This is a genomic window from Geobacillus sp. B4113_201601 (assembly GCF_001587475.1).
GTDB classification, from domain to species: domain Bacteria; phylum Bacillota; class Bacilli; order Bacillales; family Anoxybacillaceae; genus Geobacillus; species Geobacillus icigianus.
This window is the reverse complement of record NZ_LQYX01000007.1, coordinates 1-57,671: the sequence shown is the minus strand read 5'-3', so window position 1 is coordinate 57,671 and position 57,671 is coordinate 1. Positions and strand designations below refer to the sequence as shown.

The following is a 57,671-nucleotide window of genomic DNA, read 5'->3' as shown; positions in this document are numbered from 1 at the left end:
CAGCTCTCCAACGTTCCAAGCGCTCACTAGCAGCCGGCGCGAGTTCGGGTTTCGCTTGATCTCCTCAACGACCCAAGCGATCTGGTCGATCGTTTTCCCGTCCGCTCCTTTCCACGACCGCCATTGCGCGCCGTAAATCGGGCCGAGGTCGCCGTTCTCATCGGCCCACTCGTCCCAAATCGTCACGCCGTTTTCCTGCAAATAGCGGACGTTCGTGTCGCCTTTTAAAAACCAAAGCAGTTCATAAATGATCGAGCGGATATGCAACTTTTTCGTCGTCACGAGCGGGAATCCGTCCTGCAAGTTAAAGCGCAGCTGGCGGCCGAACACCGACAGCGTGCCGACGCCGGTCCGGTCCTCTTTTTCGATGCCGTTTTCCAAAATATCTTCCAACAGCTGCAAGTATTGCCGCAATGTCCTCACCTCACGCTTTATCATACCATAAGGACGGCAGCAAGCAACGATTTTTCGCGCAAAACACCGCGGCGAAAACACGGGCTTGCTCTATCGGCCGTATGACCGGTTGTGCCGATTCTTTTGCAAGCAGGCGACGTGTCAATCTAGCCCCGCTCCGCCAGCCGACGGATGAATGCATACGTGTTCGGGGCCACCGCCCGCAGCTTGTCCCGCGTTTCATCGCTCGCGTAGTAATAGGCGAACGATTCAGCGAAATACTCCTCGGGATACGTTAAAAAATAAGACTCGCCCGGAAACAGCCGCGGCGCCTCCTCCCGCCAAATCGCTTGAAAGGCGCTTGAACGGTGAATGCCGTCAAAAACGATGGAATCAAGCGAATGGGCAAACTCATGCAGCTCCAAATTGACCGAGCCGTGCCCTTTTCCTTTCTCGCTATGGCCGAGGCGGACGAGCACTAACTGCGATCCGCCGAGCCCCGGCACCTCATCCCATGTTTTGGATCCCGGCGCATAGCCGCGCGGCGTCTTCCCGCGCAAGTGACGAGCGGTCGGCTCATTCGTGATCGGGCCCGTCACCAGCTGGATGTAAATATGATGAGCAGCGGCCTGTTCCAAAATGGCGCGATCAATGCGGGCAAGCGTGCGAATCGTCTTGGTGGCTTGAGCGGCGGAAAAGTCCGCTTCCGGCACGATGACGATGCGGCCAAGCAGATCGTGCGACGGAATCGTTCGCACCTTCAAGCCGCTTTCGTTGAGCAGCACGCCATGTGCGGCCGGGTACGGTGAGAGCGACAGAAGCGGAACGGCAAACAGCGCCACCAGCAAGCTCATAAGCAGCCGTTTCATCATGGTTTCCCCCGCTTCTTTTTCTTTCAATCTATGAAAATCATAACATAGAACGAAGCGGGGAAAAACGCGCAAAATTAGGAAAGAACCGCGAACCGCTTAGGTGCGCCAGTTCGGCGGCGTATTTTTGGACCAGTAAATTTTCCCAAGCTCATAGTGGGCTTGAAAGCCGTCCTCACAAGTGTGATAGTGGAACTGAAACCAATAGCCGTCTTGCGGCGGATGCTCGCGGCGGACGTGAAAGCGGAGCAGATCTTCCCCCGTATCGGACCGATACAAATGAAAGATGCGTTCCCCTTGCCCGCCGGACGGATTTTCTGAAACCGCCAAATAGCGGAGTTCGTCTTCCGGATAACGCTCGGCAAGCTCAGCGATCACCGTTTCGATGCGCGGCAAAATGACGGTGCGAAACTCATCTTCAATAACCGGAGCGATTTTGCGACCGAATTTTTCATGCGACTGGGTAGCGGCCTTTTCGATCGTCTGCTCAATGAATTGGGCGCGCGTCAAGGAGCCGGCTTCATCGGCACGACCGACTGGATTGTGTTGCCAATCAGGAGACGAGGCATCGTCTGACGGCGGCTCTTTGGCAGCCAGCAATGAGGCGGGCGGCGTGACAAGTCCAAACGTGGAAACGGTAATGGCGGCAACAAGCGCTTTTCGCAGCCAAGTCGGCAGTTTCATCGCCTTCACCTCCCGTTACCGCCGCCTAGCGGCTGAAGACGCGAACAAGCCGGTCGCGCTTAATTTCGCCACCGCCCGGCGCAACACTTCTTCCGGCTGGACGAGAGCGATGCGCACGTACCCTTCACCGCTCGGCCCAAACGCATGCCCAGGCGTCACCACGACGCCGGCGCGGTCAATCAGTTCGTTCGTAAACGACAGCGATGTAAACCCGTCCGGAATTTTTGCCCACACGAACATGCCGGCTTGTGGACGGTCCACGTGCCAACCGATTTCGGCCAGCCCGGAAACGAGGGCGTCGCGGCGCGCTTGGTAGATGGCGCGAGTTTGGGCGCAAAAAGGAGCGCCGTCACGAAGCGCTTCGGCAGCCGCCTTTTGAATCGGCCAAAAAATGCCGTAATCCAAATTTGATTTGAATTCAGCGAAGGCGCGGATCACCTCGGCATTGCCGCATACGTAGCCGACACGGCAGCCGGCCATATGGTAGCTTTTTGACAACGAATTGATCTCCACACCAACGTCCTTTGCGCCTGGAACAGAAAGAAAACTCACCGGCTTGTTTCCGTCATAATACAGCTCGCCGTAGGCAAAATCGGAGACGACAAGCACGTTGTAGCGTTTCGCAAACTCAACTACTTCGCGGTAAAACGATTCCGTCGCCATCGCGGGCACCGGGTTGCCGGGAAAGTTCAAAAACATGATTACCGCCCGTTTGGCGATCTCTTCCGGAATGGCTCCCAAGTCGGGCAAAAATCCGTTTTCCTCCTTAAGCGGCAGAAAATACGGCTCCGCCTCCGCCATGGCCACTCCCGCGGCGTACGCTGGATACCCGGGATCCGGCAGCAAAATCACATCGCCCGGGTCGGCGAACACGATCGGCAAATGCACAAGTCCATCCTGCGACCCGATGACGTACGTCACTTCCGTTTCCGGATCGAGCGTGACGCCGTGCGAAGTCCGGTAATATTCCGCGACCGCTTCATGAAACTCGCGAATGCCTTTTAATGTATAGCCATACGCGTTTGGTTCATGAGCGTAGCGAGCGAGCGCCTCGCGCACAAACGGCGCCGGCGGCAAATCCGGGCTGCCGACGCTTAAATCGATCCATTCGTCGTGAAGATGATGCCGCTGTTTTCGATACGCCGCAAGCTCGGCAAACACAGACGCCGAAAACGCGGCCATTCGCTTCGCTTTTTTCATCGCCATTCCTCTCCCCTTGCCAAGACAAAAACCGCTTTTCCTTTTTGCTTTCGTTGGTATATACTATGGTTATATGAATAGTGTACCATATGTTCAAGGGGAAAATATAGACAGAAAGGCGGGAAAATGGGGTATGAATACGATCTTTTTTGCGGCCAGCCTCATTACGTTGTTGTATTTCATTTACAGCTGCATCGCCAATGCCTAACAGGGGCAAAGAAAAAGAGGGTGTCCCCCATGGACCGGGACGCCCTCTTTTTCGCTATATATACGTACTGACTGCTTCTGCCACACGATATGTTGTGCCTGTCTGGAAGGAAGGCGACCTTTTGGGTCAGCTCCTTTTTTAGTCCACTTTCGTTTTTTTGCGGGCGGAGTCAAGCTCATAAGCGCCTGTTTCCGCTTGTGTCGTCCCTTGTCCTCTGACGTCCGGGGCGCTGATGCCCGTTTTCGAACGATCTTTTTTCCGCTTCGGCACGCCGATCACCTCCGTCTTTATCGTTCCCGGCGGCGCGCCTCCGTATGCGAAAGCGAAGAAGGACGGCGCGCCTGTTCGGGAGCGGATGCCGGCGCACCCAACCGCCCGCGAGGCGGCCCCGGCGGCAAAGAGGCGGACGCATCGGCCATTAGCGGCAATGCGTTTGAAAAGCGGAGACAATATTGGCCATGACCTCTTCTAACGAATGAAATTCAATCTCTTCACGGGGAATGAAATGAACGACTTCTTTTCCTTTTAAGAGCGCCATCGACGGCGAGGACGGCGGATAGCCGACAAAGTACTCGCGCATTTTCGCCGTCGCCTCTTTATCTTGACCGGCGAACACCGTCACCAAATGATCCGGCTTTTTCTCGCTTTGCAGCACCGCTTGCGTCGCCGCGGGGCGCGCCAATCCAGCCGCACAGCCGCACACCGAGTTGACAAAAACAAACGTCGTTCCTTCCACTTGTTCCATAAACTGCTCGACTTCCTCGCTCGTGCGCAGTTCGCGGAAGCCGGCGCGGACGAGCTCGTCGCGCATCGGTTGCACGAGCTGGCGCATATAGTCTTCGTACGCCATCGACATGACCATCATCCCTCCATCTCATCGTGATCGCGTCATCAGCATACTACATTTCAAGCAAGAAAAGCAACGAAGACGGCGGCCGGCCCGGACAAAACCAGCGATGCCGGAAAGCGGCATGCTTCCCCACAGCACCGGCCTCTTCAGTCAACCTCTTTTTCCGCCTCTGTTTCTTTTTTCCGGCTTTCGGTCATTTGTTTCCAAACCGACCCTTTCGCCGCTTCACCGCCTTCGATCCGTTCAATGGCCATTTTCACTTGCAAGCTCACTTCAAACTCCGGATCGTTTTCCGCCGCTTTTAACGCCGCGAGCGCCGATTCGTCGCCGACCTCGTACAAAAACATGGCCGCGCGCCAACGGACGAGCTTGCTTTCGTCCTTTAGCGCTTCGATCATGGCCGGAATGGCCTCCGGATCGCCGATGTCGGACAAACAGTCGCCGGCGGTGCGGCGGACCGCAACGGCCGGATCGTTTAACGCTTCGTACAAATACGGAAGCACCTTTTTGCCGCCGATCATGCCAAGATACGCGGTCGCCAAACGGCGGATGGCCATTTTTTCATCCTTAAGCGCCTTCGCCAACACCGGGATATCGTCCTCGGTCGGCTCAGCCATCTGTTCGAGCGCGGCATACCGTTTGCGCCAGTCCGGGTCATCAAGCATCTCGCTCGTCACTTTGAGGCTTGGCCGCTTTTGCGCCGTTTTTTCCTGCTCGCCGCGGCGGAACATGTTGACGATCCGCTCGAGCCGCTCGGGCGGATAGGCGGCCGACAGCTCATCGACGATTTCGCGGCCGATTTCCTCAAACGTGCCGTAGCGCACTCCTTTTTCGACCCATTTTCGCTCAAGCACGACATTTCCCGCGTATTTTTGCGCCTCAATGACCGCGTCCATAAACGGTTTCGGCAGCCCGACGCGATGCTCGCGCTCCCCGTCGACAAGCTTGACTTGCATCGGCAAGCCGTACAACATTTGCACGAACACTTTCACTTCGCCGAAATGTTCGTTTCCTTTCGGCTTGGCCGCGGCGCCGTCATCCGCTTCCTCGCCGAACACTTTGCGCACGTTCGCCAAAATGTCGCGCCAGTCGTATTTCGGATGGCGTTCAATCGCCAAAAAGTCGGCGACATGGTAGATGCTTTTCACCCCGTCAATGCGCAGCAATGCTTGAATAAGCGGCGGCGCTTCGCTGATGTTGTCCGATTTATAGTTATGGCGCATGCCGGGTGGCAACTCTTCGTCAAGCAAAATTTTCATCGTGTTCGGGCTTGGCGTCGGTTCAATCGCTTGAATGCGCAAACGTCACCCCTCCTTGTTTGACAGCAGCTTTTCAATTTCCTTTCTCAACTCGTGCGGCTTCGTTTGCGGGGCGAAACGAGCGACAACCTGGCCGTTACGGTCGACCAAAAACTTCGTAAAGTTCCATTTGATCGCCTTTGTTCCTAATGCCCCCGGCGCTTGCTCTTTCAAATAGTGAAACAGCGGGTGGGCGTGATCGCCATTTACATCGACTTTCGCAAACAACGGGAACGTCACGCCGTAATTGAGCTGGCAAAATTGCTCAATTTCCTCTTCCGTCCCCGGCTCTTGGCCGCCGAACTGGTTGCACGGAAAGCCGAGCACCACAAACCCGCGATCGCGATAGTCGTCATATAGCTCTTGCAGTTCTTTATACTGCGGCGTAAAACCGCAACGGCTCGCCGTGTTGACAATCAACAGCACCTTGCCTTGATAGACGGAAAGCGGTTGTTCCTCACCACGAATCGTTTTGGCGCTAAATTGATATACACTCATGATTTTTCACCTCATCCTCATCATAACGGATTTTATCGTTTCATTCCACTTTTTGCATCGCTGCTAGTCAATGAACGATTGCAGCTGCTCGAGCGACGAAATCATATACGGCACCATCGCCGGCAAATCGGCCGCATTTTCTTCATAAATGAGGCGGGCAAACTCAACCGCGACTTCATTTTCATACGGACCGCGTTCATGCGGAAATGGGAAGCGGAGCGTTTGTCGGATGATTCGCTCCCGTCCCCAAATCGTCCGCAACGTTCCTTCAATGAACGGACAAACGGACAAACGGCGAACCGGCAGGGCAAACAAAAGAGCGAGTCGGCAGCCGGCTTGGCCGCGATAGAGCCGCTCGTTGGCCAGCTCAGCAAAATCGAGCGAAAGCCGCGCAGTGCAGACGACGAACGGATCCGGCGCATCATTGAGCCGAAATGAAATGGCGTACTCCCGCAACAAACGAGCCAAATCGACAAGATCGCGGCGGTCGACGACGGCGATACGCCCTTGCAAGTCCGCGTCGTACACGGCCCCTTCCAGCACTGTTTTTAAATTGTCAAACGCCGTCGGATCCAATTGCCATCCCTCCTTTTGATTCGCAAGCGGTTTCAGAGCAAAAAAGCCATTGAAGAATGTTGACAAAGTTTTTATAATTAAGATATTTAATAGCGAGACCGAAACGGAGGGGACACCATTGCCAATCAACATTCCAAAGGATTTGCCGGCCAAGGAAATACTCGAACAGGAAAACATTTTCGTCATGGATGAAGAACGGGCTTACTCACAAGACATCCGCCCGCTTAACATCGTCATTTTAAACTTGATGCCCGAAAAAGAAAAAGCGGAGACGCAGCTGCTGCGGCTGCTCGGCAACTCGCCGCTGCAAGTGAACATCACCTTCTTGCGCCCGGCGACCCATGAACCGAAAACGACAAGCAAACATCATTTGGATCAATTTTATACCATTTTTCCGCAAATCCGCCATCGGAAATTTGACGGGATGATCATCACCGGAGCGCCGGTCGAACAACTGCCGTTTGAAGAAGTGACGTATTGGGATGAATTGACGGACATTATGGAATGGACGAAAACGAACGTCACTTCAACGTTACATATTTGTTGGGGAGCGCAAGCCGGCTTGTATTACCATTACGGGATTCCGAAATATCCGCTGCCGGAAAAATGTTTCGGCGTGTTCAACCATACGGTGGAAGTGAAAAACGTTAAGCTGTTGCGCGGCTTCGACGATGTGTTTCGCATGCCGCATTCGCGCCATACGGATGTCAAGCGCGAAGACATCGAAAAGGTGCCAGAGCTGACGATTTTATCGATGGCTGAACGAGCAGGCGTTTGTCTCGTCGCCTCAAACGACGGCCGGCAAATTTTCTTGACCGGCCATCCGGAATATGACGCCACAACGCTGAAAGAAGAGTATGAACGGGACTTGGCGAAAGGGCTGCCCATCCAACCGCCGGAATCGTATTTTCCGAATGACGACCCGAGCCAGATGCCGCTCAATACATGGCGTTCGCACGCCAATTTGCTGTTGATCAACTGGCTGAACTATTACGTTTATCAAGAGACGCCTTACGAGTGGGAATAAGCGGCATGTCGGCGAAAAAGCGGCTCGTTTGGCCACCCGGACGATGCCGCGCTCGCCCGCGAAAAGAAAGAACATGTCGAAAAAACGCCTTCGCTGTTCTGGCAAGGCGTTTTTCTCATTTTCGTCACCTATCGACAATTCCCCCAGTCATTCACGCCGATGCGGCATATCATATGGTAGGCTTGATGGGGAGGTGAATCGGGATGGGCGCTTGGTATGGCAACGGATTTGCCTTGATCGTCGTCTTGTTTATTTTGTTGATTATTGTCGGTGCCGCTTTCGGCGGTTACGCTTACTAACCTGTTCGCCTTGGCCGCTTGTTTGCCAGCATCCGAACGAACGACGGGGAAACGCCGCTGATGGCGTTGCCCCGTTTTTTTGCGTTCGCGAATAAAATCGGTTGAGAGGCGGATGCTAATGATGCAACCCGGCGCAAAAGGAGGTGGCGGCGATGACGAAGCGGCCAAATAAAGGAAGCCGGAATCAAAACACGCCGACGCAAGATCCGATGGCGCTGCTCGACGGCCCGGTTTCCGGTGACAACAGCAAAGGGCGGCGGCAAAACAAAGCCCAACATGACAAAACCGATGAACATGCCTAACCTGCAAAAAAAGCGGCCTTGGTTGCGCCGCTTTTTTGTGCTACTAAAATTCAATTCCTTTCATCGCCGTTGTCCCTTGTTCATAGTCGTGCTTCACTAGCTTCATTTCCGTGGCGATATCGGCGGCCGCCATCAGCTCGGGGTGCGCCGCGCGGCCCGTGATGACAAGGTGGAGCGCCGGCGGACGGGTGCGGATCAGTTCCAGCACATCGTTGACGGATAAGATGTCGCTGATCGGAAACCGGTCAATCGCCACGGCGTTGTTCAATTCATCCAACACGATGACGTCATACCGGTTGGAATGGACATACTCGTTCGTCACTGCCCAAGCGCGCCGCAGCGCTTCGCGGTGCACTTCCGGCGTTTTCGTCCATGTGAAGCCGGCGCCGAGCTGGCGCACCTCGACACCGAGACGCCGCAACGCCAACTGCTCGCCGTACGTGCGCTCAGGCGACTTGATAAACTGCAGCACAGCGACTCGCATTCCTCGGCCGACGGCGCGCAACGCCAAACCCAAGGCGGCCGTCGTTTTCCCTTTTCCATCGCCGGTATAAACGATGACCCGCCCGCTACGACGAGGCGTCGGCATCGACCATGCCCCCTTGCCGCTCCGGAAACCATTGGAGCGTCTCACGCAGACGAACGACCTCACCGATGATGATGATGGCCGGATGGGAAATGCCCGCTTTTTTCGCCTCGTCTGGCAGTGTCGAAAGCGGCGCCGCTACCGTGCGCTGCCGCTCCGTCGTCCCCCATTCGATGATGGCCGCCGGCGTATTCGCTGGCTTTCCGGCCGCCAGCAGCCGGCCGCAAATATCCGGCAAGTTAGCCGCTCCCATGTACACGACGATCGTATCGCAGCCGCGGGCGAGCGCCTCCCAGTCGATCCGCTCGCTCCGATGGCCGCTGACCATCGCCACCGAGGCGGCGTAATCGCGATGAGTGACGGGAATGCCAGCGTACGCCGGCACCGCGATGCCGGATGTCACCCCTGGAACGATTTCAAACGGAATTCCGGCTTTCGCCAACACTTCCGCCTCTTCACCGACGCGGCCAAAGACGCACGGATCGCCGCCTTTTAAGCGGACGACCGTCTGGCCTTGACGCGCGCGGTCAACGAGCAAGTCATGGATCTGTTCCTGCACCGTATCATGTTTTCCCGGCTCCTTGCCGCAGTAAAGAAGCTCGGCGCCCGGCTTCGCATAGTGCAACAGCTTCCGGTTGATGAGCCGGTCGTAAATGACAACGTCCGCCCGTTCCAAGCATTCGCGGCCGTAAACCGTGATGAGCCTTTCATCCCCCGGCCCGGCGCCGACCAAATACACTTTGCCGACGGTCATGCTTGTTTCTCCCCTTTCTTTTCCCCTGTCGAAATGCCCGCGGACGCAAACGTCGCCATCTCATTCACCATGGCGGTTGCCGCCACGAAGAGCGGGAACGCCACAGCGGCTCCGCTTCCTTCGCCAAGCCGCATGCGCAAATCCAACAGCGGCTCTTTGCCAAGCAAGCGAAGAGCGATGTCGTGCCCCGGCTCTTGCGAACGATGACCAGCGATCATATACTCTGCGACGTTGGGGGCAAATTGGCGGGCCACAAGGGCAGCCACCGTGCAAATAAAGCCATCAAGCAAGATCGGAATGCGCCGCTCCGCTGCGGCCAACATCGCTCCAGCCATCGCCGCGATCTCCAGCCCGCCGATTTTCGCCAGCCATTCGACCGGCTTCGCCGGATCCGGCTGATGAAGCAAAAGCGCTCGACGGATGACGTCCCGTTTATGAGCCAATCTCTCTTCCCGAATCCCGCTTCCTTTGCCGACAATGCGTTCAAGCGGCTCATCGGTCAAGGTGGCCAACAAGGCGCTGGCGGCGGTGGTGTTGCCGATGCCCATCTCGCCGACAATGAGCGTGCGACCGCCTTGGCCAATGACGGACACCGCTTGCTCGTAGCCGACATGAAGCGCCTGTTCTGCCTCGGACATCGTCATCGCTTCCATGATGGCGAAATTGTTTGTCCCCGGGCGCACCTTTTTCTGAATCACGCGTTCATCAACGATCGGTGCGGCGACACCGACATCGATCACCTGAAGCAACGCGCCGATGTGCCGGCTGAAGACGTTGATGGCCGCTCCACCGTTGGCAAAATTGGACACCATTTGCGCTGTCACTTCAGCTGGATAGGCCGATACCCCTTCGGCAGCCACGCCATGATCGGCCGCAAACACAAGCACTCCGGGCGGAGTGACGCGCGGGAGAAGCTCCCCTGTCATGCCGGCGAGCTCAGCCGCTATGTCTTCAAGCCGGCCAAGGCTGCCGGGCGGTTTGGTCAATTGATCAATATAAGCACGGGCTTGTTCCGCCATTTCGCGGCGGATCGGCGGGATGGAAACGTTCATCATGGACGCGCCATCCTCCCTTTTCACGGGAATAGGCGCTTCCTCCTTTCTCATCTAGGATTGCGAGAGCGCAAAAGCCTTTATTTTCAGACGGTGCCGTGGGAAAAGAAACGAACGAACAACACTTGCTTTCCGCTTCCTGCCTCAAGCGTGCGACCGGGCTCGCTTCGCCGGCGCCGGACTCCGGAAAACCGCAAAGGTCGAAGCGCGGGTCAGTCATGCGAGCGCCTCGTTTTTCAGAGCTTACTCATGCTGAAATTGCCGCATTATCTGTTCGATCCGTTCGACCGCCACATGTCGGCAAACGTGGGCGGCTAACCGGTCAAACGCCGCTTCCTTGAGAGCGCGAAACGGGACGGGTTCCGATAACGACAGCCCTTTTTCCTTGCGAATGTCGTTGAAAAACGCGGCGCGAAACGCATCGTTATGAAACAAATCGTGCATATAGGTGCCGAGAACGCGGCCATCGTCGCGCTTCGCCCCCATCTGGCCCCCATCGTCCTCCATCAGCGGAACATAGCCGGCAAGCGGTGTCGAGCGCCCCATATGAATCTCGTATCCTTGCACGGCCAATCGGTTCCCGTTCCATGTCAGCACCGCTTTCGAACGAACGGTCACTTTCGTCCGCTCCAGCGTCGTCTCGATCGGCAACAGCCCGAGTCCTTTGACCTCGGGAAGCGATGTCTCGACCCCATGGGGATCGCGGATGACCGCTCCGAGCATTTGATAGCCGCCGCATATCCCGACAACCCTTGTTTTGCCTTCGGCGACAAGCGCGGCGATGCGGGAGGCGAGCCCGCGCTGTTTCATGTACACGAGGTCTTCGATCGTGTTTTTGCTGCCGGGAAGCACGATGACATCCGGCTCGCCAAGCTCGGCGGCGTGCGTCACTAGCCGGACGCGGCAATCCGGTTCAGCGAGCAGCGGGTCAATATCGGTGAAATTGGCGATTTTCGGACAGCGGATGACAGCGATGTCAATCGCCCGCTCGCCACCGGATGAGGCGGCGAAACGCTCTAGCGCCAGCGAATCTTCGGCATCGATCGCCAAATCGGGCAAGTACGGAACGACGCCGAGCACCGGCACCCCGGTGTAACGTTCAAACCAATCGAGGCCCGGCTGCAAAAGCGACCGATCGCCATGGAACTTGTTGATGATCACACCAATGACCCGCTTTCGATCCCTAGGTTCCAGCAGCGTCAACGTTCCAACGAGGCTCGCGAACACCCCACCCCGCTCAATGTCGCCAATCAGCACGACCGGGGCGTTGGCAAGTCGGGCGACGCGCATGTTGACGAGCTCACGGTCGTTTAAATTCACCTCGGCCGGGCTGCCCGCTCCTTCGATGACGATCCGCTCATACTCGCTCATTAACGTGTCAAGCGACTGGCGAATGATGGCCAATCCTTGCTCAAAAAATTCACTTCGGTAAGCCATCGCCGGCATGGTGGCGTACGGTCGGCCGAGCACAACCACTTGCGATTCATTCATTCGGCTTGGCTTCAGCAAAATCGGATTCATTTCCGCTCGCGCCGGCACACCGGCGGCTTCAGCCTGAATGCCTTGCGCCCGTCCGATTTCTTTCCCGTCCGGCGTAACGTAGGCGTTCAGCGACATGTTTTGCGCCTTGAACGGGGCCGTTTTCCAGCCGGCTTGGGCAAACAGCCGGCAAAAAGCGGTGGCGATGACGCTTTTACCGGCATCGGAATGGGTGCCTTGAAACATGATGGGCAGCGCTTTAGCCATAGATCGTCACCTTCTCGCATTCAGCGAGCCAGCGCTCAACCATCATCGGTGCGGACGCAAAATGGAAGTGGACATAGCCGGCAACGAGCCGGTGCGCCAAATACCCGTCCGGTTTCGTTCCTTTCCGGCCGCTCGTTGTATAAGCGAACGGCGTCTCGCCCCGCGGTTCGTACACGGAATAGTGAAACTCATGGCCGCGCGCCTGTTCTCCCTCCGGCAAAAGAAAGTTTCCTTTTCTTCCGTGCACTTCACGATATCCAAGAGCAGCCAGTTTCGTTTTCATCACGACCCGCCCCGGGATGACGCCGGCCATCTCATAAGCCGTGCCGTCCGTCGCGACAAGCTGTTCCGTGAGAAACATAAACCCACCGCATTCGGCGAGCGTCGGCAGCCCGCTCCGAATGGCGGCGCGGATCGACTGCTTGACCGCCGTCTGGCGCGCGAGCTGGTCGGCAAACTCCTCCGGAAACCCGCCGCCGATGTACAAACCGTTCACCCGATCAGGAAGCGGTTCGCCGGCGAGCGGGGAAAAGTAGACTAGCTCCGCGCCGCAGGCCGAAAGCATTTCTAGATTTTCAGGATAGTAAAAATGAAACGCGGCATCTTTCGCGACCGCTATGCGCGCCCGATACGGCCGCGAGGGGCGAATGAGCGGCGCGGACGGTCCGAAAGCCGGCGCTTCGGCGATGGAAAGCAGCAACTCCCAATCGATCGTGCGCATCACTTTTTTTCCCAGTTCGGCAAAAAACGAGTCGAGCTCCCCCCGCTCTACGGACGGCACCAACCCTAAATGGCGCTCCGGCAAGGTCAGCTCTTCCGCTTTTGGCAAATAGCCGACGACCGGTATTCCGCACGTCTGCTCAATCGCCGCTTTGACGAGCCGAAAATGCCCTTCGCTGCCGACACGGTTGGCCAGTACGCCAGCCATGCGCACGTCGGGGCGAAACGTCTGAAAGCCGCGGACGATGGCGGCCGCGCTGCGGGCCATCCCGGAACAATCGACGACAAGCAGCACCGGGCTTTGCGTCAGCACGGCAATTTCCGCCGTCGATCCTTCATCCGAGAGCGGCTGTTTCCCGTCAAACAGCCCCATCACACCCTCGATGATGGCGATATCCGCTCCTTGACAGCCGTTGGCGAGCACCGTTTTGACCGCTTCGCTTCCCATCATCCAGCTGTCCAAGTTGCGCGCCGGCCGGCCGGTGACCGCCGTATGGTAAGTCGGATCGATGTAGTCCGGGCCGCATTTAAACCCTTGCACCGTATAGCCTCGCTGCTTCAGCGCCGCCATCAAGCCGAGCGTCACCGTTGTTTTGCCGGCGCCGCTTCCCGGGGCGGCGATGACCAATCGTCGCATGACTCGCTCCCCTTTCCTCGTCTATGGCGAATCAACGCCACCGAAATCGTCACATTGCCCGCTTTCTTTTTCACGAGCGCCATCCGCTCGGCCCCGCTGTACAATTTCGCCGCCGGCTCGCTCACCCCATACGCGCCGGTGTAGCGGTAGACGGTCTCGGACGGCGCTTCGATCGGCACCGCGTTCAGCTCCTCCGGCGTGTACGTGACGAACTCCCAGCCGTATTTGCCGACAACTTCGCGAAGCCCTGGCTCGTCTTTTTTCAAATCGATCGTGCACACCGCTTTGACGCTTTTGGGCGAAAAACGCAGCTCATGGAGCGTCTCGAGGATGACCGCTTCGATTTCATCAGCCGCTGTGCCGCGGTTGCAGCCGATGCCAAGGGCGATCACCTTCGGGCGGTACAGCACACCGTTTTGCAAAATCGCCTCTTCATCCGGCTCAAGCAGACGATGAGTGACCACGAGCGCGGCCGCCGGACGGGCGGCAAGCGCCTCCGCGATTGAGCCGTACACGGTGATGTTTTTCGGCAGCGGCCGCCCCTCCGGCCACCAATCCGGTTCCCCGGACTCTTGCACGATCGCCACCGGCTCTTCGTTCACGACCGCAGCGCTCACCGGCGTCAGTTTGTCATCCGACTCCCATTCCCAGCCAAACTCGCGGCCGAACAAATCAACGGCGATCGTCTGCTGCACGTCAGAAGCGGTCGTAATCACCGGGCGGGCGCCAAGAATCGCAGCGACGCGCCGCGTCAAGTCGTTCGCCCCGCCTAAATGACCAGACAGCACGCTGATCACATGCTCCGCCTTATCATCGATGACAACGACCGCCGGATCGGTCTTTTTGTCTTTTAAGAGCGGGGCGATCATCCGCACGACGGCGCCAAGCGAAATGAGGCAAATAAGGCCGTCATAGCGGGCGAACAGTTCCGGCAACAGCGCCCGGACGTTGCCGGAAAACAGGCGAATCTGTTGTTCTTGTTCGTCGCCGCGAGCAAACTTATCCGTATAATAGACGTCTGCTCCAGCTAGGGTGCGGCCCAGCCGACGGGCAGTCTCCACCCCATGCTTCGTAATGGCGACAACCGCATATCGTCCGTGTTCCTCAATCTTGTTCACGCTGTCCTTCCCCCTTCCGGTATCCGTGCGTAAACGTGCGGTCGTACAGGCGCGAACGGTAGCCACGTTCATGAACGGACGGGTCAAGCGCCCAACCGATCAGCATAATCGCGTGCTTCGTCACTCGATGACGGCGCATCTCTTCCGCCATAGCGGCAACGGTCGTGCGAATGATCCGCTCATCCGGCCATGTCGCCTTGTAGACGATCACCGCTGGGGTATCGCCGCTCCAGCCGGCGTCAAGCAGCGCCGCGCTCACTTTTTTCGCCAATGTCGCGCTTAAAAACAAGACGAGGGTGCAATGATGTTTGGCCAGCTCTTCCAGCCGTTCGCGCGGCGGCACCGGCGTCCGCCCCTCAGCGCGCGTGAAAATGACCGTCTGCGTCAGTTCCGGAACGGTGAGTTCAGCCTGCACAGCGGCGGCAGCGGCAAACGCCGAACTGACGCCGGGGACGATTTCCACTTCCATTCCTGCTTCTTTCAACAAAGCGATTTGCTCAAGCGTTGCCCCGTAAATCGATGGATCACCGGTATGGACACGCACGACAAGCCGGCCTTGTTTCGCTTGTTCCACCATCGCCGCGACCATTTCTTCTAAATGCATGCCGGCGGTATGAAAAACGTCCGCTTCCGGCTTCCGGTAGCGTTCAATCAATTCCTCGCTCACCAACGAATCGGTGTAAAAAATGGCATCCGCCGCAGCCAAAAGCTCGGCGCCGCGGACGGTGATCAAGTCCGGCGCTCCCGGCCCCGCCCCTACGATATACAGCTTCACTTTCTCACCACCATCAATGTCAAATATTCGAGCGACGCGCCAGCCAATTCCTCAACGTTCCACACCACTTCCTCGCCGGACGTCACCTTCGTGATGACGGCGGCGCGCTGAAGCAAATCGAGCTCCCGCAGCAAGTCGAGCAGGAGATCGATCACTTTCGCCACCTTAAAAAAAACGACGCAATCGTGTCGAAGAAGCGCGGCTTTCATCGCCTCGTAATCGTCGCGCGCCGGCACGATCACCACCGTTTCATCCCCATCCGCCAACGGCCAACGCAGCCGAGCGGCGGCAGCGTTCGCTGAGCTGACCCCTGGGATGACTTCAATCGGCGCTTCTGGATAACGCTGTTCCATCACGCGCATCAAATGGATGAACGTGCTGTACAGCAGCGGATCGCCTTCGGTCACAAACGCCACATCGCGTCCGGCCGCCAGTTCCGCCCAGATGGCGTCCACCGCCTCGTTCCATTTCGGCTCAAGCACTGCTGGGTCTTTTGTCATTGGAAAATGCAAGCCGAGACGCCGTTTTTCCTCTGGGGCAAAATACGCATCAATGATTTGTTCCGCATAACTTTTGCTTTGCCGTCCCTTTTTCGGATACGCGATCACGTCCGCTTCTTTCAGGCGGCGATACGCCTTCACCGTCATGAGCTCCGGATCGCCGGGGCCGACGCCAACGCCGTACAATGTGCCGGTCATTCGTCTCCCTCCCGTTTTGCCGCGATGATATAAACCGGGTTTAACGCCTCAAAGCGCGTCAAGTCCAAAATCGGTTTGCTGCGCGATGCTTGCGCCAGCGTAATGTCCACTTGAAACCCGCGCTCGCGCAAAGCGGCGCACGCTTCGGCAAGCGTCTCCACCGTCGCCGCGTTGATCACGATGCGCCCGTTTTTCTTCAGCCGTTTCGCACAGACGTCCAACAGCGGCGCCATCGCCCCTGACGTGCCGCCGATAAAGATGGCATCCGGATCAGCAAACCCATCAAGCCGATCAGGGGCCTTGCCGTGCACAAGCGTGATGTCGACGCGGAATTTGCGCAAGTTTTGCCGGCAAATTTCCACATCATGTTCATTTTTTTCAATGGCGAACACCGCCCCGTCGCGGGCGATTTTCGCCGCTTCAATCGCGACCGAACCGGTGCACGTGCCAATATCCCAGACGACGCTGTCCGGGCGCAAACGCAAAGCGCTCAAGCTGAGCACGCGCACTTCTTTTTTCGTAATCAACCCTTTGTCTGGTTTGCGCTGGAAAAACTCATCATCTTCAATGCCGAGCGGCCAAGAAGGACTGGGCGCCGTCCTCCGCAGCACGACTATATTTAATGGAAGAAACTCGGCTTCCGCCATTTCTTCTAGCTTGAAAAACCGGCACCGCTCATTCGGCCCGCCGAGCTCCTCGCCGACAAACGCCTCATACTCGGTCATGCCGTATGCAAGCAAGTAGCGGGCGATGGCGGCTGGTGAATTTGTCTCATCCGTTAAAATCGCGACTTTGCGCCTCCCGTCGATCCGTTGGGCCAAGCCCGTTAACGGCCGGCCATGGACGCTGAGGAACACCGCGTCTTGCCAAGACTCGCCCATTTTGGCAAACGCCCATTGCACCGAGCTGACAGCCGGATACACTTCGATCGGCAGTTTGCCGGCTAAATAACTGCCGATTCCGTAAAAAAGCGGATCACCGGAAGCGAGCACGACCGTGTTGCGCGTTTCATGGCGGAGCCGCTCGACGAGCTCGCTCAGCCCGCTGCGAATCACGATCGTTTCTCCTTCATATGCCGGAAACATCGCCAGCTGCCGTTCGCCGCCGACAAGCAATTCGCTTTCGTCAATCCAGCGTCGATACAGCTCAGGAAGGCTCGCTGGCCCGTCAGCTCCCACTCCGATCAACTTCATCGTCGCCATCCAACAGCACCGCCTTTCCTAATCGTTGTCCGTTCATCGTGTAAATGGACACAGCCACGTTCAAGCCGCCCCCGACTTCGTTGAGCGCCGCCTGGCAGCACGCTTCGCACAACAGCTCGAAAAACTTCGTGCAGCCGGCTTCTTGCATCATGTCGCCGACTTGCGCCGCTGTATTCGCCCCTCGCACGGCGTCAACCAGCTCCTTGGAAGCCCCGGCTTGTCGAGCGAGCGCTGCTAAAAAACCGAAGTCAACCGGCGCGCTTTTCGAGTGCACCATCATGACGCCTTGGGCGACTTTGGAAAACTTCCCCATCATGCCGACCATCGACACCATTTCCATGCCGAGCCGTTTGCACTGCTTTAACGTAAATCCGACAAAATCGCCCATTTCGATAAACGCTTCTTCCGGCAAATGGGGATATTCTTGCATGGCGTATTTCTCGCTCCGTCCCCCGGTCGTAATGACGACATGGCGGCAGCCGTTCGCCTTCGCCACTTGCAGCGCCTGCACGATGCTCGCCCGATAAGCGGCGGTGGAAAACGGAACGACGATGCCGCGCGTTCCTAAAATCGATATGCCGCCGATGATCCCAAGACGAGCATTCAACGTTTTTTTCGCAATCTCTTCGCCGCCCGGCACGGAAATGACGACGTTCACCCCGCGGTCAACGCCGTGTTGCGCGAGCACTTCGTTGACGGCTTCGTGAATCATTTTGCGCGGTACTGGATTGATCGCCGCTTCGCCGACCGGTACCGGCAATCCCGGCTTCGTGACCCGCCCGACCCCTTCTCCGCCGTCAAGATGGACTCCGGGCTCCGGCGCCCAAGAAACGGTGGCAACGATGCGGGCGCCATGCGTCGCATCCGGGTCATCGCCGCCGTCTTTCACCACCGCCGCGGTCGCCGTCGCGCCGTGGATCACGCACGATTCAACAGCGAAAGTGACGACCCGACCGATCGGCAGCCGAATCGTCGCCTCCGTCTGCACCTGACCGGTAACGAGCGCGGTGAGAGCCGCTTTCGTTGCCGCCGTCGCACACGATCCGGTCGTGTACCCTTCCCGCAGCGTTTTGTTTGCCCCCATCGCCCGTCACACCCGTTCGGCCAACAGCGATAAAGCGTTTAAAGCGGCGACGGTCACCGTGCTTCCCCCTTTGCGCCCCCGGTTGGTAATAAACGGCACATCGAGTTTCGCGAGCTCCTCCTTTGACTCCGCCGCCGACACAAATCCGACCGGCAAGCCGATGACCAATCCGGGCCGCGCCTCTCCTTCTTTGATGAGGCGAATGAGCTCCAGCAGCGCGGTCGGGGCGTTGCCGATGGCGAAAATGCCGCCTTCCGCCTCCTTCACTGCTTTGCGCATGGCGACGATCGCCCGCGTCGTATTGAGCCGCTTCGCTTCAGCGATGACATCTTCATCGGAAATATACACGCGCACCGAACTGCCGAATTTCGCAAGGCGCGCTTGATTGACACCCGCTTGCACCATTTGCACATCAACAACGACAAGCTTGCCGCTGCGAATGGCGTCAATGCCGGCGCGAACGGCGTCGGGATGAAAGAGAAGGCTTTTTCCAAGCTCAAAATCAGCCGAGGCGTGAATGACGCGCTGGACGATCGGATATTGCTCAGCCGTAAAGGAGTGCTCGCCGATCTCCTCGTCAATGATTTGGAAACTGCGCGCTTCGATCTGTTCCGGTTGGACGGTCACCGGGCGAAATGTTGTATGAAATTCCATGCTCACTCGCTCCTTTCCTTTTTCCATATCCACACGTACGTTCCGTCTCTTTTCCCCGCCGCGGTGAAGAAGAGAATGAAGGACGAACTGCTTCCTGCCGCTACAAAAACGAAGAAAATGAAGACAAGCGCGCAGGCGGCAATCGTTTGCCACTGCGCGGGACGTTTGGGCGGGGCGCCTCAGCCCGCAGGGAGCGGAACGCGCTCTTTCAATGCCGCCAGCACGCCGGCAAACTCGTGATGCACAATGCCGTACGCCAAGCGCGGACGGCGGATGACGATGACTTCGATCCCGAGCTCCTCGGCGGCGGCGATTTTCTCATCGACAAACCCGACTTTGCCGCTTTCTTTCGTCACCACGACCGTGACGCCAAAATGGCGGTACAGCGCCCGGTCGAGCTCTTTTGTGAACGGCCCTTGCATCATGACGATCTGCTCTTGGGAAAAACCGAGCCGCTCGCATTTGTCAAGATTGTCTTTGCGCGGCAGCATTCGCGCGATCACCTTGACGTTCGGGCGGCCGATGAGCCTGGCGGCGAAAATGTCAAGCGTTTTGCTGCCGGTGGTAAGCATGACGACGCCGCCCTTTTCCGCCGCCAAGTCCGCCGCTTCTTCATAGCTGTCGACAAATGTCACCCGCTCCGAGGCAATCGCTGTCTCGCGCCGCTCATAGCGAATGTACGGCAAATCCATCTCCGCTGCCGCCTGCATGGCGTTTTTCGACGCCTCTTCGGCAAACGGATGGCTCGCGTCGACAATCACCTTCGCCCCTTCCGCTTTGGCGAGTTCGGCCAGCTGAAAGGCGTCCAGCCGCCCGACGTACGTTCGAATGCCCGCGGCTCGCAACTGTTCCGCGGCGTGATCGGTGACGACGGTCGCCGTCACGTCATATCCGGCGTGCTGAATCATCACCGCTAATTCGCGGGCATCGCTTGTTCCAGCCAACAACAAAATCATCACTGCTTCCCCCTTTCAATGATGATGATGATGGTGATGATGGTGGTGATGGTGATGGGCGGCGTGAATCCGGTATTGGCAGACATCACAGTTCATCGCCACCGTTTGCCCGAGCGCCTCCTCGAGCCGGTCAAGCACAATGTCAGCCAGCTTCGGATGAAAGCCGAAATAGCTGGCAAGCGCAAATGAGAGATGCGAGTGCTCAGCTTGGTATTGCGCCACTTGCCGCTCGAGCCGCTTGATGAGCACGCCGGTGAACAAAAAATACGGCAAGATGACGATCCGTTTCGCTCCAAGCGCCAAACAGCGGTGAACGGCATCATCGAGCGACGGGGTGGTCACGCCCATAAACGCTGGCTCAACGAGCGAATAATCGGTCTGTTCCCAAAACAAGCGGGCGATTTTGTATAAATCGCTGTTCGCGTCTGGATCGCTGCCGCCGCGGCCGAGCAAAATGACCGCCGTTCCGTCGCCCGGCTGTTCCGGACGCTCGCCGATTTCCCGCAACCGGTCGCGCAAAATGGCAAACGTCTGCTCATGAATGCCGATGGGGCGGCCGTAGCGAAACGTGATATGCGGATAGCGCCCTTTCGCTTCGTCGATTTCCGCTGGAATATGGAGCTTCGAATGCCCAGCCGGCAATAAAATGAGCGGAATGACCGCGACGTCCGTCGCCCCGGCTTCGGCACAACGTTCGATTCCTTCGCCGATCGACGGACGGCCAAATTCAAGGAAGCACGTTTCGACATGAAAGGAAGCGGCAAGGCGCGGCCGCAGCCGCTCAACAAACTGCACCACTTGTTCGTTTCCCTCCGGATCGCGGCTTCCATGGCCGACAAATAAAATGGCTTTCATCGTTTTCTCTCCTTCTTCATGTATTGGCTCGCCTCCTGCCTTCTAGAAGGACGATGATGTAAGGAAAATGTTGCTCCTAACCGCGTTTCTCAAGTTAAAAAACTAGAAGATTGATAATTTTGTTTAATATACCACTTATTCCATTTATTTATCAACAAGAAAAATATTGGCTCTTCACCAAAAGTTGTACTTGATTTTTCCATCACACATCTTACTGATGCATCCACGAAAGAACAGGAAACCAATCATGTTTTGCTTACACCTATTCAGAGAAGTGCAACGTCTGTCAAGTACACGTTGTGGTGATGAACCAAAATATTTAATAATATACTTTATTTTCTAAATAAAAACACCACCGATTGGTGTGTGACAGCGGTTTTTCATCGACCTTCTAACGCAAGTGGCAACGAAGCCGGCCGCTGTTTCCGCCGCCGTCGGAAACGGCTTGCGGTTGTCAGTCGCCGCAGGCGGCCGTTTCCACAGCAGCGGCCGTTGCTTCTTCGTGACGAAACGGACCGATTTGCTTGACGCGGGCGAAAAACTTATGAAACCGTTCGTTCGGATGACCGTGTTCTTTATAGTATTCAATAATATCAGCAATGACGGTAATGATTTCTTCTTTTGGAATGCCCTCGGCGACAAGCTGGCCAGGGTGAGCGTTGCGGCCGACCGTCTTTCCTCCTAAAAACAAATCAAATTTTCCTTTGCGATACACGATGCCGATGTCTTCGCGCACCGCGCCGTAGCACGCCATCCCGCAGCCGTTGACGCCGAGCTTCAACTCTTTCGGCAACGCCATGCCCCCGAATTTCCGCGCCAATTCCTCCGCGTACGGAATGGCGTCTTTTTTCTCCCCGTCACAAAAATCGCACGCTTTCACGGTCAGGACCTCGCCGACCGGCATCACTGTCAGTCCGGCGGCCACAAGACGGGCCGTCAGCCCAGCCGGATCCTCTGTTAACCGTTCAATTTTCATATAATGGTCCGGAGTGTAAGTCATCTTTCCATCCGGCCCTACCACTTCCGCGAGCACGATAAGCTGTTCGGGAGTGAACTGTTTATTGGCCACGCCCGGACTGACGGCCGCCTCGAACAGCACCGGGGCTGGGCGCATAGACCGGTGGGTCAAGGCAGCGAGCGCGTCTTCGGCAACTTCTTTCGCCGCCATGGGACGGTCGACAGGCGGTATGGCCGACCCCGACTCCTTCGCCTGTCGGGCCGCCGCCGGCAGAGGGACGCTCGAAGCAGAGAGAGGTAAAGACGCGGATGGCACCGAAACACGAGGTCGCTCAGTCTCTGGCTCGCTGGCGGGTTCAAGAACGGGGCCACCGTTCAACGGCTTCGTCTGTTCGAGCGCCCACGGCTCCGCTTCTTTGCGCAGCCGCTCATGCGGCTTGAGCGGCTGGACGGCCGCGGTCAAATGATATTTGCGCTGATAGCCGCGCGGTGTGATCATGAGCCCATCGTGAACAAATGTCGTTGAATTGCCGATAATGACCGTCGTCAACATGCCGATTTCATGATCAAGCATATGGGCTAAGTCGGTGAGGACGATCTGCTGGCGTTCGCGGTACGCGCTTTTCACTAGTCCGACTGGCGTCTCGGGCGCCCGGTGGCGAAGCAGAATGCGCTGCGCTTCCACAATTTGTCGCGTGCGCCGCCCGCTTTTCGGGTTGTAAAGCGCGATGACAAAATCGGCCGCCGCCGCGGCTTCGAGCCGCTTTTCAATCAGCTCCCACGGCGTCAAATGGTCGCTCAAGCTGATCGTGCACGCATCGTGCATAATCGGCGCCCCAAGCAAAGCGGCGCACGAGTGAATGGCGGAAATGCCCGGAATGACTTCCACTTCAATCGGATCGTCTTTCGTCCAGCCTTTTTCAATCAACACTTCGTAGACGAGCCCCGCCATGCCGTACAGCCCGGAGTCGCCGCTGGAAATGACGGCCACCGTCTTGCCGCGCTCGGCCCACTTCACTGCCGCTTGGGCGCGGCTTACTTCCTCGGTCATGCCGGTGCTGATGATTTCCTTTCCGGCGATCAAATCGCGCACCAGCTCAATGTATGTTTTGTAGCCAATGATGACGTCGCTTTCTTCAATGGCTTCGCGGGCCCGCTTCGTCATATGGTCAACACTGCCGGGTCCGAAGCCGACGATCAACAACTTACCTCCCATGCGTTTCCCCTCCTTGTTCTTCTGGCCATGGCCGCGGCATCGAAACTTCCTTCGGCCCCCACTCCTTCCAGAACCGAACAAACAGCGGCACGTCCAAACGGACCGCGAGCAGCTGGCGGCGATCGGCAAAAACGTCTTCCGGCGGTCCTTGCTTGACAATCAGGCCTTCGTGCATGACGGTGACCCAATCGGCCCATTGCCAGACGAAATCCATGTCGTGCGTGGCGATAAGGACGGTCGTTCCCCTTTGATGAATGACATCGATTTGCCGCAAAAACTGTTTCGTTTGATGCTGGTCCAAATACGCCGTCGGTTCATCCAACACAAGCAAGTCCGGCTTTGTCGCCATCGCCGAACAAAGCGTCAGCCACTTTTTCTGTCCGAGGCTGAGCTGGTGGGTCGGGCGATCGAGCCAATCACCGAGTCCGTATTCATCAACAAGCGCCGACAAAGCGGTTCTCATCTGTTCTTCATTGAACCCAGCGTGAGCGAGGCTAATCGCCAATTCATCGCGCACGAGCGGCGCAATCAGCTGATGTTCCGGATTTTGAAAAACGAGGCTGACTTCACGCCGCCAGCGCCGCCAATCGGCCCCGCGCTCATACATGTTGCTCCCTTTCCAATACAGCGCGCCCGACCGTGCCCGCAGCAATCCGTTCAAATGAAGAAACAGCGTCGTTTTGCCGCAGCCGTTTGCGCCGATGAGCGCGCATTTTTTTCCTGCTGGAATTTCCCAATCAACCCCGTTGAGCACATCGCGCGAGGAATCGTAAGCATAGCGCACTTGTTCCATCCGTAGCAGCACCTTTTTCACCCTTTCCACCAAACCATGCCGAGCAGCAGCCCGATTAACGCGGCGCCGGCCGCCATATCAATGGTATGTGGTTTTGTGTCCAACGGCTGATGCCGATAGACAAACGAGTCGATTCCTCCGCGAGCGGTAAGCGCACGCCCGAGCGCTTCGTACGATTGCCCGGCCTTCAGCCACAATTGGTACATGAGCATCCCCCCATGCCGCCAATGTGTTCCCCCGTTGCGGGCGCGCAACGCCAGCCACAGCTCAGCCGCCGCCTGCTCAAGCAAAAAGATGAAGCGGTACATCAAAAAACAAAGCTCAATAACCGCCGCCGGAAGACGACAACGCCGCAGGACGGCAAACCATTCCGGCGCCGGCGTAGTGATTAGAAGGAAAAACAAACAAGACCACGCCGCCAACGAGCGAACGGCCAATTCAGCGGCCGGCCGCAGCTGGCTATAGGAAATAGACAAATGAAAGGGAAGGGAAATAGAAATGACCATGGTCAATAAGCTGACTCCTAAAAAAACTGAAGCGGCGGCCATTGCTTTTCCATACAGCGAAAGCGGTACACCGGCGCGACCGATGATCCAATACGTCATCCCGGCCATAATGAGCAACTGTTCGCGCCAGCTGCTTATCATCCCAAGCACCAACAAGATCACCGCCATCGCCAGCTTCCATTCCGCTCGCCACGTTCGCAGCCGATTGTCGTAAGCGAACCGATCAAACTCGCGAATCATGCCCGTTCTTCCGTTCCGACCGCCCTTTATACAGGCCGATCACGTAGCCGATGACGCCGGCGCCAAGGGCGGCTTGCAGCGAAAATAGCAGCGTTTCCACTTCGCCGCCCGGCGGGGTGAAAATCGATTCAAACCACGGCCGGTAATGCGGAGCGAGCGTTTGAATCGCCCGTTCCGCTTGGTCATCGGTGCCGCCAAATTCGGAGCCGCGCGCCCACCAAAGCGGAAGAAGGATCAACACCAATACGAAAGCGAACAGCCACAGGTTTTTCTTCATCGAATCACGCCCCCTTTTCCCGTTCAAATAGCGGAGAAGCTTGGTATGAAGCGAGCCAGTTCCAGACCATCACCGTCAAAATGCCTTCCGTCACCGCCAGCGGCACTTGAGTGATGGCAAAAATGCCGGCAAATTTTAAAAACGAAGCGAGCACGCCGCCATCCGGTGCTGGAAACGCGACTGCCAATTGAACGGATGTAGTGACATAGGTCGCCAAATCCGACAAACAGGCAGCTAAAAACAGCGCCACTCGATGTGAAACAAGACCGCGCCGGTGCAGCTGATACACACTAAACGCAACCAGCGGCCCAACGACCGCCATCGACAAAGCGTTCGCCCCCAATGTCGTCAATCCACCATGAGCAAGCAGCAACGCTTGGAACAGAAGAACTAGCGTGCCGATGACAACCATCACCCACGGCCCAAACAACGCGGCCCCGAAGCCGATGCCGGTCGGGTGGGAACTGCTGCCCGTGACGGACGGAATTTTCAGCGCCGACAGGACGAACGTAAACGCCCCAGCCAAGGCCATGAGCAGCTTTTGCTCCGGATGCTCTTTCAGCGTGCGGACGAGACGACGTAAACCAACCAAGAAAAACGGGAGAAACAATCCCCACCAAAACAGCGCCCATTTCGCTGGCAAAAATCCTTCCATAATGTGCATGGCGTACGCGTCTTGTTCATTCGTCAAGAAAAAGTAACTTGTCAATAGCGCCGCGATGACAACCCAACGGCTTGTTCGCATCATTGTCGATTCGCCTCCTTCGGTTCATTGGCCGTTTTCCGCTTCCCAACCGGCGCCTCGCTTTCCCCTGCTGGCGCCCATTTGCATCCTGCCTCCTCATCAAACTCATACGTCGCCCATTCGCGAATCGGCGCCCCTTCACAAAGATGGATGCGCACCACCTCCCGCGCTTTTTCCGGCGTCATTTCTCGGTACCAGACGCCATCCGGATAGACGATCATCACGCATGCATCCTGGCAGCGGCCGTTGCAGCGCGTTCGTGTCGTATGAACAAGATCGTCTAAACCAAGACGGGCGATCTCTTCGCGCACCGCCAGCGTCACTTCCTCCCCGCCATGACGGAGGCACGTCCCGCCGTTGCAAATGAACAAATGATGCCTCATTCCCCGCAAATCCCACGTCGCCATCGAATCCCCCCTTTTGGCTAGAATGATAGAATTCAGATGCAGACAGACGAGCAGGTTTCAGGCAAAAGAAAAAGCACCTCTACAGCAGAGGTGCAGAAAAATGTATACAAAAAAGTCTTAAACGACCCAAACAGGCCTTATGCAGCCCTCATTCTCCCGCACGTCTGCCTATAGTCCCGTAGGCATCCGTCCGACCCAAACAAGGCAGGTCTCCTGACTTAGGATCATCGCTTGCGGCGCCTTCCCGAAGTTCTCTTCAGTGACTTGTTGCCGCAAAGCTCCCCATCACAGTGGCGGGCACCGTGCCGGATTTTCACCGGACTTCCCTTTTTCACCCGAGCCGGTTTGACGAGCTCAGGCACCTTGTGGGTTCTTCACCATATCTACACTGTCATGGAACAAGCATCTGTCTCCATCGTAGTACAAGCAAAACGCTACCGTCAACCGTTTTTTGCCGACAAATCGGCGCAGGCCACGACGATGCCGTCCGCATCGGCGTACACATACGCTCCCGGTTCCCAACGCACACCGCCAAACTCGAGCGCAACGTCGCGGGCGCCTTTTCCTTCTTTTCGGCTTTTGACCGGGCACGTGCCAATGGCCATGACGCCGATCGGCATCGCACCGATTTCTGCGGAATCGCGGATGCAGCCATGGATAATGACGCCAGCCAGCCCCCTCTCGCAGGCGATTTGTGCCAATCGGTCGCCGAATAACGCAACGCGGCGCGACCCTTTTCCGTCGACAACCAACACCGTCCCCGCTGGAACGGTCTCGAGCGCTTCGCGGACAAGCACGTTGTCCTCCAACACGTCAACTGTCGCAATCGGTCCGGAAAACATCTGTTTTCCGCCATATGATTGGAACGGCACCTCGCATACTTGCAGCTCGTCTAAAAATTGATCGCATAAATCGGCTGTTTTCATTGTCGCTCTCTCCTTTCCCTTTTTGCATTCGCCACCATTCGCCAAAGTCCTGCTGACTACGCTTTTTTTTGCGGCGCTGTTTATATTTGAAAAAGATGTGGAGTTTTGCTAAACTAGACGTTGAACGTATTGGCTCGTCCTCGCTGTCCGGCGAACGAAAAAACGGCCCCACACGACATGGCGGAAGCCGTTTTTGCCTGCCGGCTACGCGGCAAAAGCCGCCCCGTCCGGCCATTCAGCTCGGCTAGCTGGATTCGAACGAGCGCATCACGGAAGTCAAAGTCGGTTGCCTTGCCGCTTGGCTATAGCCCAACGTCTTTGTTGGCACTTACAGTAGGCAGCAACAACCCTCCCCGTTCGAATCAAAACGCATACCATTTTGCAAAAGGAAGCAAAATACAAATAAGGATTCATGTCCCGTGCGTTTCACCACATCTTTACCATCGCTTCACAATCGCTTCATTTCAATAAAGTATAATGCAAAGAGAAAGGGGGGAACGACGTTGCGCCGAACCGCCGCCCTCCGCCAATGGCTTCATGTGTTGTGGTTATTGTGCCTGCCGCTCGGCCTCGCCGCATCAACCGCCGCACAGCCGTCCGTCGCCCCGAAACCGATCATCATCGCCCACCGCGGCGCATCCGGACACGCGCCGGAGCATACGCTCACGTCCTACCGCCTCGCCGCCCGCATGCAGGCCGACTATATCGAAGTCGATGTGCGGGCCACCCAAGACGGGAAGCTCGTCGCTTTGCATGATGCCACACTCGCTCGGACGACAAACGCCGAAACCGTTTATCCGCGCCGATCGCCATGGCAGGTCAGCGATTTTTCAATTCGTGAGCTCAAAAAGTTGGATGCTGGCTCGTGGTTGGCTCCGCGCTTTGCCGGCGAGCGCGTCCCGACGCTTGATGAGGTCATTCAGATGTTGAAAGCGGAGCGTGTGGAAGCCCCGTTGTACATCGAAACGAAACAGCCCGGCATCGAAAAGGCCGTCGCGCACCTGCTGCAAAGCCATCACATGTTGCGCCCCGGCCGCGTCATGTTTCAATCGTTTTCCCGAAAAAGCCTCGAGGCGCTGCGCCGGCTCATTCCGCGCGGCATTCCGCTCATCCAATTAATCGACGGAAGGGAAGCGCAACATTGGGACGATCAACGGCTGAGACAAATCGCCGCCTACGCCGATGGCATCGGCTTGCCGCTTTCGGCCGTCACCAAAGAGCGAGTGCGCGCCGCCCATCGCCGCGGGCTCATCGTCCACGTCTATACCGTCAATGCAACGCACGATCTGGCGCGCCTATGCGCCATGGGCGTGGACGGGATCTTTACCGACTATCCCGACCGCCCGGCTCGCATCGCCGCTTGCCGCCGGCCGCCCGACCATTGACTAGCCTTCAAGGAGAAAGCCGGGATTCTAGTTTACATAATATTATTATTGTTTAAAAATGAAATCGTTTCCATCTGATCCGATTCGGTGTATCCTTTATGAAAAAGGAGGCCGCCGCGCTAAGCGAGCCGGAGCGGCTGATGGAACGGATTCAAGAGCCGCAAACGGAGGAACCGGCAAAAAAGGACGGGACGCCATCGGTCCGCCCTTTCGCCAAGCGCCCCGCCCCCTATTTCCTCTGTTGCCTTCATTACCGCTTCGGAAACTGAAACGACAATTTCTTCTCGTTTTCATCCCACACAAGGACAGCGTCAAACGTTTTTCCGCCTTTTTTGAATCCTTTAATGACATTGGTTTTTCCTTTTGCCAGCAGCTTTTTTACATTGGCCGCCGAAATCGATTTGCCGAGAATGCGTTTGGCGATCGTAAACGAGCATTTTGTTTTCGCGTACTGGTCACAGCCGTACAACGTTCCTTTGTCGATGACGGTCCCTCCGCAAAGCGGGCACGGCCCGAGCTTCTCACCGATCGTTTTTTTCGTTCTCGTCCGCTGGATCGAGGCGGTGTCGACCCCGTTAAAATTCCAAGCTGGGGCGGCAGCGATGGCGTCAGCGACCACTTTTTGCGCCAGCTTTTTCACCTGTTCCATAAACGCGGCGGGCGAGGCCGTTCCTTCGCCGATTTCGCTTAGGCGCTGCTCCCATTTCGCTGTCATTTCCGGCGAGGCGAGAATCGTGCCGCCAAGCGCCTCGATCAATACTTTCGCCTTGTCCGTTGGATAGACGAGGTTATTTTTGACTTCAATGTATTTTCGTTCCTTCAGCATCGTAATGATCGCCGCCCTTGTCGCTTCCGTGCCGAGCCCTTCCGTTTTGGCGAGCACTTTTTCCAGCTCCTCATCGTCCAAAAATGTTCCCGCCGTTTTCATCAAGGTGATGAGTTCGCCTTCCGTATACCGTTTCGGCGGCTCGGTTTTCCCTTCTTTCACTTTGACAGCGGCCGCCTCCCCCGCTTCGCCCCGCTCGAGCGGGGGCAGCACCGCGTCTTTCTCCTCCTCATGCGGACGGATGACGGTGCGCCACCCCTCGTCAACAACCTGCCTTCCTTTCGAAACGAAGCGAGCCCGACCGTCAACCAACGTCGTGACGGTCGTATAATCCATGACCGCCGCTTGGTGGTGGGCGGCGATCAAGCGGCGGACAACTAAATCGTACACGTTTCGCTCGTCGGCCGACAGCTTCTCCGGGTCAACGACCTGTTCCGTCGGGATGATGGCGTAGTGGTCGGTCACTTTTTTCTCGTTTACATAACGTTTATTCTGTAAAATCGACGGCCGCGGCAGCGGAAAATACGAAGCGTACGCCGGAAACGACGACAGTTTTTGCAAAATGGCCGGGAACGTTTCCGCCTCTCCCCTAGTCACATGCATCGAATCCGAACGCGGGTACGAAACGATTCCTTTTTGGTAGAGCGATTGCAGCACATCGAGCGTTTTTTTCGGCGAGAAGCGGTACAGCTTGTTCGCTGTCGCCTGCAGCGTCGATAAGTTGAACAACAGCGGCGGCTGATACGTTTTCCGCTCGGTGCGGACGTCGGCGACTTCCGCCCGCTTCCCGCGGCAAAAGGCCGCGATTCGTTTCGCCATCTCCTCGTCCTTAAGACGCGTTTGACCGTTTTCATCCGTCCATTTTCCTTCATAGCGCTTGTCGCCGATGACAAACGAAGCGATGACTTCCCAAAACGGCTCCGAGCGGAACTGCTCGATTTCCCGCTCGCGCCGGACAATAAGAGCCAAGGTCGGCGTCTGCACGCGCCCGACGGAGAATACATCGTTCATCCCGCGCTCTTTCAGCAACAAGCTGTACACGCGCGAAGCGTTCATGCCGACGAGCCAATCCGCGCAGGCGCGGGCGTACGCTTCTTCATAGAGCGGACGCGTCGTCTGCTCATCGAGCAGGCGGCGAAATCCTTCGGCAATGGCCTTTGGGGTCAACGATGACAGCCAAAGCCGCCTGATCGGCTTGTTAACGCCGCTCAGGCGGATCACGTTGCGCACAATGAGCTCCCCTTCGCGCCCGGCGTCTCCCGCATGGATGATTTCCGTCACTTCCGGCTTCCGCAGCAACTCCTTAATCACTTGAAACTGTTTCGCCTTCGCTTTTTCGATCTCATACTCGAACCGTTCCGGGACGATCGGCAACGTGTTGAGCGTCCACCGTTTCCACTCCGGGCGGTACCGCTCGGGCGGGGCGAGCTGAAACAAATGCCCGATCGCCCATGTCATATACGCCCCATCCGGAAATAAGTCATTCGGCAAAATTTCGATATAGCCTTGCCGTTTTTTCGTCTGAAAAATCGAGGCGAGCGTCGCCCCTTGGTCCGGTTTTTCCGCAATAATGACTTTCATCGGCTTCTCCCCTTATGGCACCTCATGCCCCATCGAGCTTTGCCAAATGGCGAACCATTGCTCGCGGGAAAGCGGCAAAGACAGCGCCCGCACCGCCCGCTCGATGCGTTCTCGTTTTCCCGATCCGACAATCGGCATCATCCGCGCTGGATGAACGAGAAGCCACGCATACAGCACTTCATCGATCGTCGCAGCGCCCGCTTCGCCCCGCACTTGTTCAAGCGTCCCGCGCAACCGCACCGCCCGGTCATCGTCAGCGGAAAAAATCGCTCCACCAGCGAGCGGCGACCACACCATCGGTGGAACCCGCTTTTCCAGACAAAGATCCACTGTGCCGTCCGCAAAATTTTCGAGCCGGTACGCCGATGCTTCGATTTGGTTGGTGACGAGAGGAAACGGCAAATACGACTGCAACAGTTCCCACTGCGAACGTTTAAAGTTCGAGACGCCAAAATAACGCACCTTTCCATCCTGTTTCAACCGCAAAAACGCCTCGGCCACCTCTTCGGGGTTCATGAATGGATCGGGGCGGTGGATGAGCAGCACATCGATATAATCGGTGCGGAAATTCCGCAGCGACTGCTCGACCGAAGCGATGATATGATCTTTGCTTGTATCGTACGACTTCATTCCGTACTTCGATGGCCGCTTAATGCCGCATTTCGTCACGATCTCCATCTGGCCGCGCCAGCTTGGCTGTAACGCCAACGCCTCGCCAAAGCGCGATTCGCACGTGTAGTTACCGTAAATATCAGCATGGTCAAACGTGGTGATGCCGCGCTCAAGGCAAAATTCGATGAGCCCGAGCAGCTGCTCGGCCGAATAGCCCCAGTCGGCAAGCCGCGAACAGCCGTGAATCAGGCGAGAAAAAGTCAAATCGTCCGCTAAACGGATTCGTTCCATGGATCGTCTCCCTTTCTTTTTTTGGCTAAAATCGTGCTGCTTGCGCATACTACCAACAAGAGGAAAACAGGCAAAGGACGTGATCATATGAAGCGCTGGCTCCTTGGGCTCGCCGCCGGGCTTCTTTTGACCTCCCCATGGCCGACATCGGCCGCCGAAACCGCATACGAATGGAATGTAGCTGACATTTACCCATCCGAGCACGAGTGGATGCGCGACTATCAGGCGGTGCAAAACGCCTTGCCGAAATTGGCGGCGTTTGCAGGGAAGCTTGACGATGCCAAGACGATCGCCCAACTGTTCGCCCTCAACGAACAAACGGCCCGCAAGCTCGAAAAACTGTCGCTTTACGCCCATTTAAAACGCGACTTGAACATCGAAGACAAGACGGCCGCGCGGCTCGGGGCAAAAGTGGAAGCGCTCGCCGCCCACTATGCGGCAAAGACTGCATTTATCGAACCGGAGCTGCTCGCCCTCCCGGAGCGGACGCTCAAGAAGCTGCAAAACAGCGAGCCGCTGAAGGCGTACCGCTATTACTTCCATGAGTTGCGCGAACAAAAACCGCATACGCTCACAAAACGCGAAGAACAGCTGCTCGCGAAACTATTGCCGGCACTCGGGGAAGCGGAGAACATTTATGACCACGCCGCCCGCGGCGATTATGAGCCGCCGTCTGTCAAGATGCCGAACGGAAAAACGGTGACGTTGACCGATGACCAATACGCCGCCATGCTTGAACACTCGGACCGCCGTTATCGAAAAGCAGCGTTTGAAGCGAAAGCCAAAAGCTATGAAGCCATGGAACAAACCGCCGCCGCGACGCTGTATGCTTCGGTGAAAGCGGATGAATTGTATGCGAACGTGCGCCGCTATCCGTCCGGCCTCGCCGCCGCCCTCGCCGCCGATGACGTACCGAAGGAAGTGTTTGATCATTTGATCGCCGCCACCCGCCGCCACTTGCCGGCGCTTCACCGCTACGTCGCACTGCGGCGGCGCGCGCTCGGGCTGGACCGCGTCCATAGCTATGACTTGTACGTACCGCTTGTCAGTGAACCCATGAAGCCAATTCCGGTTGAAACGGCGAAGACGCTCATCATGGAAGGCCTCAAGCCGCTCGGTGCCGACTATATTCGCCGCGTGCACCGCGCGTTTCAAGAACGATGGTTGGACGTCTACCCGCGCCCGAAAAAATATACGGGCGGCTATAACACCGGAGCGTATGACACCCATCCGTTCATCTTGCTCAATTACAGCGGTTCGCTTGACAGCGTGTTGACGATGGCCCACGAACTTGGACACGCCATGCATTCCGTGTACACGAACGAGGCGCAGCCGTACCATTATTCCGGCCATTCGATTTTCACCGCGGAAGTGGCATCAACGGCGAACGAATGGCTCCTGCTCGATTATTTGTATAAACAGGCGAAAACAAAAGAAGAAAAACTCCGCCTGCTCATCGAACAAATCGAGCAAATTCGCGGCACATTGTACACGCAAGTGATGTATTCCGAATTTGAGCGAATGATTCACGACAAGGTGCGCCAAGGCGGCAGTCTCACAGCGGACGAATTGAACGATCTTTGGCTTGGCCTGCTCAAAACGTATTACGGCCCGGCTTACGCTGCCGATCCCGGCGCCGCGCGCGGCTGGCTGCGCATCCCGCATTTTTACGACGCCTTTTATGTATACAAATATGCCACTTCGCTCGCGGCCTCGCACGCCATTGTGCGCGCTATCAAAACCGATCAAAGCGGCGAAGCGGTAAAGCGGTACAAACAATTTTTGCGCGCCGGCGCATCCGATGACCCGATCCGTCTGCTCAAGCGGGCCGGAGTGGATATGACAAGCCCCGAACCGGTCGAGCGCGTCTTGCGCCATTTCGCCTTCCTCGTTGACGAACTCGACCGGCAGCTTTCAAGCCAAAACCGGCAACCGTCCACACTGAAAGAGACCAACTTAAAAGGGCGGCTGTCTTCATAAGTCTCAAGCAAAGCGTTCTATACGTACGTTGTCGCGATGGAAGAGGGTGTCCCGTGCCGATTCGGGACACCCTGCTTTCGTCGTGGCGGCCGTCCCGCTGTTTTCCGGACGGCAAGCCCATGGCGAACTTCCTCCATCCGCGACAAACAAAAAAGGAGGCGGTGCGTCATCCGCCGCTCCACCAGCCGAGAACGAGGTGCAGCGAGACGCCTGGTGGGTTCACCATCCCATCGCCGCCTGTCGCGCGAGCGCCGATCCGCCTCTCAGCTTGTCCGCGTCCAGCGGCCGGCTACTCGTTCATCGACATGCGCGCCACCGCTTCTTTCACTTTGCGGATGTTTTCCATCTTATTGTCCCAGCACGCCTGGCTTAAATCGACCGGATATTGCTCGGGATTGAGCGTCCGTTTGTACTCCTCCCAAAACAAGCGCAAGCTTTCTTTCGCATACGCCTGAATGTCGGCAAGCGGCGGCGACGTATAGACAAGTCTGCCCTGGTCGAAAACGGTCACATGCAAATCGCGCGCTTCGAAATTGGTGACGAATTTGCTGATGAATGTGTACACTGGATGAAACATTTTCAATCGTTCTTCTTGCTGCGGGTTTTCGCTCTCTAAGGCGATGTAGTCGCCTTCCGCTTTCTGGTTGATTTTGTTGACGATGCGGTACACCCGCTTCAACCCCGGGGTCGTCACCTTTTCCGGATTGCCGCTGATTTTGATCGTATCGACCATTTCCCCTTGTTCGTTTTCGATCGCCACCATTTTGTACACGGCGCCGAGCGCTGGCTGATCATACGCGGTAATGAGCTTTGTGCCGATCCCCCAAACATCGATTTTCGCCCCTTGCGACTTCAAGTTTAAAATCGTATCTTCGTCCAAATCGTTTGAGGCAAAAATTTTCGCGTTCGGGAATCCGGCTTCATCGAGCATTTTCCGCGCTTCCTTCGACAAATAGGCCAAGTCGCCGCTGTCGATGCGGATGCCGATAAAGTTGATTCGGTCGCCCAACTCCTTGGCGACGCGAATGGCGTTGGGCACTCCCGATTTCAACGTATCATACGTATCGACAAGAAAGACGCAATCTTTATGGCGGCGGGCGTACTTCAAAAAGGCGGTGTATTCATCGTGATACGCTTGAATCATCGAATGGGCGTGCGTTCCGGCGACCGGAATGCCAAACAGCTTGCCAGCGCGCACGTTCGACGTCGCCTCTATCCCGCCGATGTACGCCGCGCGCGCGCCCCAAAGCGCGGCATCCATCTCCTGCGCCCGCCGGCTGCCGAACTCCAAAGCCGGTTCGTCCCCGAGAATATGCTTAATGCGCGACGCTTTCGTGGCGATGAGCGTCTGAAAATTGATGATGTTTAAAATGGCCGTTTCGATGAGCTGCGCCTCGGCGAGCGGCGCCTCAATGCGCATGATCGGTTCGTTGGCAAACACCACTTCTCCTTCGCGCATCGAACGGACCGTGCCGGTAAAGCGAAGCGTCCGCAAATAATCCAAAAAATCGTCGCGGTAGCCAAGTTCTTTCCGCAAATAGTCGATGTCGCTGGCCGAGAAGCGGAACTGTTGCAAAAACTGGATCACACGCTCCAACCCAGCGAACACCGCATAGCCGTTGCCAAACGGCAGCTTGCGGAAAAACACCTCAAACACGGCGCGGCGCTCATGCATCCCGTCTTCCCAGTACGTTTCGACCATATTGATTTGATATAAGTCCGTATGAAGCATCAAACTGTCATCGGCATATTTTCCGTTCATGAATGCAGAACCTCCAACGTACAAATGACTGCGCCGCAGCAAAAGAGAACGTTCATCGTCTATTCTATCACGTTTTCGCCATTATTCCACTATTTCCGCGCCCAACGTATGGCGAAAATGGCGAAGCGCCCACTCGTGTCCCGCCGGGTCAAAACTCGCGACCGCCCGCCGGTGAACGACGATGCGAAACCCTTTGTTGTAGGCATCGACGGCCGTATGAAGAACGCAAATATCGGTGCAGCAGCCGACCAAATGCACTTCCGTAATGCCTCTCTCGCGCAATTTGATCTCCAAATCGGTTCCGGCGAATGCGCTGTAGCGCGTTTTGTCGATCCAGTACACATGGTCTTTATGCTTGTTCGCCTCATAGACGGCTTCAAGCTCTCCGTACAGCTTTCGGCCTTCTGTCCCTTCAATGTTGTGCGGCGGAAACAGCTTCGATTCAGGATGGTAACGATCCCCTGCCGTATGTTGATCAATGGCAAACACGACAAAGTCGCCATGATCTATAAACTGTTTCGTCACGCGCACCAGTTCGGCCTCGATTGCCTGCCCCGGTTTGCCGCACGTGAGCGCACCGTCATCGGCGATAAAATCGACCGTATAGTCGATGATGATCAGTGCTCTCTCCATCAACATCCCTCCCGTGTATTTGTCGATCAGATTGTACATTGGCACTGCTATACTTTTACTCTACTCCAACATGCAAAATTTGGGCAAGCAGAAGCCATCAACGAGCGAGTCCATCGAGCCTTCCCTTATGGCTTTTTTGTCCGAATCATCTTTGCAGCGATTTTCTAGAGGGGAGGTAATTTAACAAACACATCCCCTGCCTGCTTTTGGTTTGGAAAGCAAACAGGGGATGCGGGCTAGTTGTTTTCCGCCGCTTTCGCCGTTTTCAGCTGACTGCGCAAAAGGAGCGACTGAATGATCGAGAAGCAGCCCCCGACGACCCAATAGAGCGACAGCGCCGATGGGACGGAGCTGGCGCCGATAAAGATCATGACCGGCATGATGTATGACATCATCGCCATTTGCGGCAGTTGTTCTTCGGTCATCGATGGCGACAGGCGGAGTGAGATGAACGTCGTCAACGCCGCCAATACCGGCAAAACGAAATACGGATCGCGATGGCCGAGTTCGACCCACAAAAACGAATGGGTTTTGATTGCCTGCGTCCGCGAAATCGCATAATAAAGCGCCATAAAAATCGGCATTTGAATGAGCACCGGCAGGCAGCCGCTCGCCGGGTTGACGCCGTGTTTTTGATACAGCTGCATCATTTCTTGTTGGAGCTTGCGCTGCGTTTCCGGATCTTTGCTTTTATATTTTTCTTGCAGCTTCAACAATTCCGGACGCAGTTTTTGCATGGCGAGCGAGGCGCGAAACTGCTTCAAAATGAGCGGCAGCAAGCAAAAGCGGACGATGAGCGTCAGCACGATAATGGCAATGCCGTAGTTGTCGCCAAACCAATGGCCAAGCGTCAACAAAAGCTTCGACATCGGGTAGACAAAATAATGGTTCCAAATGCCTTGACTATGTTCGTCAATCGGTTCGTTGCGGCTGCAACCGGAAAGAAGCAAAACAGCGCCCAATAAAATCATGATCCATTTCTTCATGAAAAGCCCTCCTTGATCTTGTCCAAACATGATGCGCGTTCATCAAGGAGAGGGCCTTCCATCTTCATCCGTTCGGCTGGCCTGTTCCCGCATCGGGATTTTTCGCCGCCGCGGCAAAAACAGCGGGCGCGATGGAAGCGCCGCGCCCATGGCGCTCCCATTCGCCCCTTGCTCGCGAACAGAGGCCAACATTGGCTCACAAAACAGCGAAGCGGCTCTCCGACGCGCGCCCTTATGCCCTTTTACGATCATCCACAATGCCCCGACAAGCGACATATAGACGAATAATTCGATCGGCGCTTCCATCCGTCCCGTTCACCTCCCTTAACCTCTCTTTTCACAATAGCAAACTTCTCGGCAAAAGAAAAGTTTGAAAAACAAAAGTTCCCAATCCTCGTCGGAAGTCCTTTCTGAACGTCACAACAACTATTTTACTCACACGGCCGCCGCTCACACCCGAGCCATGCGCTGAAAAGCCGGCTCCTCGGCCGCCAACGCCGCCCACTCCCCGCTCTCATCGTCGGAAAGAACCCGGTCCAGTTCCCGCTTCGCTTCATCGAAACGTCCAAGCAGAGCAAGATAGCGAGCGCGCTCATACTGAAGACGGACATCTTCCTTGGCACGAACGCACCGGTCGATGGCGGCCAGCGCCTTGTCGAGACGCCCCATTTCTTCGTACATCGCGGCGAGGTGCAGATGCCACTCCCCGTCTTCCGAATACCAATCGGCGTATCGTTCCCAAAGCGCTGTCGCTTCTTGCCAGCGCCCTGTTTCCTCATATCGCTCGGCAAGCAGGAAGAGCGCGCCACGGGAGAGCGGCTCTTCCGCCACGATCGCCTGCAACTGCCGTTCGGCTTGTTCCTGCCGTCCGTCCTGAAGCCAAACGACGGCCTGCAAAACGCGCAGCTCGACATCATCGGGATCATCGGCGCGCAGCCGATCGAGCCATGTTTGCGCCTCTTGACGTTGGTTGGCGTCGTCAGCCGCCAACAAATGCTTGACAAATTCCCGCGCCAATTCAGGCTCCTCGCCGCGCGCCAGCGCCTTGCGCCACATTTTCGCGGCATCGTCCTCCAGTTCAACCGCCGCATAAAAGCGGGCCAGCTCGGCATATGCTTCCAGGTTTTCGCGGTCAAGGCTGATCGCCTCTTCGTACAAATCAACAATGGCGGAAAACAACGAAAACTTCCCGACCCATGCCTTCATTTTCGTCCACCACCGCCCGGGCATTTCATCCATCCTCCCTAACTCCTCTTCCCAGTGGGGAAGAAGAGCTGCGGCAGCGCGCACATAGATCGCGCCTTTTCGCTGGCGGTCGGCCTGCAAACGCTCCAGTCGGCGGCGCAGCTGCGCCAAGCCGCGCCCATGTTTCGGAAACAGGGCGAGGTAAGTAACATACAGCGATTCATCGCCCGGCTGCTCGACGATCAACGACTCGAGCATCTCCATCGCTTCTTTCGCTTTTCCTTCCTTTATCATCACTTTGGCGTAATGGTGAAGCGCCTCGTGATCGTGCGGAGCGAGCGAGAGCGCCTTTTCCACCGCTTCCTTCTCCCGCTCGTTCTGCCCGAGCGCACCATATACGTAGCCGAGGTTGTCATAATACCACGCCTCCCCAGCCTGCCGGCGGGCATCAGCCAACGCCGAAAGAAGCGCCGACGGTTCGATGAGCGCCGCCATCGATTCGATATCGGCGCGCAGCGGGGCGAGGCGGACCGCTTGAAGCAAATGGGCGCGCTCCTCTTCTTCCTTTCCTTCCCCTCCGTATAACACAGCCAACCGAAAATGGCAAAGGGCAAAGGACGGATCGGCGCGGAGGCACGCTTCGTAATGCTGCTTCGCCTCGTTTTCACGCCCAAGCGACGCGCACAGCTCGGCGAGACGGAACAGCGAAAGCGAGTGACCCATGGCAGCGCCCTCGCGGTATGCGGCCATAGCCTTAGCCGGCCGATGTTGCCGCTCATAAAGAACGCCGAGGGCGCAGCGAGCCGCGGCGAGGCGGGGACGGTCGGCAGCGAGCCGCTCCAAAAACAGGAGGCCGCGTCTTGTGAGCGACGGGGTAGTCAGCTGTCTGATGTAAAACTCGTACGCCTCTTCCACGTCAAACTGAGCGAGGCGCAGCCCTTCCTCAAGCCATGCGAGCGCCGTCGCTCGCCCCTCTTCATCATCGGCGAAGCCGTAAGCCATCAGCCACTTGCCCGCATTCAGCCAATACTCGCTGTTGTTGGCAAAACGGGTGCATAGTTCAGCCACGCGCCGTCTTGCCGCCTCTCGCTCTCCCCGCTCCGCCAAAGCCGAGGCCAGTCCGAGATGGGCGAACACGTCATCCTCATCCAAAGCCAGCGCCTGCTCGTAGCAGGCGGCCGCTTTTTCCGGTTCCCCTTCATCGATATAGAAATCGCCAAGCCGAACGTAAAGCGGCGCCGGCCGTTCGGCGGCGGCAATCCCCTCTTGCAGCAGCTGCTTCGCCTTTTCACGCTCACCGGCTTCATGATACAAATCGGCTAACATCCCATATGGATGCGGTTCGCGCGGATCGAGCGCCTTAGCTACGCAAAACCCGCGCTCCGCCTTGCGCCGGCGGCCAAGCTCCATATCGCAGCGAGCTCGCTCATACCAAAGCTGGGCATCGCGCCGTTCGCGGCGCACAAGCATGTCAAACCAGGCGCGCGCCTCAGCCGTGCGCTTGGCGTGGAACAGCAACACACCATGATTCGTTTCAATAAACAGATCGCCCGGATACAAGCGGACGGCCACTTGTGAACAGACAAGCCCCCGCTCCGTACGGCCGGCATACGCCAAAGCAAGCGCCAAATAGCTCCACACTTCGGGCTGGTCTGGATCCAACTGGAGCGAGGCGCGGAAATAGCGGGCCGCCTCTTCATAGCGGCTCGCGAAAAAGGCGATGCGGCCGCGCAAGTAATGATAGAGCGGGCTTTGGCTTTTTCCTTTTGCCTGCTTGAGCGCTTGTTCCGCCCGTTCCATCTCTTGGGCATACACGTATGCTTTCGCCGCCACCAGCCGCAAATCGTCGTGCTCAGGATACTTGGTCAAGACCCGCTCCGTATAATCCAACACGAGCGGTTTCGCCTCGTCGCTGCTAAAATGTTTCATGACATACAGCCATGTATACGGAATGTGCTCATGACGGCGCAAAAAAGCGACAAACGCCGCGAAATGGGCTCGTTCATCTTCATCCATTTTTTCGGCAAAAGCGTGGAGCGCGCGGAAATAGCGGTCCTCCTCGTCAGGAAGCTCGGCAGCGAGCGCCGCTTTTTCCCGGGGAAGCGCAACGATCGACAAATAATGTGTTCCCGCGTACCATTTTTCGAGCTCGTTTTCCGAAACTACAAACGGTTCAAAGACGTTTGGGTCTTGCACATAAAACGCCTCAAGCCGCTCATCGTAGCCGAACAGCACTTGCACATGGGACGACTGCTCATAATCAACGCTTAAAAGCACGGGAATCCCTTCATCAATAAGCCGCTTCCAGCGCGCAGGCGAACCGATGAAAAAGCGGCAGACGAATCCAAGCCCTTCGAGATAATGAACCGTCGTCGATAATTTGGAGCCGCGCACATCAAAAATCTGTTCGGCCACCTCATCTTGCGTCCGCGGAGCGCCAAGGACGCGAAGCATCATTTCGACGCTCGCCGGCACGCAATAGTTATGCTTTTGCACGACCGGAACAAGCGGCAGCACGACCGCCCGCTCGTTCGTTCTCCCCACCGCGCGGGCGTACGGCGTTTTCTCAAGCTGCGGCACGGCGCTCACCAACGACTCCAGCTTCTCCCATTCCCCGAGCTGATAGTACAGTTCAGCGCGCAAATGGTTGAAATAACGGCGATGCATATGGAACGGATTCAGGCGGTCAAGCTCCTCCATCGCCGCCAACGCCTCACGGTGGGCGCGCACATCGCGAAGCCGACGCACGCGCTCCGCGTAAAACGACAGCACTTGCGGAAAGCGCCGCCGGCCTTCTTCCAAGACGGCTAGCGCCTCATGATGACGCCCATCGAGCGCATACAAATCGGCAAGAAGCAAATGACATAGGTCGCCGCGCTCCGGATCGTCCAGCCCGGCCCGAATCACTTGTTCGGCCTTCTGCCGGTCGCCGGCCTCGATATAAAAATACCCCCATTTATCATGCATGGACGCTGTCTCATAGCGGGCCACCACTTCCATCCATTCCCGCGCCTCATCAATCCGCTGCATATCGAGCAGCGCGCGCACGAATACAAACGCCGCCCGCGCCACCGCCTCCTGCGGCTCAGCGGTTCGCCCATCCAACGCTTCGGCTAGGCGCGGCGCCAGCGCCTCTTCGACATCGAGCGGCCGCCGGCTGTCCAGCCACTCATCGCACACCCAAGCCAACGTCTGCAACGTGTTCAGCCGGCGATGGGCATAGCGGGCCACAATCCCGCTATGACGGTACATGAGCGCATAATCAAACAGCCGGACGAGCGCCCGGAACGGTTCAATGCTGTCCCATGACGCCAATAACGACCGCCATCCGAACGGTTCGGCTTTTTCTAGCTGCGGCCGCACTTCGGCGAGAGCGTCCACGATTTTCTTTTCCTGAACAAGCAAACGGATGCGTTCTATATTCATAAAGTCGGAGCTCCTTTTCGAAATTAGGCTTATCCACTTCTACTATACTATAAGTTTAGACGAATTTTTCGGAAACGACCATCTATTTTTTCACAAAAATAACGACAAAAAACAAATAGCCGGCCCCGTTTTGAACAGGACCGGCCATAGGCTGGCCGCTCAACCGGCATGGTTGGCGAAAAACTGCAGCGATCGTTCAATGATGAGCGGCTGATCGTAATCGAGCGTTGCCACATGATAGCTGTTGTGAAGGCGGACCATTTCCTTCTCTGACGAACGAATGCCTTGAAAGATGAGATCAGCATTCCCGGGCGGCACGACATGGTCTTCATCGGAAACGAAAATCAGCGCCGGGCAGGTGATGCGCCCGAGTTCGTTTTTCACGCGCTCCATCAATTGGACGAGCTGAAGGAGCGATGCCGTCGGCGTTTTTTCGTACGCCAGCTCTTTCACATCGGGGTTTTTTATGTCCGATCCGATCGAGTCAAGATACCGCGGCACCTCACCACCGCCCGCCATTCCAGCGGCGATGGCCGGGATGTCAACCGCGGCGTTAATCGGCACGATCCCGCGGATTTCCGGATGCCGTTCCGCCAAATAAAGCGTGAGCGTCCCGCCCATCGACAATCCGGTGACAAAAATGGTTGAGCACCGTTGTTTCAGCCACTCGTATCCTTCTTCGACCGAGGCGATCCAATCGTGGAACGTCGTCCGCTCCATGTCTTCGTAGTGCGTCCCATGCCCTTTTAAACGCGGCAGACAAACGGTATAACCGGCTTTCGCATACGCTTCAGCGAGCGGGCGCATGCTGTGGGGCGTGCCCGTAAATCCGTGCGATAGCAGCACCCCGACCGGCCCGTTTTCGGCGTAAAACGGCTCGGCGCTAGGCAATACAGGATATTGTTCGCTCATTTTCCCCTCTCCCCCTGTCCATTTTTAGCTGTCCACATAGGTGATTCGCCGTTTTGTCCCATTTTCCTTTTTCGAATTGATTACCAAATGGCCAAAAGTGACCGCCACCATTCGTAAAACAGCCCGCTGACGCCCAAATAAACGAAGCCGACCCACGCAGCGGCCACGAACAGCTTTTCCATCCCTTTTCCCGTCCGATAGAGCGGCACTTTCCACCGTTTGGACGAAAACGGCCAAAACAACGGCACCCCTTGGACGGAAAAAAAGTCTTCGATAATGTGAAGCAAATAGCCAAGCACGACCCCGGCGGCAAACGGTGACGCCGATTCGCGCCAAACAAGCGCGGCAAGCACCCCCCAGACGATGAGCGAATGCGTCATCCCGCGATGGCCGAACGCTTCTTTTACTTTCCCCGCGACGCCGAACGAACGGCGGCCGACATACGACGACGGCTCATCAATGTCAGGAAGAAGGCTGCCGATGGCAAGCCCCGCCGTATAAGCCGCGGTAAACGGAAGCGCCGTATACGCCGTCGCCGCCGCCCCCAAGCATAAGGAAACAATAACATGACTCGAATATCGCAACAAACATCCCCTCAAACTTCCATCGTTTTCCCCATTATACCATAACAAAGAATATTTGTTCGTTTTTTGGCGCATCGTGAGGCGTTGCCTCCATTATACCGTGGGCGGCACGATGACCGTTATGACCGATATCACACCCAGAAGCAAAAGCGCTCAAAACGCGATCGATTGTTGAAAATAACGGGCAAGCGTCACGATCATCGCCCCCATCCGCTCATGTTCGGGAGCGATGACGCGATGGACTCCCTCTTCTTCCAACGCCTCTTTTGACACTTTGCCGACGGCGCAGGCGACAACATCGGCGCCGAACGCCTCAAGCAGCGGGGCGATCTCTTTTTTCTCGCGGGCAAACGAAAAGAAAAAACGGACTTGCATCGCCGAGGTAAAACAGACAGCATCGACCTCGCGACCGACCACTTCGTTGTATAGCGTCTCAAGCGTCTCTTCATCTGGAGCGACATGCCGGTATGGAAGCAGTTCCGTATAGGACGCGCCCCGCTCAAGAAAAAATTGGCGAAGCGCCGGAGCCGTGTCGCCGTACAGCTGCACAACCACGTTTTGGTTCGCAAAGTCGTGCCTGCGAAGAACAGCAATCACCCCTTTCGTCGTCCCGTCCTCACTTGCGGCCACCGGGGTGACGCCGATTTGTTTCAACGCCGTTACCGTTTTATAGCCACGGGCGGCGACACAAGCATTCTCGATCGCCCGCCTCCACTCGTTGATGATCCCTTCTCTTTCGGCCGCTTCCCAAAGCGCCGCAAATCCAATGCCGGTCGTAAACACGATCCAGTCCGGACGCATCGCAATGGTGGTTCGTATTTCTTCCCCCAACTCGTTTCCTTTCGCCAATACCGTTCCTTGCGCCGGGCGAATGACGGCCGTTCCTCCTTGCTTTTCAATAAGAGTCGTCATCTCATCCAGTTTGCGTGAGGCGCACAACGCAATTCGTTTGCCACGCATCCGTTTTCCCTCCGATCGTCTAGCCGTTGTCGTTTTCATTCTAAAAAAATCGCCCCTGCCTATGCAAGAAACGAGACCGAAACGCCCCGAACGGTTTTGCGCACCATTCCAAAGATCCGTGAACGAATGTTTGCTCCCTAAAAAAACAACCGCAAGAGGAAATAGACTGTTTTCACAAAAACAGCCCTTTTTACCTATGATACATGGCATTTTTATTCGACATCTTGCTGATCGCTCGTCGTTTTATACCATATCAGCTTGCTTTTAGAAGGCTGGTGAAAAACGGTTGTTTCTCTTAAACAACAGGGGAGCGTTTGAAAGCCGATCTTGGGTGCGACAGGGCTTTTCTATTGGAAAAACAAGGCTAGTAAGCGGCCTGTTTCCTTAAATCACCGCCCTTTTAGATGAAAACGGAAGCGAAAAATCAGAACCTTTTTTGTCGAAAAAACAAGATTTATATCAAAAAAAGGCTACGAAATCCGCCTTAACATCCTACTGGTTTTCCGGTTACAATGTAGTATATTCGCAGTTTTTGTAGAATTTCGGCTATGCAGCTGACGATGGAAAGAAGGTGCCGCGATGATCAGTATTTTCAAAGATTTTTTGCTCAACGTATTCTTCATTCTCCTACCGGTGTTTCTCGTTCCATTCTGGATGGAGCGAGAAAAGGGGACGGAGCGCCTCCGCCTTTACTTGCCGACGGCTTGTTACGCCGCCGTGATCGTTTTATGCATGACCCTGCCTGTCGGGGCGGGAAGCAGCTTTATTTTCGACTTGCGGCAAATCCCTCTTTGGCTTGGCAGTTTGTATGGCGGAGCAGGAGCGGCAGCGTTTTTGTCGTGCACGGCGATTGTCTATCGTTCCCTATTCGGCGGAGCGGGCGTGCTGGTCAATGCTCTCGTGTCCATCGCCATCGCAGCGGCAAGCAGTGTATTGACAAAAACGTTTGTACGGCTGCCGACCAAACAGCGAACGCTGCTGGCGACAGCGCTCAGCTTTGCTTCCGGCCTGTTGACGACCATCTTGACGGTGTGGATCAACACTCCGGACCGTCCCCCGCTTTCCGTCTCACTCCTTTTTTTGCTTATGCAGCCGGCCAGCATGGCCGTCGCCTGTCTGTTTCAAGAAATGGTGCACCATAATATCGCGCTGCGCAAGCGGATTATTCGCGCCGAGAAAATGGAGGCCATCACCCATCTCGCCGCGTCCATCTCTCATGAAATCCGCAACCCGCTCACCGCGGCGCGCGGGTTTATCCAACTGATCGAAGAGCAGCCGCTTGCCGCCGATAAGCGCCGCCAGTACGCGCGCATCGCCATGGAAGAGCTCGATCGGGCCGAAGCGATCATCACCGATTATTTAACCTTTGCCAAACCGGCGCCGGAAACACCAGAGAAACTGAACGTCAAGCTCGAAATCGAGCGGGTCATCGACATCATCCGCCCGCTGGCGAACATGAGCTGCGTTGACGTTAAGGCAACGCTCGCCCCTTTTTCCGTCATCGGCGAACGGGAAAAATTCCGCCAATGTTTGCTCAACGTGATGAAAAACGCTATTGAAGCGATGCCCAACGGCGGAATTTTGCACGTATACGTCTCTGTTGAACAAGGGCGGTTGCTCATCCGCATCGCCGACACCGGCGTCGGCATGACGAAAGAACAGCTCGAACGGTTGGGCGAGCCGTACTTTACGACGAAGGGCATCAAAGGCACCGGCCTTGGAATGATGGTCGTCTACCGCATCATTGAATCGATGAACGGCACGATTCGAATCGAAAGCGAGATACATAAAGGGACGACGGTGTCGATTTATTTGCCGCTCGCTCCGTCTCCTTCTTCCGCAACGATTTCCGATAAGGAAAAGCAGCTGTTTGCCGCTTTGTGACAGAGAAGATTGGCGAAACGATCTCGGGGAGCGGTCCTTCCCTTTCGGTCACCAGCCTTCTTTCCATTTAGAACAAATCGCCGCGGTTTCACATCACCGTTCTTTTTGCTACAATACTATCGAAGCGAAACACATCGAGGAAAAGGAGACAGTTGCATGATTCACGTCAAAACCGAACGGGAGATTCAATTGATGCGCGAGGCGGGGAAACTCTTGGCCGCCTGCCATCAAGAAATCGCCAAACGGATCAGACCGGGAGTGACCACGATGGAAATCGACCGGTTCGTCGAGACGTTTTTGGCTAAATACGGCGCCAAACCGGAACAAAAAGGATACCGCGGCTATCCGTATGCGACATGCGCTTCCATTAACGATGAAATTTGCCACGGGTTTCCGCGCAATGAGCCGCTGAAAGAAGGCGATATCGTCACGATCGACTTTGTCGTCAACTGGCGCGGGGCGCTCGCCGATTCCGCCTGGACGTACGCCGTCGGCGAGGTTGACAAAGACGTGAAAAAGCTGCTTGACGTCACCGAACAGTCGCTCTATAAAGGGATCGAACAAGCGGTTCTCGGCAATCGAATCGGCGACATCGGCCACGCCATTCAAACGTATGTTGAAGCGCACGGCTTTTCCGTCGTCCGCGATTTCACCGGGCACGGCATCGGACCGACGATCCACGAAGAGCCGTACGTCCCCCACTTCGGTGAAAAAGGAAAAGGGATGCGCTTAAAGGAAGGGATGGTCATCACGATCGAACCGATGGTCAACATGGGGGCATGGCAAAGCAAAATGGATGCGAACGGCTGGACGGCGCGGACGATCGACGGCTCGTATTCAGCGCAATATGAACATACGATCGCCATTACGAAAAACGGACCGCTCATTTTAACGACGCTGGCGTAAGATGGCAACACCAACCGGCTGTTTGCCAACAGAAAAACCCGGGCAATGATGGCCCGGGGGCTTTTCTATGCTTTTTCCCATTGGCTGACGATATGATTCAGCTATCCTTTTTCCTTGTTTTAATGTTTACATAATAAAATTATGGTTTCATCCCCTGATAACTTTCACGTAAAACGTCCGTTGGCGCGGCCCATCATATTCACAAAAATAGACCCCTTGCCACCGTCCAAGCAGCAGCCGGCCTTCGTGAATGATGACGTGCTGCGAGGCGCCAACCGTGCTCGCTTTCATATGGGCGGCCGTGTTTCCTTCCATATGGCGATCAAGCGGATGCTCCCACGGATAGATGTCATCAAAGCGGCGCATCATGTCGCGCTTAACATCGGGATCCGCGTTTTCGTTGATCGTGATTCCCGCCGTCGTGTGCGGACAATAGACAACAGCGACCCCTTCGGTCACATTAGCCTGGCGCACCGTCTCCTCGACGAATGAAGTAATGTCGATCATTTCATCCCGCTTGGCAGTGCAGATTGCAAACGAACGAAGCATACATTCCCCCCCTGCCTGGGCAAACATTTTGTATTGAAAAGAAAGGTTTGCTACTCTAATCATAGCGCAAAAACAAGGAGAGGACCACGATGCCGAAACGATACGAAAATTTAGACAATGTATCTACGCACAAAACATGGGCCGACTTTCGCCGCTGGCAGCAGGAGCGAAAACAAAAACGAAAAGATTTGTCATACGTCGTACCGCATGTTTCCCCCGCTCAATATGAGCGGCTTCAGAAGCCGAACGGACGGCCCCAGCTCTGTTGGATCGGCCATTCGACATTCATCGTGCAGATGAACGACATTACGATCGTCACCGATCCTGTCTGGGCGAAGTGGATGGGAACGGCCAAACGCCTGTCGGCCCCGGGTGTGCCGCTTGATAAGATGCCGCCTGTTGACGTCGTGCTCATTTCCCACGGCCATTATGACCATTTGCATTTCGGCAGCCTCCGCCGTTTGCCCGGCGACCCGCACATGTTCGTGCCCGAGGGGCTCGGCCGCCTATTCCGCCGCCGCGGCTACCGCCATGTCACCGAACTGTCATGGTGGGAAACGGCGTCTTTCTGCGGTCTGTCCTTGACGTTCGTTCCCGCCCAACATTGGACACGGCGGACGTTGTGGGACACGAACACCTCACACTGGGGTGGATGGGTGATCGAGGCAGACGCCGCCCCCACCATCTACTTCGCCGGTGACAGCGGTTATTTCCGCGGTTTTCGCGACATCGGCGAACGCTTTTCCATCGACTATGCGCTCTTGCCAATTGGCGCGTATGAGCCGGAATGGTTTATGGGACCGCAGCACACCACACCGGAAGAAGCGGTGCAGGCGTTTTTGGACTGCCGCGCCCGCCTGTTCGTGCCGATGCATTACGGCACGTTCCGCCTCGCCGACGATACGCCAAAAGAGGCGCTTGACCGCCTATGGGCCGAATGGCAGCGGCGCGAGCTGGACGATGCCCGCCTGCTTTGCCTGAGGCTCGGCGAGGTAATCGATACTACCCAAGCGTTGGCGACCGTCTCATTCATCCGTGCGCCCAGTCAAACTACGGAAAAACAACAGACATAATGATCGTCACGCGCAACAGCGCCGCGGGCGGGGGATTCACGGAGAAGAGCGGGCCATCCCGTCCGCGGCCCGCTCTTATTCATTGAATTGACGATATACGTACGGCTCCTTCGGCTTTTCCACCCGCTTCCATGACGTCACCTTGACATACGGGAGCGTCAGATGAAATGGCTGGTAATACATAGTCGATAACGTGCCTTTCACATGAACCCACTCATCATTTTGCAGCGGCACCGCCTTTGGAAACTGAACAAGCAACCCATATACTCCGGAATCGGCCACACAATGAATGATTCCAAAGCGAAGGAGAAACGCCTCATTGGCGCGCGCCGTTTCCTCACGGTAAACAAACCCGGTGAATTCAATGTCGCGGGCGGCAAATGCACCGGGAAACTGATAAATCGTTTCCATGACATTTAAATAGTTTTGCTCATTCAACTCTAAGCGAGCGAGACGACGATACTTCTTTAACTCTTTGTCCATGGCGTTTTGATAATCGTCCCGTCCATAATACATGCTCGAATCCGGACGCAAAAACTGCCGCTGGGCAAACGGGTCGCCGCTGTCAGCCGCCATCCCGGGAATATGGATTCCTTTCGCCCGAACGATATCAGAATCTAGCGTCGCCACTGGAAACAAGAAGGCGGAAACAAGCGGAAAAACAAAAATAAGGTAATGGACCGCCCGCTTCCAGCGCGCGGACGGCTCATGATGGTGATGGCCGCAGCACTCCTCCCCATGATCGCGCGCTTCCTCGTTGCGGCTTGCCAGCACAAATTGCACAACCGTTAAAAAAGCAAACATAATCATCGCACTAAACGAAATATACGAATATCGCATATTAATGTATTGGCTCAACTCTCCAGTAATGTACAAATGAAAAAACAAAAACGCAAACCCAAGCAAAAGATACATGCGAATCATGCCGCCACCTCCTTGCTAGATCAACAGCGAACCGGCAAACACGAACAACGTGATATAAGCAATCAGCTTCCACACAAATCGGGCGCGAAACGACTGGAACAACATGAGCGTATTTTTCACATCAAGCATCGGCCCAAAAACGAGAAACGCGGCCAACGCGTGAAACGGAAACGTGCTTTGAAACGACGAGGCAATAAACGCGTCCGCTTCCGAACAGAGCGACAAGACAAAGGCAAGCGCCATCATGACCAAAGAAGCCGCCGCTTTCCCATTGCCGATCGAAACAAGCGCTGACGTTTTCACATACGTTTGCATCACCGAAGCAATGAACGCCCCGATGATCAAATACTTCCCGGTCGCAAAAAATTCATCGATCGTATGGCGCAGAGTGCCGATCAGTTTCTCTTTCCACGTGCGGGGCATCGGTGACAGCTCGCGCCGCTCGTCGCGCAACTCGCCACCTTTATGCCAGATCGCCACCACGGCGCCGACCGCGACCGCGACAGCGCAAGCAAACAAAGCTCGACACAATACCATCGTCCAACTGCTTCCGAAAGCAATATATGTCGAAAACAGTACGACCGGATTGATGACCGGCGCCGTTAACATAAACGGCACGGCCGCGTAAAGCGGCACCCCTTTCGCGACGAGCCGCCGAGTGATCGGCACGATGCTGCATTCGCAGGAAGGGAAAAACACCCCGAGCAACGTGGCAGAAACAATGGCCAACAAGCGGTTTTTCGGCACCCATCGCTTGACGGTCTCTTCACTGACAAACATTTGAATGACGCCGGAAACGAACACCCCGAGCACAACGAACGGCAACGATTCGATCAATAGGCTGAGAAAAATCGTATTCAGCTGCAAGAACGTGTTCATCATGGGTTCTCCTCTCATTTACAACCGTTCATTTTATCATGGAAAATGACCATTGTCATGAAAATTTGGTAAGAAAATAATGCACTCCATAACAAAAAAGGCGCTCCGCCTTTGGCGAAACGCCTCTTCTATTATTCTTCCACTTCTTTTTTCCACAGCCCGACCATCAATGCCGTGATGATGGAACCAATCAAAATAGCCAACATATAAAGCCATGCGCTGCCTTTGACGATCGGGATGACGAAAATCCCGCCGTGCGGCGCCGGCAACCCGATATGGAACCACATCGTCAACGCGCCCGCCACCGCCGAGCCGACGATAATCGACGGAATGACCCGCACCGGGTCCGCGGCGGCAAACGGAATCGCCCCTTCGGTAATGAACGAAGCCCCCATGATATAGCACGTTTTTCCGGCTTCCCGCTCCGCTTTCGTGAATTTCTTTTTAAAGAACGTTGTCGCCAGCGCCAATCCGAGCGGCGGCACCATCCCGCCAGCCATAATCGCTGCATGCGGCGCAAAGTTGCCCGCTTCAATCATCGCCAAGCCAAACGTATACGCCGCTTTGTTGATCGGTCCGCCCATATCGACCGCCATCATGCCGCCCAACACCGCGCCAAGCAGCACTAAGTTGGCGGTGCCCATGCCGGAAAGCCAATGTTTCAGCCCTTCATTCAACGCCTTGACAGGATCGATGACGACATACATCATGATGACGCCGGTGAGAAAAATGCCGAATACCGGATAGAGCAGCACCGGTTTAATCCCTTCCAGCGACTGCGGCAACCGGCTGAACAGGTGGCGCAGCCCGACGACCAAATACCCGGCCAGAAAGCCAGCGATCAATCCGCCCAAGAACCCCGCCCCACCGTTCGCCGCCAGAAACCCACCGACCATCCCCGGCGCAAAGCCTGGCCGGTCGGCGATGCTCATGGCGATGAACGCGGCCAGCACAGGAACCATTAACGCAAACGCATTGCCGCCGCCAATGTCCTTTAACAATTTCGCAAACGGATGATACGACGGATCTTGCGGATCAAACGCTTTAATGCCAAAGGTGAAGGAAAGCGCAATCAAAATCCCGCCGCCGACGACAAACGGAAGCATATTCGATACACCGTTCATCAAATGCTTGTAAAAACCGGTGCGCGGCTTCGCCGCTTCCGCGCTGCCCTGGACTTGGCCGCTCGCCCGATAAATCGGTGCGTCTTGACGCAACGCCTGCTCGATCAGCTTTTCCGGCTGACGAATCGCTTGGGCGACCGGCACTTGAATGACGCGTTTGCCGTCGAAGCGGTCCATTTCGACTTGTTTATCGGCGGCGACAATGATCGCCGTTGCCTCTTCAATCTCCTGCGCCGTCAGCGCGTTTTTCACGCCGTCGGAGCCGTTTGTCTCGACTTTGATCGCCACTCCCATTTCCGCCGCTTTCGCTTTCAGCGCATCCGCCGCCATATACGTATGGGCAATCCCGGTCGGGCAGGCGGTGACAGCAAGCACCTTCCGGCCGCTGCCAGCCGATGCGGCCTGCGGCGACGATGCATTTCCTTCGCTCTCTTTTGCCGCCAGCAAACCGATGACTTCCTCTTCGCTTGAAGCGTTTTCAAACTTGGCGCGGAACGACGCGTCCATCAGCAGCGAAGACAATCGGGCCAGCGCCTGCAAATGCGTCTGTTCCCCACCTTCTGGCGCGGCGATCATGAAAAACAAATGGCTTGGCTTGCCGTCGAGCGACTCGTAATCAATGCCGGCGACTGAACGGCCGAACGCCACCGCTGGGCGCTTGACCGCCGCTGTTTTGGCGTGCGGAATGGCGATGCCATCCCCGACGCCGGTCGTGCTTTGCTTTTCGCGCGCCCAAATGGCTTGTTTGAACGCCTCGACATCGCTGATCGCTCCCGCTTCGGCGAGCTTCGCCGCCAACTCATCAATCACTTCGCTCTTTGTCTTCGCCTGAAGATGAAGAATGATCGTTTCTTTCGTCAACAAATCAGTGATATTCATTGTGTGATCCCCCTTGATTTCCGGTTATAAACGCGCGACGCGGACGCGACCAACGAGCGTTTTCACTTCTTCTTTCGTGCATAAATCCTCGGAAAACGCGGTCGCGCTTCCGGCCGCCACGCTGTAGGCGAACACTTCCTCGAGCGATTTTCCGCTCGCGTGGGCGGCTAAAAACCCGGCGACCATCGAATCGCCTGCCCCGACCGAGTTTCGGACCGTTCCCTCGGGCGCTTCGGCAAACAGTTCCGCCTCCTCGCCAAAATAAAACGCGCCAGCGCCGCCCATCGACACAATGACATGACGGCCCATCTCGGCCAAACGGCGGCCATAGATGACGACTTCTTCTTTCGTCAGTGCAGAGACGCCAAACAGCTCAGCCAGCTCATGATGGTTCGGCTTGACAAGAAACGGCTGATACGCCAGCAGCGTCCGGAGCGCCGGTCCGCTCGTATCGATGACAAGACGGACCTGCCGCTTCGCTGCCTCCGCAGCCAGCTGTTCATATGCCTCCACTGGCAACGAAGGCGGGGCACTTCCCGCCAACACAAGGACGTCACCGGCGGAAAGCGCTGCGATTTTCGCGATCAGCCGCCTCACCTCCTCGCTGGAGATCACCGGGCCTTGACCGTTAATTTCCGTCTCAAGCCCGGCTTTTAGCTTCACATTGATGCGCGTCGGGCCGGGAACGTGAACGAAATCGCACGCGATCCCTTCGTTCCGGAGCTCACTTTCGATAAACGCGCCGGTAAATCCGCCGGCAAACCCGAGCGCCGTGCTGTCGACGCCGAGGCGTTTGAGCACCCGCGACACGTTAATGCCTTTCCCACCCGGAAATGTCAACGTTTTCAAAGCGCGATTCAGTTCACCGACGCGCAGTTCATCCATATGGACAATATAATCAACCGATGGATTGAGCGTACACGTGTAAATCATGATGTCACAACCTCTACCGTCGTTTTTGCCTCATACCACTGCTGCCAATCTTCATCCAACTGATCGGTAATCAAAACCGCCTCATGCAAATCGGCAATTTTCGCGAACGCGCTTTCATTCAACTTTGAATGGTCAGCCAGCACATACGCGCGTTGCGCCAGCTGCATCGCCGTATATTTCACCAACGCCTCTTCCGGATCCGGCGTCGTATACCCGTAGTCGTAATGAACACCGTTGGCGCCGATGAAGCATTGGTCAAAGCGGTACTGCCGCAGCGACTCGATAGCGCCGCGACCGATCAACGCCTTCGTTTTCGGCTTGATCATGCCGCCAATCAAATACGTCGTCACGTTATGCTCAAGCAACCGCTCGACATGCATCACACCGTTCGTAACAACAGTAACTTCTTTGCCCGCCAAGTGCGGGATCATTTCCCACGTTGTCGTCCCCGCATCCAAATAAATGCAGTTCCCTTTTTGCACCAAGCTGGCCGCATAGGCGGCGATTCGCCGTTTTTCTTCGATATACTTCAGCGATTTTTCCGACACGCTTAACTCTTCACGTTTTTGCTGCAACAACGCCGCCCCGCCGTGCACGCGGCGCAGCTTCTTTTCGTTTTCAAGCTGCGTCAAATCGCGGCGAATCGTCGACTCCGACGCTCCGGTCGCGTCAACGAGCTCTTGCAGCTTGATGACCCCTTTTTGCGCCAAAAGCTCCAAAATGAGGCGGTGGCGTTCTTCGGTCAACACGTTCCCACCTCCCGTGAAGGGCGATATCGCTTACAGCTCTATCATACGCCAAAGGCGAGAAAAAATCAATCAAAAACATTCAATTTCTATCAATATCAATCAAAAATAAAAACAAACCAATCAAAATCAATCAACATTCCGTTTCCAAACCGATGTTCTTCTAACTACCACTGGAAACTTTCGGCGGACATCCTATTGGCAAACGGTCATAATTCATGGTCAAGTGGAGGGCAAACCGCTTCCGAAAAAATAAAAACACTTGCCATCGGCAAGTGCCTCCCTCTACTCCAACTGTTGCAGTTCCATCAGCGGCAAACAATGTTCACGAACAAACGCGATAAACTTCGCCGCGTATACCGGGTCAAACTGCGTCCCCGCGCAACGTTTGATTTCCTCAAGCGCTTCTTCAAACGTTTTCGTCGGCTGATACGGCCGCTCCGTCGTCATGGCGTCAAACGAGTCGATAATACACAAAATGCGGGCCAATTTTGGGATTTCTTCCCCTTTCAGCCCGTACGGATATCCTCTTCCATCATACCGCTCATGGTGAAGCTCAATCAGCGGAAGCAGGTCATCAAACCGCTTCTCCTCCGCTACGATTTCGCGTCCCCACGTCACGTGTTTTTTAATAATTTCCCATTCATGCTTTTCCAACTTTCCGCGCTTATTTAAGATATCGCGCGGCACCTCGATTTTGCCGATATCGTGAATCAGCGCCCCCAAGATCAAGGTCTGCCGCTCATGGTCAGTCAACTCGCTGAGACGGCTGCCAAACTCAAGCGCATATTTAAACACTCGTTTGCTATGGCGGTATGTATACACATCTTTTGAAAGGAAAAACTTCACTTGTTGCTCGAGCGCTTCCAAATCTTGTTTAAAACGAATTTCATCCAATCTCATATGATGCTTATCGTACAGCTGCACGTTATTTTTTCCTTGCGCTTTTGCATAATAGAGCGCCTGATCGGCTCGATGAATTAGCTCCTCGCTTTCATACATATCCTTTTCCATCTCGGCGATGCCGCACGAAAACGACAAACAACGGTACGGGATATGCTCAACGCCTTCAAAATATGTATCGTTCACTTCCTTGCGCAGCCGGTTTAAAAACACGTACGCCTCGTCCTTTATGGTATTGGGCATCAAAATGGCAAACTCTTCTCCGCCATAGCGGGCAACCGTAAAGTTGGTCCCCTCTACCGCGTTTTGCAGCAGCTTTCCAAAAAACGTCAACAACCGATCCCCTTGCAAATGGCCGTTGCGATCGTTATATTTTTTAAAATCGTCCAGATCAAGAAACGCCAACGTCAGCGGCTGCTTCAGCACCTTGCAGTCGGAGAACTGTTGCTTGAGCGTTTCTTTGAAATAGCCGTGGTTACAAAGACCGGTGAGGTGGTCTTTGTTGGCACGGTTGGATACTAATTGGTGTAAGTATAAAAATTTACGAAAAACAACTGAAAATACAATAACTAATATAGTAAATAAAAATAGTCCAAAATATTGTTCCTTGGTAAGTAAGATGGCTAAAACTAAAGATAATATTAAAGTTACTAAATAACCTACTACTGATTCTAGCAACACCCCTAAGTTAAATGCCCCTCTATAAACGCGCCCTAAAAAAAAGAAAAAAGTAAAGATTAAAGTTATATTTACTATGAAGTATGTTAACAAACTAGCCACATAAGGAAACAGATTATCTGTTCTAATTTCACCAATATCCCCACCAAAAAATAGAAAGGAATAATATGATCCAGCAATCATTAATGAGTATATTGAGAAATTGGATAAGTGCTTCCACCACTCCATTTTCCGCTTATATAAAAATTCTACTAAAATACTGATAAACAAAACCTTTAGTGCCATATCAATACCATATAAAAATACAACAGCTAAATAAATGGCCGAATCCATAGAAAATGAGTTATCTTTTGGCGGAAGATGAATTGAAAAGTAACTAAGTAAAAGAACTGCCGATGATAGAATATAGACAAAAACCCAATCTCTAAGAGATTGAGTCACAAAAACATCCTCCGCCCAGAAAATAAATAGCGTTATTAGAGTAATGAAACACAGATATACTTTACCTTGCCATTTTACTGTAAAATTCATAATAATAATCACTCACATTTTTATTTCTATAATCTTTATACAAAAAGGAAAAAAAGAGAGGGTGATTTTAGCTTCCAAATCTATAACCCGACGTCAACGCCACAATCACCGAACCGAGGATAAAGAGATTGATCAACACTTGTTTTGCTTTGACTTTCATTTTCTTCTCCTCCTTAAAAATTAGATTTATTTGTTGATCGCAGGAGCGGTCGTGGTTTCTTTCTCAGCATCATCTGCTCGATGCCGCGGTGCGCTGAGCATCAGATGCTGGATAAAGACGAACGCCCCTACGTTCATCACAACGTCGCCGATGCTGATGACTTGTTGGCGCGGGTACGGCGGAGACAGCGGGATGATGTCGCCGAGAAACGGCAGCAACGTGTCCGATGTGATCGCTTGGTGCTTGCCGTACAGACCGGCTTTTAACGCTTCAATGTATTCGCGGCCAAGAAATTGTGCAGCTTCGACGGATACCGGCATTCGCCCGCCGTTGACAGCCATCACGATAAAGTTGAGCAACACGCCGGCGAAAATCACTGAAAATCCTGGCTGATGGCGGTTGAGCCATAAAAAGACAAGCCCGGTGATGTAGACGAGAAGAAAAATCTCATTGCTTATTTTCGCGATCCATGTTACGTCTTCCTGAAGGAAAAAGATGACCATCTGCACCACCAGCAGCAGTGGAAACAACCAACCGCCGCGCAGTTTCATAGTAGCAAGCCCTTTCAAGCTGCCGCCGCGAAACCAGCCGATCAACAACGACAAGATGATTCCATCGTAAACCATAACGCCGTCCCCTTATACACCGAATTTTCTATCTTTTCTAAAACCAACGTCTTCACTTCTATTTTTACCGTTTTTTTCATCCCATGTAAATAGGCTATTCGTCCTAACTGTGAAAAAATTTTAATAAATATCGTCTTATTTCCCTTGGCTTCATTGTTTTTCGCAAAAAAAAAAGCGACAAAACAGTGTAATGTGCATCTAGAAGGTTGGTGATTGAGGGCAAAATACTACCGATTTTATCCGTTTCTCAATTAGAGAAACCTTGCAGAGCAAGCTTTCTTTTCTGAATGAAAACGCCGCCGATTCGTGTGTGACGGCCGTTTTTCACCACCCACTTAGACAACAGGAACGCCTTCCGTCGAACAATCAAGAAAACGGATTCCGATCACCATCAGGAATCCGTTTTCCCTGCCGATCATTGCCGCTCTGGTCCGCAGCTGCCAGCGCAGCGGTCGGCCGCATGGCATGCAGCGCATCTTCCTTTGGCGCTTTTTTTCACGTGACGGACTAGCGTCCACCCAGCATAGGAGAAAATCGCACCGCCAATGACGAGATTCGCAATCATCATCTTCTCCTCCCTCTAGAAATGTTGATTTATCAAGGCTTTTCGGCCCCTCAGGGGTGTCCAAAAAATATTTTTCGACA

57 protein-coding genes and 1 riboswitch (1 of these 58 running past the window's edge) are annotated in these 57,671 nt (G+C 55.5%); of the genes, 9 read left to right on the top strand and 48 right to left on the bottom strand.

The genetic code is table 11. From position 1 onward, the window contains the following. The 9 genes from thyA to B4113_RS01445 all read right to left on the bottom strand — a co-directional run. Nucleotides 1–414 carry the 5' portion of a thymidylate synthase gene (gene thyA, locus B4113_RS01485; protein WP_033843858.1) on the bottom strand. It extends 381 nt beyond the left edge of the window, so only the first 414 of its 795 coding nucleotides appear in the window; it begins with the start codon at nt 412–414; its stop codon lies off the left edge, out of view. A 146-nt stretch (nt 415–560) separates the two neighbouring features. Then, nucleotides 561–1,262 (bottom strand): toxin, encoded by a 702-nt coding sequence (locus tag B4113_RS01480; RefSeq protein WP_033844911.1) that lies wholly within the window; start codon nt 1,260–1,262, stop codon nt 561–563. 99 nt (nt 1,263–1,361) lie between these two features. Then, the gene (locus B4113_RS01475) at nt 1,362–1,940 is read right to left on the bottom strand and encodes a YpjP family protein (protein ID WP_369802211.1); all 579 of its coding nucleotides are present in this window, start codon (nt 1,938–1,940) and stop codon (nt 1,362–1,364) included. A gap of 21 nt (nt 1,941–1,961) precedes the next feature. Then, nucleotides 1,962–3,152: an LL-diaminopimelate aminotransferase gene (locus tag B4113_RS01470; protein WP_033843856.1), complete on the bottom strand. Its 1,191-nt coding sequence runs from the start codon at nt 3,150–3,152 to the stop codon at nt 1,962–1,964. A gap of 340 nt (nt 3,153–3,492) precedes the next feature. Beyond that, entirely contained in the window at nt 3,493–3,624 is a 132-nt protein-coding gene (locus B4113_RS18380) for a YuzL family protein (RefSeq protein WP_081897296.1), read from the bottom strand. Nucleotides 3,625–3,772: 148 nt separating this feature from the next. Further along, nucleotides 3,773–4,210, bottom strand: a complete 438-nt coding sequence (locus tag B4113_RS01460; RefSeq protein ID WP_033843853.1) for a BrxA/BrxB family bacilliredoxin — start codon at nt 4,208–4,210, stop codon at nt 3,773–3,775. Between the two features lie 140 nt (nt 4,211–4,350). Further along, a complete protein-coding gene (locus B4113_RS01455) occupies nt 4,351–5,505 on the bottom strand; it encodes a conserved virulence factor C family protein (protein ID WP_033843852.1) in 1,155 nt (384 codons plus the stop codon). A 3-nt stretch (nt 5,506–5,508) separates the two neighbouring features. Further along, nucleotides 5,509–6,000 carry a glutathione peroxidase gene (locus B4113_RS01450; protein ID WP_033843851.1) on the bottom strand — a complete coding sequence of 164 codons (492 nt, stop codon included), beginning with the start codon at nt 5,998–6,000 and terminating at the stop codon, nt 5,509–5,511. A 63-nt stretch (nt 6,001–6,063) separates the two neighbouring features. After that, nucleotides 6,064–6,576 (bottom strand): hypothetical protein, encoded by a 513-nt coding sequence (locus B4113_RS01445; protein ID WP_033843849.1) that lies wholly within the window; start codon nt 6,574–6,576, stop codon nt 6,064–6,066. Between the two features lie 118 nt (nt 6,577–6,694). Between B4113_RS01445 and metA the strand changes: the two genes are divergently transcribed. The 3 genes from metA (at nt 6,695) to B4113_RS20000 (ending at nt 8,204) form a co-directional block, all read left to right on the top strand. After that, entirely contained in the window at nt 6,695–7,603 is a 909-nt protein-coding gene (metA, locus tag B4113_RS01440) for a homoserine O-succinyltransferase (RefSeq protein WP_033843848.1), read from the top strand. Between the two features lie 203 nt (nt 7,604–7,806). Further along, the gene (locus B4113_RS18375) at nt 7,807–7,902 is read left to right on the top strand and encodes a YjcZ family sporulation protein (protein ID WP_081897213.1); all 96 of its coding nucleotides are present in this window, start codon (nt 7,807–7,809) and stop codon (nt 7,900–7,902) included. A gap of 152 nt (nt 7,903–8,054) precedes the next feature. Then, nucleotides 8,055–8,204, top strand: coding sequence for a hypothetical protein (locus tag B4113_RS20000; RefSeq protein WP_172418557.1), 150 nt, complete (start codon nt 8,055–8,057; stop codon nt 8,202–8,204). A gap of 43 nt (nt 8,205–8,247) precedes the next feature. Here B4113_RS20000 and cobO read toward each other — a convergent pair whose 3' ends face one another. From cobO to rraA, 20 genes are all read right to left on the bottom strand, one after another. After that, entirely contained in the window at nt 8,248–8,793 is a 546-nt protein-coding gene (gene cobO / locus B4113_RS01435) for a cob(I)yrinic acid a,c-diamide adenosyltransferase (protein ID WP_033843847.1), read from the bottom strand. Continuing rightward, nucleotides 8,774–9,544, bottom strand: coding sequence for a uroporphyrinogen-III C-methyltransferase (gene cobA, locus B4113_RS01430; RefSeq protein ID WP_033843846.1), 771 nt, complete (start codon nt 9,542–9,544; stop codon nt 8,774–8,776). Before cobA ends, cobO begins: the two co-directional genes overlap by 20 nt. Further along, nucleotides 9,541–10,599, bottom strand: coding sequence for a nicotinate-nucleotide--dimethylbenzimidazole phosphoribosyltransferase (cobT, locus tag B4113_RS01425; RefSeq protein ID WP_172418558.1), 1,059 nt, complete (start codon nt 10,597–10,599; stop codon nt 9,541–9,543). The genes cobA and cobT overlap by 4 nt, the downstream gene beginning before the upstream one ends. A gap of 240 nt (nt 10,600–10,839) precedes the next feature. Then, a complete protein-coding gene (locus B4113_RS01420; RefSeq protein ID WP_033843845.1) occupies nt 10,840–12,342 on the bottom strand; it encodes a cobyric acid synthase in 1,503 nt (500 codons plus the stop codon). Continuing rightward, on the bottom strand, nt 12,335–13,699 hold the full coding sequence (locus tag B4113_RS01415) for a cobyrinate a,c-diamide synthase (protein ID WP_033843844.1): 1,365 nt from the start codon (nt 13,697–13,699) through the stop codon (nt 12,335–12,337). The genes B4113_RS01420 and B4113_RS01415 overlap by 8 nt, the downstream gene beginning before the upstream one ends. Beyond that, nucleotides 13,645–14,817 (bottom strand): cobalt-precorrin 5A hydrolase, encoded by a 1,173-nt coding sequence (locus tag B4113_RS01410; RefSeq protein WP_231559834.1) that lies wholly within the window; start codon nt 14,815–14,817, stop codon nt 13,645–13,647. Before B4113_RS01410 ends, B4113_RS01415 begins: the two co-directional genes overlap by 55 nt. Then, nucleotides 14,804–15,592 (bottom strand): precorrin-4 C(11)-methyltransferase, encoded by a 789-nt coding sequence (gene cobM / locus B4113_RS01405; RefSeq protein WP_033843843.1) that lies wholly within the window; start codon nt 15,590–15,592, stop codon nt 14,804–14,806. Before cobM ends, B4113_RS01410 begins: the two co-directional genes overlap by 14 nt. Next, on the bottom strand, nt 15,589–16,290 hold the full coding sequence (gene cobI, locus B4113_RS01400) for a precorrin-2 C(20)-methyltransferase (protein ID WP_033843842.1): 702 nt from the start codon (nt 16,288–16,290) through the stop codon (nt 15,589–15,591). The genes cobM and cobI overlap by 4 nt, the downstream gene beginning before the upstream one ends. Further along, nucleotides 16,287–17,492 (bottom strand): bifunctional cobalt-precorrin-7 (C(5))-methyltransferase/cobalt-precorrin-6B (C(15))-methyltransferase, encoded by a 1,206-nt coding sequence (locus B4113_RS01395; protein ID WP_033843841.1) that lies wholly within the window; start codon nt 17,490–17,492, stop codon nt 16,287–16,289. Before B4113_RS01395 ends, cobI begins: the two co-directional genes overlap by 4 nt. Beyond that, nucleotides 17,458–18,576, bottom strand: coding sequence for a cobalt-precorrin-5B (C(1))-methyltransferase (locus tag B4113_RS01390; RefSeq protein ID WP_033844907.1), 1,119 nt, complete (start codon nt 18,574–18,576; stop codon nt 17,458–17,460). Before B4113_RS01390 ends, B4113_RS01395 begins: the two co-directional genes overlap by 35 nt. A 6-nt stretch (nt 18,577–18,582) precedes the next feature. Further along, entirely contained in the window at nt 18,583–19,230 is a 648-nt protein-coding gene (locus B4113_RS01385) for a precorrin-8X methylmutase (RefSeq protein ID WP_033843840.1), read from the bottom strand. Nucleotides 19,231–19,409: 179 nt separating this feature from the next. Then, entirely contained in the window at nt 19,410–20,186 is a 777-nt protein-coding gene (gene cobK / locus B4113_RS01380) for a precorrin-6A reductase (protein WP_033843839.1), read from the bottom strand. Nucleotides 20,187–20,201: 15 nt separating this feature from the next. Continuing rightward, on the bottom strand, nt 20,202–21,041 hold the full coding sequence (locus B4113_RS01375; protein WP_033843838.1) for a sirohydrochlorin chelatase: 840 nt from the start codon (nt 21,039–21,041) through the stop codon (nt 20,202–20,204). A 454-nt stretch (nt 21,042–21,495) separates the two neighbouring features. Continuing rightward, nucleotides 21,496–23,214 (bottom strand): precorrin-3B C(17)-methyltransferase, encoded by a 1,719-nt coding sequence (gene cobJ, locus B4113_RS01370; protein ID WP_033843837.1) that lies wholly within the window; start codon nt 23,212–23,214, stop codon nt 21,496–21,498. Further along, on the bottom strand, nt 23,204–24,019 hold the full coding sequence (locus B4113_RS01365) for an energy-coupling factor ABC transporter ATP-binding protein (protein WP_231559833.1): 816 nt from the start codon (nt 24,017–24,019) through the stop codon (nt 23,204–23,206). Before B4113_RS01365 ends, cobJ begins: the two co-directional genes overlap by 11 nt. A gap of 5 nt (nt 24,020–24,024) precedes the next feature. Beyond that, the gene (locus B4113_RS01360) at nt 24,025–24,753 is read right to left on the bottom strand and encodes an energy-coupling factor transporter transmembrane protein EcfT (RefSeq protein ID WP_033843836.1); all 729 of its coding nucleotides are present in this window, start codon (nt 24,751–24,753) and stop codon (nt 24,025–24,027) included. Then, a complete protein-coding gene (locus B4113_RS01355) occupies nt 24,737–25,030 on the bottom strand; it encodes an energy-coupling factor ABC transporter substrate-binding protein (RefSeq protein WP_033843835.1) in 294 nt (97 codons plus the stop codon). The genes B4113_RS01360 and B4113_RS01355 overlap by 17 nt, the downstream gene beginning before the upstream one ends. 4 nt (nt 25,031–25,034) lie before the next feature. Next, a complete protein-coding gene (locus B4113_RS01350) occupies nt 25,035–25,775 on the bottom strand; it encodes an energy-coupling factor ABC transporter permease (protein ID WP_033020833.1) in 741 nt (246 codons plus the stop codon). After that, a complete protein-coding gene (locus B4113_RS01345; protein ID WP_033843834.1) occupies nt 25,775–26,182 on the bottom strand; it encodes a ferredoxin in 408 nt (135 codons plus the stop codon). The genes B4113_RS01350 and B4113_RS01345 overlap by 1 nt, the downstream gene beginning before the upstream one ends. A gap of 185 nt (nt 26,183–26,367) precedes the next feature. Next, nucleotides 26,368–26,563: riboswitch (cobalamin riboswitch) on the bottom strand. A 59-nt stretch (nt 26,564–26,622) separates the two neighbouring features. Next, a complete protein-coding gene (rraA, locus tag B4113_RS01340) occupies nt 26,623–27,108 on the bottom strand; it encodes a ribonuclease E activity regulator RraA (protein ID WP_033843833.1) in 486 nt (161 codons plus the stop codon). Nucleotides 27,109–27,611: 503 nt separating this feature from the next. Here rraA and B4113_RS01330 point away from each other — a divergent pair. Together B4113_RS01330 and B4113_RS19810 are read left to right on the top strand one after the other, a co-directional pair. After that, nucleotides 27,612–28,493 carry a glycerophosphodiester phosphodiesterase family protein gene (locus tag B4113_RS01330; RefSeq protein ID WP_033843832.1) on the top strand — a complete coding sequence of 294 codons (882 nt, stop codon included), beginning with the start codon at nt 27,612–27,614 and terminating at the stop codon, nt 28,491–28,493. Between the two features lie 98 nt (nt 28,494–28,591). Beyond that, nucleotides 28,592–28,762, top strand: coding sequence for a hypothetical protein (locus B4113_RS19810; RefSeq protein WP_156102716.1), 171 nt, complete (start codon nt 28,592–28,594; stop codon nt 28,760–28,762). Here the strand turns inward: B4113_RS19810 and B4113_RS01325 are convergent. Both B4113_RS01325 and B4113_RS01320 read right to left on the bottom strand, forming a co-directional pair. Continuing rightward, nucleotides 28,744–30,900 (bottom strand): DNA topoisomerase III, encoded by a 2,157-nt coding sequence (locus B4113_RS01325; RefSeq protein ID WP_061912125.1) that lies wholly within the window; start codon nt 30,898–30,900, stop codon nt 28,744–28,746. The two genes, B4113_RS19810 and B4113_RS01325, sit on opposite strands and share 19 nt — an antisense overlap. A gap of 12 nt (nt 30,901–30,912) precedes the next feature. After that, a complete protein-coding gene (locus tag B4113_RS01320; protein ID WP_033843829.1) occupies nt 30,913–31,803 on the bottom strand; it encodes an aldo/keto reductase family oxidoreductase in 891 nt (296 codons plus the stop codon). Between the two features lie 87 nt (nt 31,804–31,890). On the opposite strand from B4113_RS01320, the gene pepF reads away from it, so the two are divergent. Then, nucleotides 31,891–33,783 (top strand): oligoendopeptidase F, encoded by a 1,893-nt coding sequence (gene pepF / locus B4113_RS01315; protein WP_051962691.1) that lies wholly within the window; start codon nt 31,891–31,893, stop codon nt 33,781–33,783. 289 nt (nt 33,784–34,072) lie between these two features. Here pepF and B4113_RS01310 read toward each other — a convergent pair whose 3' ends face one another. From B4113_RS01310 to B4113_RS01275, 8 genes are all read right to left on the bottom strand, one after another. Next, nucleotides 34,073–35,545 carry a nicotinate phosphoribosyltransferase gene (locus B4113_RS01310; protein ID WP_033843828.1) on the bottom strand — a complete coding sequence of 491 codons (1,473 nt, stop codon included), beginning with the start codon at nt 35,543–35,545 and terminating at the stop codon, nt 34,073–34,075. A gap of 81 nt (nt 35,546–35,626) precedes the next feature. Beyond that, nucleotides 35,627–36,178 carry a cysteine hydrolase family protein gene (locus B4113_RS01305; protein ID WP_033020830.1) on the bottom strand — a complete coding sequence of 184 codons (552 nt, stop codon included), beginning with the start codon at nt 36,176–36,178 and terminating at the stop codon, nt 35,627–35,629. Nucleotides 36,179–36,414: 236 nt separating this feature from the next. Beyond that, a complete protein-coding gene (gene yidC, locus B4113_RS01300) occupies nt 36,415–37,164 on the bottom strand; it encodes a membrane protein insertase YidC (protein WP_033020747.1) in 750 nt (249 codons plus the stop codon). A gap of 42 nt (nt 37,165–37,206) precedes the next feature. Beyond that, nucleotides 37,207–37,470 carry a hypothetical protein gene (locus tag B4113_RS01295; protein ID WP_033843827.1) on the bottom strand — a complete coding sequence of 88 codons (264 nt, stop codon included), beginning with the start codon at nt 37,468–37,470 and terminating at the stop codon, nt 37,207–37,209. 144 nt (nt 37,471–37,614) lie between these two features. After that, nucleotides 37,615–41,775, bottom strand: coding sequence for a tetratricopeptide repeat protein (locus tag B4113_RS01290; RefSeq protein WP_033843826.1), 4,161 nt, complete (start codon nt 41,773–41,775; stop codon nt 37,615–37,617). A 159-nt stretch (nt 41,776–41,934) separates the two neighbouring features. Continuing rightward, nucleotides 41,935–42,687 carry a carboxylesterase gene (locus tag B4113_RS01285; RefSeq protein WP_033843825.1) on the bottom strand — a complete coding sequence of 251 codons (753 nt, stop codon included), beginning with the start codon at nt 42,685–42,687 and terminating at the stop codon, nt 41,935–41,937. Nucleotides 42,688–42,767: 80 nt separating this feature from the next. After that, nucleotides 42,768–43,271, bottom strand: a complete 504-nt coding sequence (locus B4113_RS01280; RefSeq protein ID WP_033844904.1) for a metal-dependent hydrolase — start codon at nt 43,269–43,271, stop codon at nt 42,768–42,770. 153 nt (nt 43,272–43,424) lie between these two features. Continuing rightward, nucleotides 43,425–44,231 (bottom strand): uroporphyrinogen-III synthase, encoded by an 807-nt coding sequence (locus B4113_RS01275; RefSeq protein ID WP_033020737.1) that lies wholly within the window; start codon nt 44,229–44,231, stop codon nt 43,425–43,427. Nucleotides 44,232–44,810: 579 nt separating this feature from the next. On the opposite strand from B4113_RS01275, the gene B4113_RS01270 reads away from it, so the two are divergent. Further along, nucleotides 44,811–46,115, top strand: coding sequence for a sensor histidine kinase (locus B4113_RS01270; RefSeq protein ID WP_033020735.1), 1,305 nt, complete (start codon nt 44,811–44,813; stop codon nt 46,113–46,115). Nucleotides 46,116–46,271: 156 nt separating this feature from the next. Next, entirely contained in the window at nt 46,272–47,021 is a 750-nt protein-coding gene (map, locus tag B4113_RS01265; protein WP_033020734.1) for a type I methionyl aminopeptidase, read from the top strand. A 147-nt stretch (nt 47,022–47,168) separates the two neighbouring features. Here map and B4113_RS01260 read toward each other — a convergent pair whose 3' ends face one another. Then, nucleotides 47,169–47,570 (bottom strand): secondary thiamine-phosphate synthase enzyme YjbQ, encoded by a 402-nt coding sequence (locus B4113_RS01260; RefSeq protein WP_033020733.1) that lies wholly within the window; start codon nt 47,568–47,570, stop codon nt 47,169–47,171. Between the two features lie 89 nt (nt 47,571–47,659). Here B4113_RS01260 and B4113_RS01255 point away from each other — a divergent pair, with 89 nt between their 5' ends. Further along, nucleotides 47,660–48,643, top strand: coding sequence for an MBL fold metallo-hydrolase (locus B4113_RS01255; RefSeq protein WP_061912124.1), 984 nt, complete (start codon nt 47,660–47,662; stop codon nt 48,641–48,643). Between the two features lie 75 nt (nt 48,644–48,718). On the opposite strand, the gene B4113_RS01250 is transcribed toward B4113_RS01255, so the two are convergent. The 8 genes from B4113_RS01250 to B4113_RS19320 form a co-directional block, all read right to left on the bottom strand. Next, nucleotides 48,719–49,567 carry a TIGR03943 family protein gene (locus B4113_RS01250; RefSeq protein ID WP_033020731.1) on the bottom strand — a complete coding sequence of 283 codons (849 nt, stop codon included), beginning with the start codon at nt 49,565–49,567 and terminating at the stop codon, nt 48,719–48,721. Between the two features lie 15 nt (nt 49,568–49,582). Next, nucleotides 49,583–50,449 carry a permease gene (locus B4113_RS01245; protein ID WP_033843819.1) on the bottom strand — a complete coding sequence of 289 codons (867 nt, stop codon included), beginning with the start codon at nt 50,447–50,449 and terminating at the stop codon, nt 49,583–49,585. A gap of 128 nt (nt 50,450–50,577) precedes the next feature. Next, nucleotides 50,578–52,449, bottom strand: a complete 1,872-nt coding sequence (locus B4113_RS01240; protein ID WP_033843818.1) for a fructose-specific PTS transporter subunit EIIC — start codon at nt 52,447–52,449, stop codon at nt 50,578–50,580. 24 nt (nt 52,450–52,473) lie between these two features. After that, nucleotides 52,474–53,382: a 1-phosphofructokinase gene (pfkB, locus tag B4113_RS01235; protein WP_033843817.1), complete on the bottom strand. Its 909-nt coding sequence runs from the start codon at nt 53,380–53,382 to the stop codon at nt 52,474–52,476. After that, nucleotides 53,379–54,131: a DeoR/GlpR family DNA-binding transcription regulator gene (locus B4113_RS01230; protein ID WP_033843816.1), complete on the bottom strand. Its 753-nt coding sequence runs from the start codon at nt 54,129–54,131 to the stop codon at nt 53,379–53,381. Before B4113_RS01230 ends, pfkB begins: the two co-directional genes overlap by 4 nt. Nucleotides 54,132–54,413: 282 nt before the next feature. After that, complete coding sequence (locus B4113_RS01225) at nt 54,414–56,240, bottom strand: diguanylate cyclase (protein ID WP_033843815.1); 1,827 nt, start codon at nt 56,238–56,240, stop codon at nt 54,414–54,416. Between the two features lie 186 nt (nt 56,241–56,426). Beyond that, on the bottom strand, nt 56,427–57,026 hold the full coding sequence (locus B4113_RS01220) for a DUF5317 domain-containing protein (RefSeq protein WP_033021550.1): 600 nt from the start codon (nt 57,024–57,026) through the stop codon (nt 56,427–56,429). A 415-nt stretch (nt 57,027–57,441) separates the two neighbouring features. After that, nucleotides 57,442–57,591 (bottom strand): FeoB-associated Cys-rich membrane protein, encoded by a 150-nt coding sequence (locus B4113_RS19320; RefSeq protein WP_108209760.1) that lies wholly within the window; start codon nt 57,589–57,591, stop codon nt 57,442–57,444. Between the last annotated feature and the right edge of the window lie 80 nt (nt 57,592–57,671).

Coding starts and splice junctions, on each gene's coding strand:
- cobO (WP_033843847.1), bottom strand. CDS start 8,793: ATGCCGACGCCTCGTCGTAGCGGGCGGGTCATCGTTTATACCGGCGAT.
- cobA (WP_033843846.1), bottom strand. CDS start 9,544: ATGACCGTCGGCAAAGTGTATTTGGTCGGCGCCGGGCCGGGGGATGAA.
- B4113_RS19810 (WP_156102716.1), top strand. CDS start 28,592: ATGAAAAAGGAGGCCGCCGCGCTAAGCGAGCCGGAGCGGCTGATGGAA.
- B4113_RS01245 (WP_033843819.1), bottom strand. CDS start 50,449: ATGATGAACACGTTCTTGCAGCTGAATACGATTTTTCTCAGCCTATTG.
- B4113_RS01270 (WP_033020735.1), top strand. CDS start 44,811: ATGATCAGTATTTTCAAAGATTTTTTGCTCAACGTATTCTTCATTCTC.
- B4113_RS01255 (WP_061912124.1), top strand. CDS start 47,660: ATGCCGAAACGATACGAAAATTTAGACAATGTATCTACGCACAAAACA.
- B4113_RS20000 (WP_172418557.1), top strand. CDS start 8,055: ATGACGAAGCGGCCAAATAAAGGAAGCCGGAATCAAAACACGCCGACG.
- pfkB (WP_033843817.1), bottom strand. CDS start 53,382: ATGATTTACACGTGTACGCTCAATCCATCGGTTGATTATATTGTCCAT.
- B4113_RS01350 (WP_033020833.1), bottom strand. CDS start 25,775: ATGCGAACAAGCCGTTGGGTTGTCATCGCGGCGCTATTGACAAGTTAC.
- B4113_RS01395 (WP_033843841.1), bottom strand. CDS start 17,492: ATGGCGACGATGAAGTTGATCGGAGTGGGAGCTGACGGGCCAGCGAGC.
- B4113_RS01480 (WP_033844911.1), bottom strand. CDS start 1,262: ATGAAACGGCTGCTTATGAGCTTGCTGGTGGCGCTGTTTGCCGTTCCG.
- B4113_RS01460 (WP_033843853.1), bottom strand. CDS start 4,210: ATGTCGATGGCGTACGAAGACTATATGCGCCAGCTCGTGCAACCGATG.
- B4113_RS01220 (WP_033021550.1), bottom strand. CDS start 57,026: ATGGTTTACGATGGAATCATCTTGTCGTTGTTGATCGGCTGGTTTCGC.
- pepF (WP_051962691.1), top strand. CDS start 31,891: ATGAAGCGCTGGCTCCTTGGGCTCGCCGCCGGGCTTCTTTTGACCTCC.
- B4113_RS01375 (WP_033843838.1), bottom strand. CDS start 21,041: ATGAAAGCCATTTTATTTGTCGGCCATGGAAGCCGCGATCCGGAGGGA.
- cobJ (WP_033843837.1), bottom strand. CDS start 23,214: ATGGGAGGTAAGTTGTTGATCGTCGGCTTCGGACCCGGCAGTGTTGAC.
- B4113_RS01295 (WP_033843827.1), bottom strand. CDS start 37,470: ATGGAAGCGCCGATCGAATTATTCGTCTATATGTCGCTTGTCGGGGCA.
- cobT (WP_172418558.1), bottom strand. CDS start 10,599: ATGATGAACGTTTCCATCCCGCCGATCCGCCGCGAAATGGCGGAACAA.
- B4113_RS01290 (WP_033843826.1), bottom strand. CDS start 41,775: ATGAATATAGAACGCATCCGTTTGCTTGTTCAGGAAAAGAAAATCGTG.
- B4113_RS01360 (WP_033843836.1), bottom strand. CDS start 24,753: ATGATTCGCGAGTTTGATCGGTTCGCTTACGACAATCGGCTGCGAACG.
- B4113_RS01250 (WP_033020731.1), bottom strand. CDS start 49,567: ATGATTCGCATGTATCTTTTGCTTGGGTTTGCGTTTTTGTTTTTTCAT.
- cobI (WP_033843842.1), bottom strand. CDS start 16,290: ATGACCGGCACATTGTACGGCGTTGGCGTCGGCCCCGGCGATCCGGAG.
- B4113_RS19320 (WP_108209760.1), bottom strand. CDS start 57,591: ATGATTGCGAATCTCGTCATTGGCGGTGCGATTTTCTCCTATGCTGGG.
- yidC (WP_033020747.1), bottom strand. CDS start 37,164: ATGAAGAAATGGATCATGATTTTATTGGGCGCTGTTTTGCTTCTTTCC.
- map (WP_033020734.1), top strand. CDS start 46,272: ATGATTCACGTCAAAACCGAACGGGAGATTCAATTGATGCGCGAGGCG.
- B4113_RS18375 (WP_081897213.1), top strand. CDS start 7,807: ATGGGCGCTTGGTATGGCAACGGATTTGCCTTGATCGTCGTCTTGTTT.
- B4113_RS01470 (WP_033843856.1), bottom strand. CDS start 3,152: ATGGCGATGAAAAAAGCGAAGCGAATGGCCGCGTTTTCGGCGTCTGTG.
- B4113_RS01240 (WP_033843818.1), bottom strand. CDS start 52,449: ATGAATATCACTGATTTGTTGACGAAAGAAACGATCATTCTTCATCTT.
- B4113_RS01345 (WP_033843834.1), bottom strand. CDS start 26,182: ATGGCGACGTGGGATTTGCGGGGAATGAGGCATCATTTGTTCATTTGC.
- B4113_RS01415 (WP_033843844.1), bottom strand. CDS start 13,699: ATGCGACGATTGGTCATCGCCGCCCCGGGAAGCGGCGCCGGCAAAACA.
- B4113_RS01385 (WP_033843840.1), bottom strand. CDS start 19,230: ATGGAATTTCATACAACATTTCGCCCGGTGACCGTCCAACCGGAACAG.
- B4113_RS01450 (WP_033843851.1), bottom strand. CDS start 6,000: ATGAGTGTATATCAATTTAGCGCCAAAACGATTCGTGGTGAGGAACAA.
- B4113_RS01275 (WP_033020737.1), bottom strand. CDS start 44,231: ATGCGTGGCAAACGAATTGCGTTGTGCGCCTCACGCAAACTGGATGAG.
- cobK (WP_033843839.1), bottom strand. CDS start 20,186: ATGATTTTGTTGTTGGCTGGAACAAGCGATGCCCGCGAATTAGCGGTG.
- B4113_RS01225 (WP_033843815.1), bottom strand. CDS start 56,240: ATGAATTTTACAGTAAAATGGCAAGGTAAAGTATATCTGTGTTTCATT.
- B4113_RS01325 (WP_061912125.1), bottom strand. CDS start 30,900: ATGAAAGTCATTATTGCGGAAAAACCGGACCAAGGGGCGACGCTCGCC.
- B4113_RS01355 (WP_033843835.1), bottom strand. CDS start 25,030: ATGAAGAAAAACCTGTGGCTGTTCGCTTTCGTATTGGTGTTGATCCTT.
- B4113_RS01260 (WP_033020733.1), bottom strand. CDS start 47,570: ATGCTTCGTTCGTTTGCAATCTGCACTGCCAAGCGGGATGAAATGATC.
- B4113_RS01310 (WP_033843828.1), bottom strand. CDS start 35,545: ATGAACGGAAAATATGCCGATGACAGTTTGATGCTTCATACGGACTTA.
- B4113_RS01320 (WP_033843829.1), bottom strand. CDS start 31,803: ATGGAACGAATCCGTTTAGCGGACGATTTGACTTTTTCTCGCCTGATT.
- B4113_RS01285 (WP_033843825.1), bottom strand. CDS start 42,687: ATGAGCGAACAATATCCTGTATTGCCTAGCGCCGAGCCGTTTTACGCC.
- B4113_RS01390 (WP_033844907.1), bottom strand. CDS start 18,576: ATGGGGGCAAACAAAACGCTGCGGGAAGGGTACACGACCGGATCGTGT.
- rraA (WP_033843833.1), bottom strand. CDS start 27,108: ATGAAAACAGCCGATTTATGCGATCAATTTTTAGACGAGCTGCAAGTA.
- B4113_RS01305 (WP_033020830.1), bottom strand. CDS start 36,178: ATGGAGAGAGCACTGATCATCATCGACTATACGGTCGATTTTATCGCC.
- B4113_RS01420 (WP_033843845.1), bottom strand. CDS start 12,342: ATGGCTAAAGCGCTGCCCATCATGTTTCAAGGCACCCATTCCGATGCC.